45 protein-coding genes, 1 tRNA gene and 2 pseudogenes (1 of these 48 running past the window's edge) are annotated in these 57,671 nt (G+C 68.4%); 24 read left to right on the top strand and 24 right to left on the bottom strand.

The annotated features are described in order from the left end of the window. Positions 1 to 255, top strand: the 3' portion of a protein-coding gene (locus ABD161_RS07620) for an SGNH/GDSL hydrolase family protein (RefSeq protein ID WP_344001210.1). The gene continues 555 nt to the left of window position 1, outside the view; the window shows 255 of its 810 coding nt (coding positions 556-810); the start codon falls outside the window, past its left edge; the stop codon is at positions 253 to 255. A gap of 9 nt (positions 256 to 264) precedes the next feature. On the opposite strand, the gene ABD161_RS07615 is transcribed toward ABD161_RS07620, so the two are convergent. Continuing rightward, positions 265 to 1,287 carry an SDR family NAD(P)-dependent oxidoreductase gene (locus ABD161_RS07615; protein ID WP_344001208.1) on the bottom strand — a complete coding sequence of 341 codons (1,023 nt, stop codon included), beginning with the start codon at positions 1,285 to 1,287 and terminating at the stop codon, positions 265 to 267. Positions 1,288 to 1,381: 94 nt separating this feature from the next. On the opposite strand from ABD161_RS07615, the gene ABD161_RS07610 reads away from it, so the two are divergent. The 5 genes from ABD161_RS07610 (at position 1,382) to ABD161_RS07590 (ending at position 6,638) form a co-directional block, all read left to right on the top strand. Further along, positions 1,382 to 1,954: a TetR/AcrR family transcriptional regulator gene (locus tag ABD161_RS07610; RefSeq protein ID WP_344001206.1), complete on the top strand. Its 573-nt coding sequence runs from the start codon at positions 1,382 to 1,384 to the stop codon at positions 1,952 to 1,954. A 233-nt stretch (positions 1,955 to 2,187) separates the two neighbouring features. Next, positions 2,188 to 3,324 carry an AI-2E family transporter gene (locus ABD161_RS07605; protein ID WP_425560828.1) on the top strand — a complete coding sequence of 379 codons (1,137 nt, stop codon included), beginning with the start codon at positions 2,188 to 2,190 and terminating at the stop codon, positions 3,322 to 3,324. Positions 3,325 to 3,387: 63 nt separating this feature from the next. Next, positions 3,388 to 4,362, top strand: a complete 975-nt coding sequence (locus ABD161_RS07600) for a TIGR03885 family FMN-dependent LLM class oxidoreductase (protein ID WP_344001204.1) — start codon at positions 3,388 to 3,390, stop codon at positions 4,360 to 4,362. Further along, on the top strand, positions 4,359 to 6,119 hold the full coding sequence (locus ABD161_RS07595) for an alpha-amylase family protein (RefSeq protein ID WP_344001202.1): 1,761 nt from the start codon (positions 4,359 to 4,361) through the stop codon (positions 6,117 to 6,119). The genes ABD161_RS07600 and ABD161_RS07595 overlap by 4 nt, the downstream gene beginning before the upstream one ends. Before the next feature lie 81 nt (positions 6,120 to 6,200). Beyond that, complete coding sequence (locus ABD161_RS07590) at positions 6,201 to 6,638, top strand: hypothetical protein (RefSeq protein ID WP_344001200.1); 438 nt, start codon at positions 6,201 to 6,203, stop codon at positions 6,636 to 6,638. Positions 6,639 to 6,686: 48 nt separating this feature from the next. Here the strand turns inward: ABD161_RS07590 and ABD161_RS07585 are convergent, their stop codons facing one another. The 4 genes from ABD161_RS07585 to ABD161_RS07570 all read right to left on the bottom strand — a co-directional run bounded on the left by ABD161_RS07585 (position 6,687) and on the right by ABD161_RS07570 (position 13,704). After that, on the bottom strand, positions 6,687 to 8,807 hold the full coding sequence (locus ABD161_RS07585; protein ID WP_425560826.1) for a PhoX family protein: 2,121 nt from the start codon (positions 8,805 to 8,807) through the stop codon (positions 6,687 to 6,689). Between the two features lie 79 nt (positions 8,808 to 8,886). Next, positions 8,887 to 11,289: a hypothetical protein gene (locus ABD161_RS07580; protein ID WP_344001198.1), complete on the bottom strand. Its 2,403-nt coding sequence runs from the start codon at positions 11,287 to 11,289 to the stop codon at positions 8,887 to 8,889. Between the two features lie 22 nt (positions 11,290 to 11,311). Next, positions 11,312 to 12,970: a phosphoglucomutase (alpha-D-glucose-1,6-bisphosphate-dependent) gene (pgm, locus tag ABD161_RS07575; RefSeq protein ID WP_344001196.1), complete on the bottom strand. Its 1,659-nt coding sequence runs from the start codon at positions 12,968 to 12,970 to the stop codon at positions 11,312 to 11,314. A gap of 77 nt (positions 12,971 to 13,047) precedes the next feature. Next, entirely contained in the window at positions 13,048 to 13,704 is a 657-nt protein-coding gene (locus tag ABD161_RS07570) for a DUF4386 domain-containing protein (protein WP_344001194.1), read from the bottom strand. Between the two features lie 69 nt (positions 13,705 to 13,773). Between ABD161_RS07570 and ABD161_RS07565 the strand changes: the two genes are divergently transcribed. Together ABD161_RS07565 and pheA are read left to right on the top strand one after the other, a co-directional pair. Beyond that, positions 13,774 to 14,448: a TetR/AcrR family transcriptional regulator C-terminal domain-containing protein gene (locus tag ABD161_RS07565; protein WP_344001192.1), complete on the top strand. Its 675-nt coding sequence runs from the start codon at positions 13,774 to 13,776 to the stop codon at positions 14,446 to 14,448. Positions 14,449 to 14,488: 40 nt separating this feature from the next. After that, positions 14,489 to 15,442 (top strand): prephenate dehydratase, encoded by a 954-nt coding sequence (gene pheA, locus ABD161_RS07560; RefSeq protein ID WP_344001190.1) that lies wholly within the window; start codon positions 14,489 to 14,491, stop codon positions 15,440 to 15,442. Between the two features lie 136 nt (positions 15,443 to 15,578). Here the strand turns inward: pheA and ABD161_RS07555 are convergent, their stop codons facing one another. Beyond that, complete coding sequence (locus ABD161_RS07555) at positions 15,579 to 16,634, bottom strand: LLM class flavin-dependent oxidoreductase (protein ID WP_344001188.1); 1,056 nt, start codon at positions 16,632 to 16,634, stop codon at positions 15,579 to 15,581. Positions 16,635 to 16,708: 74 nt separating this feature from the next. On the opposite strand from ABD161_RS07555, the gene ABD161_RS07550 reads away from it, so the two are divergent. Both ABD161_RS07550 and ABD161_RS07545 read left to right on the top strand, forming a co-directional pair. After that, positions 16,709 to 18,487, top strand: coding sequence for a cation:proton antiporter (locus tag ABD161_RS07550; protein ID WP_344001186.1), 1,779 nt, complete (start codon positions 16,709 to 16,711; stop codon positions 18,485 to 18,487). A gap of 80 nt (positions 18,488 to 18,567) precedes the next feature. Continuing rightward, positions 18,568 to 19,487: pseudogene (locus tag ABD161_RS07545) on the top strand (NADP-dependent oxidoreductase). Between the two features lie 6 nt (positions 19,488 to 19,493). Here the strand turns inward: ABD161_RS07545 and ABD161_RS07540 are convergent. From ABD161_RS07540 to ABD161_RS07530, 3 genes are read right to left on the bottom strand one after another with little or no spacing between them, the layout of a single operon-like run. Next, positions 19,494 to 19,721: a helix-turn-helix domain-containing protein gene (locus ABD161_RS07540; RefSeq protein ID WP_135115487.1), complete on the bottom strand. Its 228-nt coding sequence runs from the start codon at positions 19,719 to 19,721 to the stop codon at positions 19,494 to 19,496. Beyond that, entirely contained in the window at positions 19,718 to 20,326 is a 609-nt protein-coding gene (locus tag ABD161_RS07535) for a hypothetical protein (RefSeq protein WP_344001183.1), read from the bottom strand. Before ABD161_RS07535 ends, ABD161_RS07540 begins: the two co-directional genes overlap by 4 nt. Beyond that, positions 20,323 to 20,928 carry a hypothetical protein gene (locus ABD161_RS07530; RefSeq protein WP_344001181.1) on the bottom strand — a complete coding sequence of 202 codons (606 nt, stop codon included), beginning with the start codon at positions 20,926 to 20,928 and terminating at the stop codon, positions 20,323 to 20,325. Before ABD161_RS07530 ends, ABD161_RS07535 begins: the two co-directional genes overlap by 4 nt. 198 nt (positions 20,929 to 21,126) lie before the next feature. Here ABD161_RS07530 and ABD161_RS07525 point away from each other — a divergent pair, with 198 nt between their 5' ends. After that, the gene (locus tag ABD161_RS07525) at positions 21,127 to 23,652 is read left to right on the top strand and encodes an ATP-dependent Clp protease ATP-binding subunit (protein ID WP_135115484.1); all 2,526 of its coding nucleotides are present in this window, start codon (positions 21,127 to 21,129) and stop codon (positions 23,650 to 23,652) included. A 70-nt stretch (positions 23,653 to 23,722) separates the two neighbouring features. On the opposite strand, the gene ABD161_RS07520 is transcribed toward ABD161_RS07525, so the two are convergent. Continuing rightward, complete coding sequence (locus ABD161_RS07520; protein WP_344001179.1) at positions 23,723 to 24,724, bottom strand: LacI family DNA-binding transcriptional regulator; 1,002 nt, start codon at positions 24,722 to 24,724, stop codon at positions 23,723 to 23,725. A gap of 115 nt (positions 24,725 to 24,839) precedes the next feature. On the opposite strand from ABD161_RS07520, the gene ABD161_RS07515 reads away from it, so the two are divergent. The 7 genes and pseudogenes from ABD161_RS07515 to ABD161_RS07485 all read left to right on the top strand — a co-directional run bounded on the left by ABD161_RS07515 (position 24,840) and on the right by ABD161_RS07485 (position 30,298). Continuing rightward, positions 24,840 to 25,997 carry a Gfo/Idh/MocA family protein gene (locus ABD161_RS07515; protein WP_344001177.1) on the top strand — a complete coding sequence of 386 codons (1,158 nt, stop codon included), beginning with the start codon at positions 24,840 to 24,842 and terminating at the stop codon, positions 25,995 to 25,997. Positions 25,998 to 26,036: 39 nt separating this feature from the next. Beyond that, entirely contained in the window at positions 26,037 to 27,110 is a 1,074-nt protein-coding gene (locus ABD161_RS07510; protein WP_344001175.1) for a Gfo/Idh/MocA family protein, read from the top strand. Positions 27,111 to 27,160: 50 nt separating this feature from the next. After that, positions 27,161 to 27,679: an amino-acid N-acetyltransferase gene (locus ABD161_RS07505; protein ID WP_344001172.1), complete on the top strand. Its 519-nt coding sequence runs from the start codon at positions 27,161 to 27,163 to the stop codon at positions 27,677 to 27,679. A gap of 94 nt (positions 27,680 to 27,773) precedes the next feature. Next, positions 27,774 to 28,442: a hypothetical protein gene (locus ABD161_RS07500; protein WP_344001169.1), complete on the top strand. Its 669-nt coding sequence runs from the start codon at positions 27,774 to 27,776 to the stop codon at positions 28,440 to 28,442. Between the two features lie 77 nt (positions 28,443 to 28,519). Further along, complete coding sequence (locus ABD161_RS07495; protein ID WP_344001165.1) at positions 28,520 to 28,819, top strand: DUF7882 family protein; 300 nt, start codon at positions 28,520 to 28,522, stop codon at positions 28,817 to 28,819. A gap of 119 nt (positions 28,820 to 28,938) precedes the next feature. Continuing rightward, positions 28,939 to 29,643 (top strand): annotated as a pseudogene (locus ABD161_RS07490) (manganese catalase family protein); the annotation flags it as partial. A gap of 241 nt (positions 29,644 to 29,884) precedes the next feature. Continuing rightward, positions 29,885 to 30,298: a dehydrogenase gene (locus ABD161_RS07485; protein WP_135115478.1), complete on the top strand. Its 414-nt coding sequence runs from the start codon at positions 29,885 to 29,887 to the stop codon at positions 30,296 to 30,298. A 97-nt stretch (positions 30,299 to 30,395) separates the two neighbouring features. Here ABD161_RS07485 and radA read toward each other — a convergent pair whose 3' ends face one another. Both radA and ABD161_RS07475 read right to left on the bottom strand, forming a co-directional pair. Then, entirely contained in the window at positions 30,396 to 31,754 is a 1,359-nt protein-coding gene (gene radA / locus ABD161_RS07480) for a DNA repair protein RadA (RefSeq protein WP_344001162.1), read from the bottom strand. A 50-nt stretch (positions 31,755 to 31,804) separates the two neighbouring features. Next, complete coding sequence (locus ABD161_RS07475; RefSeq protein WP_344001160.1) at positions 31,805 to 32,761, bottom strand: L-lactate dehydrogenase; 957 nt, start codon at positions 32,759 to 32,761, stop codon at positions 31,805 to 31,807. Between the two features lie 83 nt (positions 32,762 to 32,844). On the opposite strand from ABD161_RS07475, the gene ABD161_RS07470 reads away from it, so the two are divergent. Beyond that, positions 32,845 to 32,935: transfer RNA gene (locus ABD161_RS07470), tRNA-Ser, on the top strand. 217 nt (positions 32,936 to 33,152) lie between these two features. On the opposite strand, the gene ABD161_RS07465 is transcribed toward ABD161_RS07470, so the two are convergent. The 8 genes from ABD161_RS07465 to ABD161_RS07430 form a co-directional block, all read right to left on the bottom strand. Next, positions 33,153 to 34,793 (bottom strand): DUF262 domain-containing protein, encoded by a 1,641-nt coding sequence (locus ABD161_RS07465; RefSeq protein WP_344001158.1) that lies wholly within the window; start codon positions 34,791 to 34,793, stop codon positions 33,153 to 33,155. Positions 34,794 to 34,822: 29 nt separating this feature from the next. After that, the gene (locus tag ABD161_RS07460; protein WP_344001156.1) at positions 34,823 to 37,918 is read right to left on the bottom strand and encodes a type III restriction-modification system endonuclease; all 3,096 of its coding nucleotides are present in this window, start codon (positions 37,916 to 37,918) and stop codon (positions 34,823 to 34,825) included. Between the two features lie 11 nt (positions 37,919 to 37,929). Further along, a complete protein-coding gene (locus tag ABD161_RS07455) occupies positions 37,930 to 39,801 on the bottom strand; it encodes a site-specific DNA-methyltransferase (protein ID WP_344001154.1) in 1,872 nt (623 codons plus the stop codon). 5 nt (positions 39,802 to 39,806) lie between these two features. Then, on the bottom strand, positions 39,807 to 40,442 hold the full coding sequence (locus tag ABD161_RS07450; protein ID WP_344001152.1) for a DUF4391 domain-containing protein: 636 nt from the start codon (positions 40,440 to 40,442) through the stop codon (positions 39,807 to 39,809). Further along, on the bottom strand, positions 40,439 to 43,666 hold the full coding sequence (locus tag ABD161_RS07445) for a helicase-related protein (protein ID WP_344001150.1): 3,228 nt from the start codon (positions 43,664 to 43,666) through the stop codon (positions 40,439 to 40,441). The genes ABD161_RS07450 and ABD161_RS07445 overlap by 4 nt, the downstream gene beginning before the upstream one ends. A 20-nt stretch (positions 43,667 to 43,686) precedes the next feature. Then, positions 43,687 to 43,872, bottom strand: coding sequence for a helix-turn-helix domain-containing protein (locus ABD161_RS07440; protein WP_344001148.1), 186 nt, complete (start codon positions 43,870 to 43,872; stop codon positions 43,687 to 43,689). A 196-nt stretch (positions 43,873 to 44,068) separates the two neighbouring features. Then, positions 44,069 to 45,523 carry a plasmid recombination protein gene (locus ABD161_RS07435; protein ID WP_344001146.1) on the bottom strand — a complete coding sequence of 485 codons (1,455 nt, stop codon included), beginning with the start codon at positions 45,521 to 45,523 and terminating at the stop codon, positions 44,069 to 44,071. A 454-nt stretch (positions 45,524 to 45,977) separates the two neighbouring features. Next, positions 45,978 to 46,418, bottom strand: coding sequence for a hypothetical protein (locus ABD161_RS07430; protein WP_344001144.1), 441 nt, complete (start codon positions 46,416 to 46,418; stop codon positions 45,978 to 45,980). Between the two features lie 328 nt (positions 46,419 to 46,746). On the opposite strand from ABD161_RS07430, the gene ABD161_RS07425 reads away from it, so the two are divergent. From ABD161_RS07425 to ABD161_RS07410, 4 genes are all read left to right on the top strand, one after another. Then, a complete protein-coding gene (locus ABD161_RS07425; RefSeq protein WP_344001142.1) occupies positions 46,747 to 48,696 on the top strand; it encodes a DHH family phosphoesterase in 1,950 nt (649 codons plus the stop codon). A 766-nt stretch (positions 48,697 to 49,462) separates the two neighbouring features. Beyond that, entirely contained in the window at positions 49,463 to 49,690 is a 228-nt protein-coding gene (locus ABD161_RS07420; RefSeq protein WP_344001140.1) for a helix-turn-helix transcriptional regulator, read from the top strand. A 46-nt stretch (positions 49,691 to 49,736) separates the two neighbouring features. After that, a complete protein-coding gene (locus tag ABD161_RS07415; protein ID WP_344001138.1) occupies positions 49,737 to 50,879 on the top strand; it encodes a tyrosine-type recombinase/integrase in 1,143 nt (380 codons plus the stop codon). A 147-nt stretch (positions 50,880 to 51,026) separates the two neighbouring features. Beyond that, positions 51,027 to 51,344: a hypothetical protein gene (locus ABD161_RS07410; RefSeq protein WP_344001136.1), complete on the top strand. Its 318-nt coding sequence runs from the start codon at positions 51,027 to 51,029 to the stop codon at positions 51,342 to 51,344. Positions 51,345 to 51,463: 119 nt separating this feature from the next. Here ABD161_RS07410 and ABD161_RS07405 read toward each other — a convergent pair whose 3' ends face one another. Further along, a complete protein-coding gene (locus ABD161_RS07405) occupies positions 51,464 to 53,284 on the bottom strand; it encodes a DUF262 domain-containing protein (protein ID WP_344001134.1) in 1,821 nt (606 codons plus the stop codon). Positions 53,285 to 53,445: 161 nt separating this feature from the next. On the opposite strand from ABD161_RS07405, the gene ABD161_RS07400 reads away from it, so the two are divergent. Continuing rightward, positions 53,446 to 54,813, top strand: a complete 1,368-nt coding sequence (locus ABD161_RS07400) for a hypothetical protein (protein ID WP_344001132.1) — start codon at positions 53,446 to 53,448, stop codon at positions 54,811 to 54,813. A gap of 241 nt (positions 54,814 to 55,054) precedes the next feature. Here ABD161_RS07400 and ABD161_RS07395 read toward each other — a convergent pair whose 3' ends face one another. The 3 genes from ABD161_RS07395 to ABD161_RS07385 all read right to left on the bottom strand — a co-directional run bounded on the left by ABD161_RS07395 (position 55,055) and on the right by ABD161_RS07385 (position 57,448). After that, positions 55,055 to 56,350: a HipA domain-containing protein gene (locus ABD161_RS07395; RefSeq protein ID WP_344001130.1), complete on the bottom strand. Its 1,296-nt coding sequence runs from the start codon at positions 56,348 to 56,350 to the stop codon at positions 55,055 to 55,057. Then, positions 56,347 to 56,922, bottom strand: a complete 576-nt coding sequence (locus ABD161_RS07390; protein WP_344001128.1) for a helix-turn-helix transcriptional regulator — start codon at positions 56,920 to 56,922, stop codon at positions 56,347 to 56,349. Before ABD161_RS07390 ends, ABD161_RS07395 begins: the two co-directional genes overlap by 4 nt. A gap of 247 nt (positions 56,923 to 57,169) precedes the next feature. Then, positions 57,170 to 57,448, bottom strand: a complete 279-nt coding sequence (locus ABD161_RS07385) for a hypothetical protein (RefSeq protein ID WP_344001125.1) — start codon at positions 57,446 to 57,448, stop codon at positions 57,170 to 57,172. Positions 57,449 to 57,671: the final 223 nt, after the last annotated feature.

Raw genomic sequence — 57,671 nt, 5'->3', positions numbered from 1 at the left:
CTCGGCTCGCGGGTGTCGCGCCGGCTCGCCAACGCCCAGGCCGCCGCGGCCGAGGGCGTGGGTGCCCGGCCGGTGTCGCTGCGGCGCGCGGTCGGCCCGGTGTTCGTCGCGAACCCGCACGAGATGTTCAGCCTCGACCGCTTCCATCCCAGCGCGCTCGGCTATCGCCGCACGGCCGAGGCGCTCGTCCCGGCGATCATCGAGCAGCTCGAGGACGACGAAGGGCGCCCCGTCGTGGGGCGCCCTTCGAGGTGAGCCGACGGATCAGGCGGCCGACCAGCCGCCGTCCGAGGCCACGATCGCACCGGTGACGTTCGTCGAGTCGTCGCTCAGCAGCCAGGTGATGGATGCCGCGAGCTGCTCGGACTGCGCCACGCCGGGCAGGATCGCCATCGCGCGCTGCACGCGCTCGGCTCCGAGCGGCGAGGCGAAGTTCGCCTCGATGTTCGTCGCGACGCCGCCGGGGCACACCGCGTTGATGCGGATGCCGGTGCCCGTGTACATGAACGCGCTCGACTTGGTCAGGCCGATCACGGCGTGCTTCGACGCCGTGTAGGCGGCGCCGGCGGCCGAGCCGCGCAGGCCCGCCTCGCTGGCGACGTTGACGATCTGGCCGGCCGCGGCCTTCTGCATCGCGGGGATGACCGCGCGCATCAGCTTCATGGTGCCGGTGACGTTGACGTTGAACACGCGGTTCCACACGGCGTCGCTGACCTCGCCGACCGGCGTCATGTCATCCATGATCCCGGCGACGTTCGCGAGGCCGTCGATCCGCTCGCCGGCCGCCTCGACGATCTTGGCGACGCCCGCGTCGTCGGTGATGTCGGCCGTGAGGGTGACGATGTCGGCCGAGGCGTGCGCGGCCTTGAACTCGTCCAGGCGCTCCTGGCTGATGTCGACCGCGATGACGCGGCCGCCCTCGCGCGCGACGCGCGATGCGGTGGCCCGCCCGATGCCGGAACCGGCGCCGGTGACGATCACGGTCTTCCCCGCGAAGCGTCCCTCGGTGATCCGCTCCTGGAAGCCGGCGGGCGTCGGTGCGGGCGTGCCCTGCTCGCCGACGGCGACGGGCTCGGCCTCGCCGCCGACGGCGGCCACGAGGGAGTCGGCCATCGCCTCGGTGAACGAGCCCCGGCTCATCGACACGAGCTGCGAGAGCGAGAGGCCCTTCGCGGGCTCGAGGGAGTCGAGCGAGGCTCCGCCCTTGCCGAGGAGCTCGGTGAGCGCGGCGTGACCGGCCGGGTCGGCCAGCCACTCGCCGACGGTGCTGTTCTTGCTGAGTGCCATGGTGGGTTCCTTTGATATGGCGTTCGCCGGAAGGGTTCGGGGCCGGACAGCGGGGCTCTTCCGGACAACTCTGTCCGGTAGCTATGCTACGCCGATGAGCACTGATAGTCCACGCCCCGACGGAGGTCGCCGCGCGCCGAATCGCGGGCCGGCGGCGGCCGCCGGAAACCGCCGCGCGCTGATCGCCGCGGCCCGCGAGATCTTCGCCGAGGAAGGCCCCGACACGCCCTTCAGCGCGATCGCGAAGCGCGCCGGCGTCGGGCAGGGAACGCTCTACCGTCACTTCCGCGACCGGGTGGCCCTCGCGGTCGCGGTGTTCGAGGAGAACGTGGGGGCGCTCGAGGACGCGATGGGCGACGACGGCACGATCGCCGGCCTGCTCGACCGCGTCGCCTCGCAGGCCACGGTGTCGACCGCGTTCATCCGCCTGCTGTCGGCCGAGCATCGCGACCCGCGGGCGGGCGGGCTCGGCGAGCGCTTCGACGCGCTCGTCGTGCGTCTCGTCGAGCGCGACCGCGCGGCCGGCCGGATCGGCGATCACGTCGAGCCCGTCGACGTCGAGCTCGCCGTCAGCATGCTCGCCCACGAGCTCGCCTCCACGCCCGAGGCGGGCCGGGCCGAGGCGGCACAGCGAGCCCTGCGCCTGTTCGGCCGCGCTTTCTCTTGAAAAGCGGCTCTCACGCTCGGGCGCCGCAAGCGGCACCGCTCGCGAGAGAGGCTGTCGCTTCGCGACAGCGGCGTGCGCTCCGCGCCCGCATCGGTCGCTCCGCTCCACGCTCGCTTCGCTCACAGGGGCATCCGGCGGCGCGCGAGGCATGCCCAGGCGCCGCGTCAAGAGGTGGAGGATGTCCGCGCCGGACGTCAGGATGGACGGAGCCGCCGACGAGGGGACGACGACACATGTTCTGGAAGCGCCGCCGCACGCCCGTCCACATCGAGACGCCGCCGATGCCCGCTCCACGCCGCCTGTGGACCGACAGCCTCGGCAGCGTCGCGACCCGATCCATCCAGATCATCGCGATCGTGCTGCTCGCCGGCGGTGTCATCTGGGGGCTGCGGGTGCTCACGCTCGTCGTCATCCCGGTCCTGCTCGCGATGATCCTCGCGTGCGCGTTCGAGCCGCTCATGCGCGCCCTGCGCTCGCGCGGGATGGGGTCGCTGCCGGCGACGCTCATCGTGCTGCTCGCCATCCTGATCGTGCTCGGGGCGATCGGCTGGCTCATCACCTCCGCGGTGCGCAGCCAGTGGGAGGAGCTCTACACGCAGGCCCGCCAGGGGATCGACCACCTGCTCGCCTGGGCGCAGACCCTGCCGTTCCACATCGACGACCAGCAGATCCAGGAGTGGATCGACCAGGCGACGGGCTTCCTCACCAGCGCTCAGTTCGGCAGCGGCGCGCTCGCCGGGGTCGGCGTCGTCGCCGACTTCATCACCGGCCTCGTGCTCATGGTGGTCGTGCTGTTCTTCTTCCTGAAGGACGGACCCGAGATCTGGGAGTTCCTGCGCCGCCCGTTCACGGGTGAGTGGCACGCGCGCGCCCGCCGGGCCGGGCGCACCACGGTCGAGACCTTCGGCGCCTACGTCCGCGGCACCGCCACCGTCGCCGCGGTCGACGCGGTGGGCATCGGCATCGGCCTCGCGATCCTGCAGGTGCCGCTCTGGCCCGCGCTGTCGGTCCTGGTGTTCGTGCTCGCCTTCATCCCGATCGTCGGCGCGGTGCTCGCCGGCGTCCTCGCCGCACTCGTCGCCCTCGTGGCCAACGACCTCGTCACCGCCCTGATCGTGGTGGCCATCGTCGTGGCGGTGAACCAGCTTGAGGGGAACTTCCTTCAGCCGGTGCTCATGGGCCGTGCGCTCAAGCTGCACAGCCTTGTCATCCTGATCGCGCTGACGATCGGCACGCTGCTCGGCGGCATCATCGGCGCGATCCTGTCGGTGCCGCTCACCGCCGTCGCGTGGGCGATCGTGAAGGTGTGGGACGGCCCGAACACGCCGGCGCGCTGGGCCCGCCGCAAGGACGTCGTCTCGCGCGCCTGACCGGCGAGGCCGCCGCGCGCAACCCCCTTGTCGCCTCCCGCTGGATGGGATGGCATGGGGGCCATGACCGGATACGGCTATCACTGTTCGCACGAGCAGATCGCTCCCTCCCGGCTTCTGCGGCACGCGGTGCGCGCCCAGGAGGCCGGCTTCGACTCGGCGATGTGCTCCGACCACCTCGCACCCTGGGTGCCCGAGCAGGGGCACAGCGGCTACGCCTTCTCGTGGCTCGGCGCGGCGCTGCAGGCGACGAACCTGCCGTTCGGCGTGGTCACCGCCCCGGGACAGCGCACCCATCCGGTGACGACCGCGCAGGCGATGGCGACCCTCGCCGAGATGCACCCGGGCAGGTTCTGGGCCGCCCTCGGATCGGGCGAGGCCCTGAACGAGCACGTGACGGGGGATGCGTGGCCCGACAAGGAGACACGAGAGCGGCGCCTGCGCGAGTGCGTGGACGTCATCCGGGCCCTCCTTGCGGGCGAGGAGGTGACGCATCACGGGCTCGTGCGCGTCGACCGGGCGCGCGTGTGGTCGCTGCCGGCCGAGCCGCCGCCCATCGTCGCGGCGGCCGTGTCGGTCGAGTCCGCCGCCGAGCACGCCGCCTGGGCCGACGGTCTGATCACCGTGGGCACCGACGCGCGTGCCGCGCGCGAGGTGATCGATGCCTACCGCGGGGCGGGCGGACGCGGGCCGGTGCGACTGCAGGTGCACCTCGCGCTCGCCGCCGACGAGGCCGAGGCGCTCGCGATGGCGCGGCGCGACTGGCGCAACGGCACGGTCGGCGCCCCTGACTGCTGGGACATCGCGATGCCGGATGAGTTCGCCCGCCGGGCCGGCGATCCCACAGACGACCAATTGCGGGCGGGCGTCATCATCGCCCCCGATCCGTCGATCCTCCGCGACCGGCTGGCCGAGCTCGCCGACGCGGGCTTCGATGACCTGATGCTCCACCAGGTCGGGGCCTCCGCCGAGGAGCAGGAGGCGTTCATCGACACGTTCGGCGAACGCATCCTGCCCGAGCTGAGGAGCGCCTCGTGAGCAGGTTCCCGATCTCGCAGCACCAGATGCTCGAGGGTGCTCAGCGGGCGCCCATCCCGATCGACGCGGCAGACCTGTGGTGGCGGCACGCGGTGTTCTACTGCCTCGACATCGAGACCTTCCAGGACTCGGATGGCGACGGCGTGGGCGACATCCCGGGCCTGATCTCGCGCCTGCCGTACCTCGCCGACCTCGGCGTGACGTGCCTGTGGCTGATGCCCTTCTTCCCCACGGCGCACCGGGATGATGGCTATGACATCACCGACTTCTTCGCGATCGACCCGCGGCTCGGCACCCTCGGCGACATGGTCGAGCTGGTGCGGGTCGCGCGCGGGCTCGGCATCCGGATCATCATCGACTTCGTGATGAACCACACGTCCGACCAGCACCCGTGGTTCAAACAGGCCCGCCGCGCGAAGGACGACCCCAAGCGCCACTGGTACGTGTGGCGCGACGAGCCGCCCGAGAACCCGGATCCGCCGGTCTTCCCCGGCGACGAGGACAGCACGTGGACGCGTGACGAGAAGAGCGGCCAGTACTACCTGCACCACTTCCTCCACAATCAGCCCGACCTGAACGTCGCCCTCCCGGAGGTGCGCCGCGAGATCGACAAGAACCTCGGGCTGTGGCTCGAGATCGGGGTCTCGGGGTTCCGCATCGATGCCGTGCCGTTCATGTTCAGCAGCGCGCCGGGCGACGCGGGCACCGGCGGATCGAACGAGGGCGGCACCGGCGCGGACGGCAGCGCGCAGCATCAGTACGACGGCGTCGACCACCTCGCCCGCGTCCGCGGCTTCCTGTCGCGACGCAGTGCCGAGGCGTTCCTGCTCGGCGAGGTGAACATGCCCTACGAGCAGGGGATGAAGTGGTTCGGCCAGGCGCGCGACGGGCTGCAGCTGCAGTTCGACTTCCCGGGGATGCAGCGGCTGTACCTCTCGCTCGCGCGCGGGGATGCGCGGCCGCTTGCCGACACCCTCGCCGAGCGGCCCGAGGTAGACACGTCGCAGCAGTGGGCGAACTTCGTGCGCAACCACGACGAGCTCACGCTCGACCAGCTGCCGCCGAAGGAGCTGAACGAGGTGTTCGAGGCGTTCGCCCCGGATGAGGGGATGCGCGTCTACGGGCGCGGCATCCGTCGCCGGCTGCCCACGATGATCAAGGACGAGCGCGCCGTGCGGATGGTCTACGCGCTGACGTTCGCGCTGCCGGGGACGCCGATCCTGTTCTACGGCGAGGAGATCGGGATGGGCGAGAACCTCGACATCCCCGGGCGCCTCGCGGTGCGCACGCCGATGCAGTGGGCCCGCGAGGGCGGGTTCTCGTCGGCGCGGCCGTCCCGGTGGGTGCGCCGGTCGCCCGACGGGCCCTTCGGCCCGGCCGAGGTGAATGTCGAGGACCAGCTGGCGGATCCGGGATCGCTTCACGCGCACCTGCGCGACCTCATCGGCCTGTATCGCTCCACCCCCGAGCAGGCGTGGGCGGCTCTCGAGGTGCTGAAGGGCGGACCGGCCGAGGTGCTCGCGCACGTCAACCGCGGCGAGGACTGGGCGATGGTCGCGATCCACAGCTTCGCGTCAGAGGGGACGAACGTCCGGCTCACGGTGGACGCGGGCGAGGAGACCGCCGATGCGGTGCTCACCGACCGGATCACCGGCGAGAAGGTCGACGCGTCCGCGCCGCTGACGGTCGACCTCGAGCCGTACGGCTGGCGCTGGTTCCTCCTTCACCCCGCCGATGCGACGGTGACGGTGAGCTGAGCCCTGCTCACCCGCGAGGGCGACCGATGTTCGCTCTCGCGGGTGAGGCGGGGACGGCCGCAGCCCCGCGAGGCTGGCGGCATGACAACGACTGACGTTCAGACAGCTGCCGTCCCCACCCGTCCGGCCCGCCGCGACGGCCTGACACTCGCGGCCGCCGTGTCGCTGCTCGTCATCACCGTGCTGCACACGGCGGTCTTCGCGCCGCACCCGTGGTGGCAGGCCTGGCTCGCCGGGCCGTTCCGCACGGATCCGCTGCCCGCCGACGCCCTCGTGCAGTTCTGGGGCCTGCCGGGCGGCTTCGTGGTGCCCGGTGCCCTGCTCTCGCTGCTGATCCTCGCCGCCGGCCGGCGCGGATCGACGGTGCCGGGCTACGTCGGCTGGGTGCTCGCGCTCTGGGCGCTGGTGTGCCTGTGGATCGTCGGCCCCAGCGGCTTCGTGCTGCTGCTGGTGCCGGCGACGCTCCTGATCCTCGCCGCCGCGCGTGCGCCGCGCGGCGGCGCGTCGAACGCGAGGTGAACGCAGAATCCCCCCGGCCGAGGCCGAGGGGATTCCGGTGGCGGACGATCAGGCGCGCGTGACCTGGATCACCGATGGGCGGGGGCCGCCCCACTTGCCGCCGCGCAGCGCGCCGGGCTCGATGTAGTCGGGGAAGTAGGAGTTCTGCGCCGCCCACGTCCCCTCCTCACCCGGGTGCTGGACGGCCACGAAGACGCTGCCCTCCTCGTCGTGGACGACGGGACCGCAGGTCTCGCCGTCCCGCGGGACGCTGAGGAACTGCTGCACCCGGCCGCGCTCGGGGCCGGCGAGCGGCACGCGGAACAGGCCGTCGTTGTAGCCGATCGTGCCGGGCTGGCCATCCGTCGAGATCCACAGGTTGCCGGCCGAGTCGAACGTGATGTTGTCGGGGCACGAGATCGGCGACACCTTGTCGGCGGGGAACCCGGCGAAGTAGGTGTTCGGGTTCGTGGCGGGGTCGCCGCACAGCAGCAGGATGCTCCAGCCGAACCGCGTCGAGGTCGCGTCGTTGTGCGACTCGGTGATCTCGATGACGTGGCCGTCGCGGTTGGCGTTGCGGGGGTTGACCTCGGTCGCGCCCTCCTTGCCGACCTTGCCGCGGTCGGTGTTGTTGGTGCAGGCGACGTAGACGCGGCCGGTCTGCGGGTGCGGCTCGACGTCCTCGCAGCGGTCCATCTTGGTCGCGCCGACGGCGTCCGCCGCCAGGCGCGTGTGCACGAGCACCTGCTCGACGGTGAAGCCGGGCACGGCGCTCTCGCCGTCGCGCATCAGGGCGACCCACTCGCCGCTGCCGTCGAAGCTGCCGTCCGAGGGGAGCGCGCCGGTGCCGGTGATCTCGTCGAGGGGCGAGTCGCCGGAGAACTTCGCGACGTACAGCGATCCCTTCGACAGCAGGGTCTTGTTGTGCGCGCGGGCGCCGCGGCTGTTGCCCGGCTTGTAGCGGTCGGTCGAGACGAACTTGTACAGGTAGTCGAAGCGCTCGTCGTCGCCCATGTACGCGACGGCGTGGCCGGAGCGGCTGATGCTGACGTTGGCGCCCTCGTGCTTCAGGCGGCCGAGCGCGGTGTGCTTGACCGGCGGCTCGTCGGGGTTCTCCGGATCGATCTCGACGATCCAGCCGAAGCGGTTCGGCTCGTTCTCGTAGCCGGGCTGCCGCGCGTCGAAGCGCGGGTCGACGGCCTCCCAGCCGTAGCTCGAGGCGTTGGCGCTGAGGCCGTAGCGCTTGTGCTCGGGGCTCGTTCCCGTCGCGCGGAAGTAGCCGTTGAAGTTCTCCTCGCCCGAGAGGACGGTGCCCCACGGCGTGGTGCCGCCGGCGCAGTTGCCGAACGTGCCGACCGGGTACAGGCCCTCGGGGTCCTCGACCGTCTTGAGCAGGTCGGATCCGGCCGCCGGGCCCGAGAACACCATCCGGGTGTCGGCGGTGATGCGGCGGTTGCGGCGGCCGCCGACGCGGTACTTCCAGGTGTCGCCTTTGCGGCCCCGCTCGAGCTCGACGACGGCCATTCCGTGTGCCGCCTTCGAGACGCGCAGCTGCTCGAGGCGCTCCTCCTCGTCCGCGGCCGGCGGGAACATGATGCCGGCGTTGGTGTACTCCTGGTTGGCGACGAGCAGCGCCTCGCGGCCGTTCTTCTCGACCATGATGTCGAGGTAGTCGTTGTTGTAGCCGAACTGGCGGGCCTGCTTCTGCGCGGTCTGGTTGTTCGGGTCGAACGTGTCGCGGCGGTCGAACAGCGGGTCGCCCCAGCGGATGATCGGCGTCCAGCGGAAGCCCTGGGGCACCGTGACCGCGTCGACCTCGGCCGGCACCGCGGCGATGGGCTCGAAGCCGAAGGCGCGGCCGCCCCCGCGTCCGACGACCTGAGCGGTCGCGGCCGAGGCGGGGTCGCCGCCCCCGACGACACCCGACAGCACGATGGCGCCCGCGGCGGCGGCGCCGCCGGCGAGCACGGCGCGGCGGCTGAGCGCCGCTTCCGCGATGTCGCGGAAGTACGCGTTGTCCGAGGTGTTCGGCACCGGGTGGAAGCACGCGTTGTCGCACTTGTACATGCACGTCACCGGGCTGCGCTTGCCGTGCGTGCGGCCCGTCATGAGGAGGTTCAGCAGCGGGCGGCGGCGCGTCTCGTCCTCGGGACGGACCACCGCGTCAGGGGTGGGGGAGGTGATCGTCATGCCGCCAACGGTCCCGCTCGCGGTTGAACGGCAGGTGACGTGCGGGCATCCCCGGGATGGGGAGTTGTCCCCATCCGGGTCAGCCGTTCCGGCGCATCCGGTCGACGTCGAGCCCGTAGTACAGGCGGGGCGCACCGTCCAGCGTGACCGTCACGGTGCCGTTGGCGGCGGCGATGCGCCGCCGCCGGCCGATCGCATCGATCTCCACGACATCGCGGCGCGCGGGAAGCGCGACCTTCTCCTTCGTCCGCCAGGTGTCGACCCACGGCTCGGGGGCGGGGAAGAATCCGCCGTCGCGGGCCGGATCCATGTTGAGGGCATGGCCGTCGGCGCGGCTCCACATGATCACCAGCGGCCCACGCGGGGTGTGGAAGTGCATCGCGCGACGCTGCGGCTCGTCCTCGAACGAGAGCCAGCGCGCGAAGCGCGCCCCGTCGAGATGCTCGGCGATGTTCGCGTACGCGAGAAGCGACGGCTTCGGGCTGCGGTCACGCAGCAGCAGCCCGAAGTGGAACTCGCGGTTGCCGGGGCTCGCGCCGTTCGGATGGCCCTTGACGTTGTCGTGAAGCTGGAACCACAGCAGTGACGTCACGTTCTCGGACAGGGCGAGCGCCGCCGTCAGGACGACGTTCTCGGCCGCGTGCCGATACGTGTCGTCGCGCCACGCGTTCGGCCGCGTCGGCGCGTAGACCTCGGTGAGCCACAGCTCGCCGTCCTCGTTCCCGCGCTCGCGCATCATCCGCCGCGCGGTGCGCACCGAGCCCAGGAAGTTCCAGTAGCCGCCGGATGTCGGGGCGTAGTCGGGAGTCACGTTGCCCCGGCCGGGATGCAGGTTGAACGCCTTCGTGTAGCGCGTGAGCCCGGCGTCGTACATGGCCTTCGCGTACACGTCGTCCATTCCCGCGAGCCCGACGGGAAGCAGGCCCATCGGGCTCTTGCGCGCGCGCAGTTCGCGGCTGAAGGCGCGCAGCCACTTCGTCACGTACGCGGTGGCGCCGTCGCCGCTGCGGAGGCCACCACCCCGCATGTTCCATTCGTTGGCGCACTCGTAGTGCGTGGCGCCCGCCTTCTCGGCCCCGTCGAGCACGCCCTTCACGTACCGGGCGAGGCCCGGCGCATCGCCCTTGTACGCATCCGGATCGGGCGAGACGAGGCGGTGCTGCGTGAAGCCGTAGGTCTTTGCCTGCTCGACGGTGAAGTGCGTGTGACGGCTGCGCCGGACGCCGATGCGCTTGATCAGCCGGCGCTCGTCCTCGGTGTCGAGCAGGTAGTCGGCGGCGAGGCCGAACATCGAGGTCTCCGCGGTCTCGGTGAACTCGTGCGGTGGCAGGACGGCGACGTTGGTGCGCGCGAATGCGCTGTCGGTCCCCGCACGCACGGTGACGCCGACGAACGCCATGCCGCGTTCGGTGAGGGGGATGCGCAGCTCGTCGTCGATCGGAGAGGAAGCGTCCGCCTGCATCTGCACCGTGCGTTCGGCGATCACCGTGCCGTCGAAGTCGCGCGCGCTCCACGTGAGCGTGAGCGAGCGGGCGGGACCGCCGTTCCAGATGGCCGCCCGTACAACCAGCGGCTCGTCGCCGCTGTCCCAGATGTTGAACGGTCGGTCGGTGGTGAGATCGACAGCCAACGGCCGCTCGGCGGTCTGCGCCTCGATCATCGCCGGGCGGGTCTCGGCACCGAGCACCACCTGTGCTCGTGCCCGGTACGAGCCCTCCGTCACCGAGAGCCCGGGAAGATGCAGGCGGTGCCCGTCGCGCCACGAGGTGTACCCCGTGTCGGTGACGATCGCCAGCGTCGCATCCGCAACCTGCTGGCGATACACGAGCCGGGCGTCGGCCTGAAACGGGATGCCGCCGCGCGGATCCCGCTGCCAGACGGCGACGCCCGTCGCGCTCTCGCGCGCCCACGAGGTGTCCACCGGCTCGCGACGCAGCATGCCGTTGCGCAGCGACGCAGATCCGGGCGCCGCGATGTCGAACACGATCTCGAGCACCCGCCCGCGCGGGGCGAAGGTTCCGCGGACAGACGTGCCTTGCGGGGCGCCGGGGGTGTCGTAGTCGATCACGAGCGCCTGCACGCCATCCGGCGACAGGCCGACGGACGCGACGCCGGTCTCGACCTCGGTCTCGGGGTCGATGCGGTACCCCCGGAAGCGCTGCACCGGTTTGCCCGCGGCATCCGACAGCAGCACCGAGACGCCCTTGCCCTCGGTCGTGATCGAGAACCCGTCGCCGTGGAGCACCGGCGCGGGGGACGCCCGCTGCGGATCGATCGACCGCGACACCGGCTCACGCAGGAAGGGACCGCTGAGCACGAGCGCCGCGCCGAGCACGCCGAAGTAGCCGGTGCCCGCCAGCACGTGTCGCCGGGTCATCTCACGTCGCGCTGCCGCCTTCGCCGCTCGGAGCTCGGCGAGCCGCTCGGCCGCCGCCTCGGCGTGCTCGGCGTCGCGTGCGGCGTCGTCCCGTTCGTCCCCCATGCGGTCCGAAGGCGTCCCCAGGTCAGGCCGGGGACGTCGAGCCGCCGAGCGCGGCCGTCACCACGGCGCGGGCCTCATCCTGCACCTGGCGCAGGTGCTCCTCGCCCCGCAGCGACTCGGCGTACAGCTTGTAGACGTCCTCTGTGCCGGAGGGGCGCGCGGCGAACCACGCGCTCGCGGTCTGCACCTTGAGGCCGCCGATGGCCGCGCCGTTGCCCGGAGCGTGCGACAGCTTCGCGGTGATCTCCTCGCCCGCGAGCGTCGTGGCGGTCACGGCCTCCGGGCCGAGCTTGCCGAGTGCGGCCTTCTGCTCGGGCGTGGCGGGGGCGTCGACGCGCTGGTACGACGACGCACCGAACTCGGCCTCGAGCTCGGCGTAGCGCTGCGACGGCGTCTTGCCCGTCACGGCGAGGATCTCCGCGGCGAGCAGGCAGAGCAGGATGCCGTCCTTGTCGGTGGTCCAGACGGTGCCGTCGGTGCGCAGGAACGACGCTCCGGCCGACTCCTCGCCGCCGAACGCGACGGATCCGTCGATGAGGCCGGGCACGAACCACTTGAAGCCCACGGGCACCTCGAGCAGCGTGCGGCCGAGCGACGCGGCCACCTTGTCGATCATCATCGACGACACGAGCGTCTTGCCGATCGCGGCGTCGGCCGACCACCCGGGGCGGTGCGAGAACAGGTAGTCGATCGCGACCGCGAGGTAGTGGTTCGGGTTCATCAGGCCCGCGTCGGGCGTCACGATCCCATGGCGGTCGGCGTCCGCGTCGTTGCCGGTCAGTATGTCGTACTCGTCCCGCTTCGCGACGAGAGACGCCATCGCCGAGGGGGAGGACGGATCCATCCGGATCTTCTCGTCCCAGTCGAGCGTCATGAACTTCCAGGTGGGGTCGACATCCGGGTTCACGACCGTGAGGTCGAGGCCGTAGAGCTCGGCGATCAGCGCCCAGTACTCGACCGACGCGCCACCCAGCGGGTCGGCGCCGATGCGGATGCCGGCGTTGCGGATCGCATCGATGTCGATGATCGTCGCCAGGTCGCGGACATACGCGTCGCGGAAGTCGTATCCGGTGATCGCGTCGAAGTCGATGTCGGCGAACTTGGCGCGCTTGACGCCCTCGAGCCCGCCCTCGATGAGCTCGTTCGCGCGCGCGGCGATCCACGAGGTGGCGTCGGTGTCGGCGGGGCCGCCATGCGACGGGTTGTACTTGAACCCGCCGTCGGCCGGCGGATTGTGGCTCGGCGTCACGACGATCCCGTCGGCGCGCTCACCGGCGGCCGGGTCGAGGCCGCGGTTGTGGGCGAGGATCGCGTGGCTGAGGGCCGGGGTCGGCACCCACGAGTCGCGCGCGTCGATGCGCACGTCGACCGCGTTCGCCACCAGCACCTCGATGGCGCTGCGCTCGGCGGGAAGCGACAGCGCGTGCGTGTCGCGGCCGAGGAACAGGGGGCCCTGGATTCCCTGCGCGGCCCGGTAGTCGACGATCGCCTGCGTCGTGGCGAGGATGTGCTGCTCGTTGAAGCTCGTGCTGAGGCTCGAGCCGCGGTGCCCGCTCGTTCCGAACGCGACGCGCTGCGCCGCGACGGACGGGTCGGGGATCCGGTCGTAGTACGCGTTGATCAGCTCGTCGATGTCGACAAGGTCGGATGCTTCGGCGGGGTGTCCGGCACGGCTCGTCATGCCGGACAGTCTCCCACGTCGTCCTCCGCGCGGCGTAGGCGATGAGTCCCCCTTGACAGTCCGTTCCCCGCGAGCGGTTACGCCGAGGTCGCGGGACTCATCCGCTCCGCCGCGGCGGGAGCGTCAGGGCCCGCCGCGCTGTGCAGACCACGGATCAGCAGATGCAGAGCGAACCAGATCTCGAACGCGAAGATGGGCACCGCGGTGATGCCGGCGATCGCTCCCGCGAGGGGGATGACGCCGAACAGCTGGAGGGCGTTCCCCGTGAGGACGACGACGCCGCCCACCAGGCCGAGCACCGCGAGCGCCCGCGGCACGACCCGCGCGTCCAGCAGCAGCCATCCGAGCACAAGCGTGTTGACGCTGATGATCAGGCCCTGCCCGATGAGGAACCCGGCGGCGTGGATCTGCGTGAGCGCGTCGCCGAGCGGCGTGCCCCGGGATCCTCCGATCGCCAGGGCGAGCATCGGCACCGAGGCCGCCAGGATCACCGCGGCCTCCACCGCGGGCATCGTCCCGAACGCGGCCGCGCGGACGGGGCCGTGCCGCTGGAGCAGCCGCCAGAGCAGCAGGCCGGTGCCGAGGCAGCCGACGGCGAGAAGGAACTCGAGGGCGACCCCGAGCCGCACGGTGCCCGGCGCGGTATACGCGGCGGCGGCGCCGACGGCGGTGACGTGTGTGACGAGGTAGAGCGCTCCGGCAGTGCGCGCGTAGAGCATCGGGCTGCGGGTCATGGCGGCTCCTTCCGGCGGGGGTATACGGCGTACACCTCTTGATGGCGAGTGTAGGTGTACGGTGTATACGTGTCAACGGCCGCCAGCAGGATCCGTCTCGACAGGGAGAAAGTCATCGCGTCGGCGATCGAGCTCGCCGACGCCGGCGGCCTCGACGGGCTCAGCATGCGGCGTCTCGCGGATTCCCTTGGCGTGACCCCGATGGCGCTCTACAAGCACGTCGCGGGGCGCGAGCAGCTCATCGACGGCATGGTCGAGGGCGTCGTGGCGCGCATCGAGGCCGCGCCGCGGGGCGTGCCGTGGCGCGACGCGGTGCGCGCGCGCATCCTGTCGGCCCGCTCCCTGATGCAGCGGCACCCGTGGGCGCAGACGGCGATCGAGACCCGCACGACCGCGGGGCCCGCGGTGCTCGGATACATGGACGACCTGATGTCCCTCATGTTCGAGGGCGGGCTCTCCGCCGATCTCGTTCACCACGCGATGCACGCCCTCAGCGTCCGGATGTGGGGGTTCACCCGCGAGGTGCTTCCCACGCCCGAGCTTCCCGCCGACCTCGCCGAGAGGGCGGACGCGCTGACGGCGTGTGCCGCGCGGTACCCGGCGATCGTGCGGATGGCCACGACGGCACCGCGCGCGGGCGAGACGTGCGACAGTGACGAGGAGTTCGCGTTCGCGCTCGACATCCTGCTCGACGCGTTCGAGCGGCTCGACGCCGCCGGGTGGGCCTCCGACGCCGCCCGGTGACGTGGCGGGCCCCGGGCTCGCGGCGGATACGCTTGCGTCCATGTCGACGGACGCTCCTGCACGCCGCACGTACAGCTATCTGGGCCCCGCCGGAACCTTCACCGAGGCGGCACTCGCCCAGGTGCCCGAGGCGCGTGGCCACGTCTGGCGCCCGGTGCACAACGTGGGCGAGGCCCTGGCCGACGTCGCCGAAGGGCGCAGCGACGCCGCGATGATCGCGATCGAGAACTCGATCGACGGCGGCGTCTCGACCGCCCAGGATGCGCTCGCGCGCATCCCGAATCTCCGGATCGTCGGCGAGTACCTCGTCCCGGTCGAGTTCGTCCTCGTCGGCAAGCCGGGCGCGCGGCTCGAGGATGTGCAGCTCGTGAGCGCGCATCCGGTCGCGTACGCGCAGTGTCTCGGCTGGCTGAGCGCGAACCTGCCGTCGCACCAGCACGTTCCCGCCGCGAGCAACGTGGCGAGCGCGGTCGGGGTCCTCGACGGCTCGAGCCCGGCCGACGCCGCGATCGCTCCGCCCGGCATCACGGCGCACCACGACGTCGAGGTGCTCGCGCGCGGCATCGGCGACACCGCGGATGCGGTGACCCGCTTTGTGCTCGTCACGGGCCCCACGGCTCCGCCCGCGCCCACCGGCGCCGACAAGACGAGCGTGATCGTCGAGCTGCCCGAGGACCGGGCCGGCACCCTGCTCGAGATGCTCGAGCAGTTCTCGACCCGCGGGATCAACCTGAGCCTCATCCAGTCGCGCCCCATCGGCGATGCCCTCGGCCGCTACCGCTTCGTGATCGACGCCGACGGGCACATCTTCGACGAGCGGATGGCCGACGCGCTGATGGGACTTCGCCGGTTCAGCCCGAATGTGGTGTTCCTCGGCTCGTACCCCCGCGCCGACCGCGCGGTCGTGCACTACCCCGACCGCTACTCGGACGAGGTCTTCGTCGAGGCGCGCGACTGGCTGCGCGGCCTCATCGCGGGCGAGCCCGACGCCTGAGGCCGCGGCGGCCCGCCGTCGGGCGCTCGCAAACCGGTGCCGAACGCACCTTTCGGGTGGGCAGAAGGTGCACACGGCACCTATCTGCCCGCACCGACGCCCCCGCACCGACGCCCCCGCGCCGGGCAGCCCCGCCTTACGCGCCCAGCGCCTCCGCGAGCAGTTCGAGCGTGCGCGCGCGGCCGTCCGCGGCGTCGAGCGGCTCCCCCTCGTAGGCACCGGCCGAGGGGGAGATCATGACCTCGTCCACGTCGTAGCGCGCGGCGAACTCGCGCAGCCCGGCGGCGACATCCTGGCCCGTGCCGACGAACCAGCGCACGCGGTTCTGGTCGATCATGCTCTGCTCGAGCGGATCGGATCCTGCCGCCAGCGCCTCGTCCACGGTCTCGAGCGGGCGCATCGGCTTGTTCGTCCGCAGCCGCGCGAACTGGCGCAGCTGGGGCAGGGCCCGCGCCTCCGCCTCCTCGGCGGTGGGGGCGGCGACGACGTTCGCGGTGATGAAGGTGCGGGGCTTCGGGTTCTGCTCGCTCGGCTGGAACTGCGAGCGGTACAGCTCCATCGCGCGCTCGAGCCCCTCGCCGGCGAAGTGGTTCGCGAAGACGTAGGGGAGGCCGTACGCGGCGGCCAGCGACGCGGAGTAGTCGCTCGAGCCGAGCAGCCACACCTCCGGCACCCCCGTCGCGGCCGGCGTCGCGTGCACGTTGTACTCGCCGCCGCTCGTGAAGCGCACGGTCGCCCCCTCGGCGCTGACGAGCTTCAGGATGTCCGTGATGTGCTGCGGGAACTGATCGACGTCGCTCGTGGTGCCCGACCGGCGCAGCAGCTGCGTGATCACGGGGTCGCTTCCCGGGGCGCGCCCGATGCCGAGGTCCACGCGACCCGGGGCCATCGCCTCGAGGGTCGAGAACTGCTCGGCCACGATCAGCGGCGAGTGGTTCGGCAGCATCACGCCGCCCGACCCGACGCGGATGCGCGACGTGCGCGCCGCCGCCGCGGCGATCAGCACCGGAGGGGCGGTCGAGGCGACCGCGGGCATGTTGTGGTGCTCGGCGAACCAGTACCGCCGGTACCCCAGCTCGTCGGCGCGCTGGGCGAGCGCCATCGAGGCCGCCACCGCCTGGACGCTCGACTGACCCGTGCGCACCGGCACCAGGTCGAGGACGGACAGGGCAGGGATCATCGACTCGCTCATCCTCATCCGCAACCGGATCCGTCCCGTTCCCATTCCCCGGGAACGGGACGGGCGCCGCGGATAGCCTGAGGGGCATGGATGCCGAGATCTTCTACGTGCTCGTCGGCGCCCTGGCGGTCGGCGCCTTCGCGCGCTGGCGCGGGTGGCCGGCGCCCCTTGTCGTGACGGTCGCGGCGCTGCTGGTCTCGCTCATCCCGGCCGTGCCGACGCTCGACATCGACGGTCACCTGCTGCTGAACCTCACGCTGCCGCCGCTGCTCTACTCGGCGGCCCTCGAGGTGTCGTTCGTGGGATTCCAGCGCAGCCTGCCGCACATCCGCCGCCTCGGCATCGGGCTCGTGCTGTGCACGGCGCTGGCCGTCGGGCTCGTCGCCTGGTGGATCATGCCCGAGCTCACCCTCGCGGGTGGCCTGCTGCTCGGCGCGATCGTCGGCCCGCCCGATGCGGTCTCGGCCGCCGCGATCGGCCGGAAGCTCGGCCTGCCGCGCCGCCTGATGACGGTGCTGTCGGGCGAGAGCCTGATCAACGACGCGACGTCGCTGACCCTGGTGCGGGTGTTCGCGGCGATCGTCGCCGGCGCGACCGTCACCGTGTGGGACGGCGTCTGGTCGTTCATCGTCGCCGTCGTGCTCGGCGTGCTCATCGGCCTTCTGTTCGGCGTTGTGCTTCACCAGCTGCGCATGCGCCTGGATGACCCGGTCGTCGTCGGCACGGCGGGGCTGCTGGTGCCGTTCGGCGCCTACGCGATCGCCGAGCACCTCGGCGGATCCGGCGTGCTCGCGGTCGTTGCCATGGGTCTGTTCGTCGGCTACCACGCGCCCCGCACCGACTACACGACGCGGCAGCAGGAGCGGCCGCTGTGGCTGTCGGCCGACTTCCTGCTCGAGAGCTTCGTCTTCGCGTACATCGGCCTGCAGTTCCCCCGCGTGGTGCGCGAGCTCGGCACGGCGGATGCGGGGATCACGATCGCGCTCGCCGCGGCCGTGTTCGGGATCGTGCTCGTGATGCGCCCGATCTTCGTCTACGGCAGCTACGCGTGGGGCCGGATGTGGCAGGGCATCAAGATCATGCGCTGGAAGCACTCGCTCGAGGCATACCGGCGTGATCCGGACGACCCGCGCGCGAAGATGTTGCGGGATCGCCGCGAGCAGCTCGCCCGGCGCGGGGTCGACGTCAACGAGACGATGCTGCGCCAGCGCATCCTCGAACCCGTGCTGAGCGTCCCCGAGCGCGCGGTGCTGTCGTGGGCCGGCATGCGCGGCGTCGTGACGCTCGCCATGGCCGCGGCGCTTCCCGACCTGACGGGCGGGACGATGCCCGCGTCGCACGTGCAGAAGCTCATCGTCGTCGCCTTCGTCGTGACGGTCGGCACGCTGCTGCTGCAGGGCCTGACACTCGCCCCGCTGATCAAGGCGCTGCGCGTCGGATCCGACGAGGAGCGGAAGCTGGATGCGCGGCAGATCCTGGCGATCCGGGAGCGCAGCCAGGAGGTCGGAAAGGCGTACCTGCGGGCGCAGCGCACCGAGTGGAAGGAGCGCTACGGGCCCGAGAGCGCCGAGGTGTTCGACCGGATGGCGCAGTCGCTGCTGCGCGTGGAACGCGACACGGATCGCGCCGGCCAGGTGCTCGAATCGCACGACGGATCGGCGGACGCCGCGGCGCAGAAGCCGACCTACGAAGACCTGGTCGCCCTGTCGAAGGGATGGCTCGAGGCGCGCCGCGAGATGCTGATCCGCGAGCGCGACCTCGGCAATCTGAGCGAAGAGGTGATGCGCGAGATCATGACCGCGATCGACGCCGAGGAACTCGCCCTCGACACCCGCGGCGCGATCCGCGACGTCGGCCGCGCCTGAGCCGTCGCGGCATCCGGTCGGAATAGCGGCCGGACGCGCGCGGTTCCCGAGAACTCCGATCCGGAAACGATGGAGGCCCCATGCGCGCTGTGACCTACCCCGCCTACTCGAGCGACCTCGACACCCTGACGGTGTCGGACGTGCCGGAGCCCAAGCTCGGCCCGGGGTCGGTGCTGATCGAGGTGCGGGCGGCGGGCGTGAACCCCGTCGACTGGAAGCTCATGGCGGGCGGGCTCGACGCCATGATGGATGCGATCTTCCCCGTGATCCCGGGCTGGGACGTCGCGGGCGTCGTGGTGGCGCTCGGTCCGGATGTGCCGGAGTTCGAGGTCGGCGACGAGGTGATCGCCTACGCCCGCAAGGACGTCGTGCAGGGCGGCACGTTCGCCGAGCGCGTCGCCGTGCCCGCGGCGGCGGTGGCGCCGAAGCCGCGGACGCTGAACTGGGAGCAGGCGGGCGGCCTGCCGCTCGCCGGAGGCACGGCGCTGCGCACGCTCGACCGCCTCGGTGTGGTCGAGGGCGACACGGTGCTGATCCACGCGGCCGCCGGCGGCGTCGGCAGCATCGCGGTGCAGATCGCCGTCGCCCGCGGTGCGCGCGTGATCGGCACGGCCTCGCCCGCGAACCACGAGTTCCTTCGAGGCCTCGGCGCCGAGCCGGTGGAGTACGGCGAGGGGCTCGCCGAGCGCGTGCGCGCCCTTGCCCCCGAGGGCGTCGACGCCGTCGCCGACTTCGTTGGCGGGCAGCTCGAGACCACGCTGGCCGTGCTGCGCGAGGGCGGACGCCACGCATCGGTCGCCGAGGCGGGCGTGGCCGAGCACGGCGGATCCTGGGTCTGGGTGCGCCCCGACGGTGCCGCGATGGCCGCGCTGCGCAGCTCGCCGACGAGGGCAAGCTGACCGTCGAGGTCGCCGAGACGTTCGGCCTCGACCGGGTCGCCGACGCGTTCCGCGCCAGCCAGACGGGCCGCACGCGCGGAAAGCTCGTCATCGTCCCCTGACCCGGCTCAATCGGCGCGCACCAGCAGATCGCCGATCTCGCAGTCGAGCGCACGGCAGATCGCCGACAGCGTCGAGTACCGGATGGCCCGCGCCCGGTCGTTCTTGAGGATCGACAGGTTCACGATGCTCACGCCGACGAGCTCGCTCAGCCGGGTGAGCGTCATCCCCCGCTCGGCGAGCAGCTCGTCGAGTCGGCAGTGCACGCCCGTCGGCTCGTCGTCCGCCGGCGTCACAACAGCCCCTCTGTGTCGCGCTGCAGCTGGAAGCCTCGGCGGAACGCGAGGGCAAGCAATCCGATCGCCACGGAGGCGAACACGTAGCCCGTGATCCCCCAGAACTCCAGCGGGTCCAGCGGCTCGGTCTCCTCGACGCCGAGCGCCGTCAGCATCCCGTTGTGGGCCATGCGGTCGAACAGGATTCCGCCGAGTCCCCACGCGATGACCGCGATGCCGATGACGTAGAGGTCGCGCGTGACCGCGGGGGAGAAGAACCGGCCGCGCAGGAAGCTCCACGCGAGGTGCGTGGCGGCCCCGACGATGATCAGCCGCGCGAGGGCCGTGATCAGGATGGATGCGGCCGCGCAGGCGGTGGAGACTGCATTCACGTCGGCGGACACGACGGTCATCTCGGTCGCGGTGCCGGCGACCGCGAAGGCCGTGCTCTCGATGACGGCCGACACCGCCGCGGGGTCGACGCGCATGGTGAGGGCGAGCCCGTCGGGCGTGAACGTGCTGGCGAAGTCGGCGATCGCCGAGATGACGGTGAGCACCGCCGCGGCCGCGCCCCACAGGATGACGGTGAAGCCATCCGCTGCGCTGGAGCGCTGCACGGCACTCATACGAGCCCCTCCGTGTCGCGCTGCAGGCGCTCGCCGACGCCGAAGGCCGTGCCGATCATGCCGAGCGCCAGGATCGCGAGTGCCGGGCCGAGATCGGCGGCGAAGACCACGTTGTCATAAGAGTGCTCGCTCACCGCGGCGAACGTTCCGTTGACGCCCATCGTGCGGAACAGCCCGCCGGCCGCCCACGTGACGAGCAGCGCGATGGTGCCGATCAGGATGAGCCGGCTGTTCGGGCGGCTGAAGGCGATACCGCGCGCGAGGTTGATGCACAGCAGTGCCAGGCAGGCGAGCGCGGCCAGTAGGCCCAGCGCGACGACGACGGCCTCGAGGACCAGAGAGACCGAGGTGATCGGCGCGAGACCGTTCCCCGTGATCACCGCCTGATCGACGGTCACAGTGACCGGCGAGCCTCCCGGGCCGATCGGGAGCTCGGCGTGCTCGCCGGCGAAGGGTGCGAGCACGGGCACATCCGTCCCGCGCACCACCTCTGCGATCCGGAGGGCCGCCTGCACCACGATCCATATCCCCCCGATCGCGGCCAGCGCGGCCGTGAACCAGCCCGCGAACCTGTCGCCACGGTCGATGTACTGCCGCGCCATCTCAACTCCTTAACGATAGTCGTTGTTATCGAGAAACGATATGGACGGATTCGGGGCGCGTCAAGGGCCGATTCAGCGGGAGCCCGCGCTATGCCCACGGCGAACAGCGAACCGCGGGCCCTTCACGCTGGTTACCGTTGAACCACGGCGCGACCCAGGTGTGGGTCGACGTCGCCGGCCTCGCCTAGGAGGAGTGAGATGTTCGAGAGATTCACCGACCGTGCCCGTCGTGTGGTCGTCCTCGCCCAGGAAGAGGCGAAGATGCTCAACCACAACTACATCGGCACCGAGCACATCCTGCTCGGCCTGATCCACGAGGGGGAGGGCGTCGCCGCGAAGGCGCTCGAGTCGCTCGGCATCTCGCTGGACGCTGTCCGCGAGCAGGTGCAGGACATCATCGGCCAGGGTCAGCAGCAGCCGACCGGCCACATCCCCTTCACCCCGCGCGCCAAGAAGGTGCTTGAGCTGTCCCTGCGCGAGGCGCTGCAGCTCGGCCACAACTACATCGGCACCGAGCACATCCTGCTCGGCCTCATCCGCGAGGGCGAGGGCGTCGCGGCCCAGGTGCTGGTCAAGCTCGGCGCCGACCTGAACAAGGTGCGCCAGCAGGTCATCCAGCTGCTCTCGGGCTACCAGGGCAAGGAGCCCGTGGGCGTCAACGCCGGCAGCAGCCAGGAGGCCGACAGCGCCAAGGGCGGCTCGCAGGTGCTCGACCAGTTCGGTCGCAACCTGACGCAGGCCGCGCGCGACAACAAGCTCGACCCGGTCATCGGGCGCGAGAAGGAGATCGAGCGCGTCATGCAGATCCTGTCGCGCCGCACCAAGAACAACCCGGTGCTGATCGGCGAGCCCGGCGTCGGCAAGACCGCCGTCATCGAGGGTCTCGCCCAGGCGATCGTCAAGGGCGAGGTGCCCGAGACGCTGAAGGACAAGCAGCTCTACTCGCTCGACCTCGGCTCGCTGATCGCCGGATCCCGCTACCGCGGTGACTTCGAGGAGCGCCTCAAGAAGGTGACCAAGGAGATCCGCACGCGCGGCGACATCATCATCTTCATCGACGAGATCCACACGCTCGTCGGCGCGGGTGCTGCCGAGGGTGCGATCGACGCGGCGTCCATCCTGAAGCCGATGCTCGCCCGTGGTGAGCTGCAGACGATCGGTGCGACGACGCTCGACGAGTACCGCAAGCACTTCGAGAAGGATGCGGCCCTCGTGCGCCGCTTCCAGTCGGTGAACGTCGCGGAGCCGTCGCTGCCGCACGCCATCAACATCCTGAAGGGCCTGCGCGACCGCTACGAGGCGCACCACAAGGTGCAGATCACGGATGGCGCCATCGTCGCCGCTGCGAACCTCTCCGACCGGTACGTCAGCGACCGCTTCCTTCCCGACAAGGCCATCGACCTGCTCGACGAGGCCGGCGCCCGCCTGCGCCTGTCGATCCTGTCGTCGCCGCCCGAGCTGCGCGAGTTCGACGACAAGATCGCCAAGGTGCGCGAGGCGAAGGAGGCCGCGTCGGAGGAGCAGGACTTCGAGAAGGCCGCTGCCCTCCGCGACGAGGAGAAGTCGCTGCTCGCCGAGCGCCTGCGCCTCGAGAAGCAGTGGCGCTCGGGCGACGTCTCGACGGCCGCCACGGTCGACGAGGGCCTGATCGCCGAGGTCCTCGCCCAGGCGACGGGCATCCCGGTGTTCAAGCTCACAGAGGAGGAGACCAGCCGCCTCGTCTTCATGGAGAAGGCGCTGCACCAGCGCGTCATCGGCCAGGAGGAGGCGATCGCCGCCCTGTCGAAGACGATCCGTCGTCAGCGCGCCGGCCTCAAGGACCCCAAGCGTCCCTCGGGCTCGTTCATCTTCGCCGGCCCCACGGGTGTCGGAAAGACCGAGCTCGCCAAGGCGCTCGCCGAGTTCCTGTTCGACGACGAGGGCGCGCTCATCTCGCTCGACATGTCGGAGTTCGGTGAGAAGCACACCGTCTCGCGTCTGTTCGGTGCCCCTCCCGGGTTCGTCGGCTTCGAGGAGGGCGGCCAGCTCACCGAGAAGGTGCGTCGCAAGCCGTTCTCGGTCGTGCTGTTCGACGAGATCGAGAAGGCGCACCCCGACATCTTCAACTCGCTGCTGCAGATCCTCGAGGAGGGTCGGCTGACGGATGGTCAGGGCCGCGTCGTCGACTTCAAGAACACCGTGATCATCATGACGACGAACCTCGGTTCGTCGGCGATCGCCGGTGGTCCGGTCGGCTTCCAGGTCGAGGGTGACACGACCACGACGTACGAGCGGATGAAGGGCAAGGTCGACGAGGAGCTGAAGCGTCACTTCAAGCCCGAGTTCCTCAACCGCGTGGACGACATCATCGTGTTCCCGCAGCTGTCGAAGCCTGAGCTGATCCAGATCGTCGACCTGTTCACGAAGCGCCTGAACGAGCGCCTGCTCGACCGCGACATGACGCTCGAGCTGTCGCAGGCCGCCAAGGAGCGTCTGATCGAGATCGGGTTCGACCCGGCCCTCGGCGCCCGCCCGCTGCGTCGCGCGATGCAACACGAGGTCGAGGATCGCCTGTCGGAGCGCATCCTGAACGGCCTGCTCGAGAGCGGACACCACATCAAGGTGGACGTCGAGGACGGCAAGTTCGTGTTCGAGAACGCTCCCCGCGGCGAGAAGGTCGCGGTCGGCGTGAACACCGCCGGTGCGATCGCGGCGACGCCGGACATCGCGGCGAACTCGAACTGACGGTTCGCATACGAAGGGGGCGGCGCCTGCGGGCGTCGCCCCCTTCGTCGTGGCTGGGGATGCGGGCGGATCAGCCGTGCGGCGACACGCGTCCCGTCGACTCCCGCCAGACGATGCGATGGAGCGATCCGGTCTCCTGAGGCGACTGCGGCCGCCCCATCGCCGTGAGGAGCGCGCGCATCGCGCGTCGGCCCGCCTCCCGGAAGTCGACGTCGACACTCGTCAGCGACGGCGACGTGTACGCGCCGAACACGTTGTTGTCCCATCCGGTCACCACGAGGTCTCCGGGCACCGCCCAGCCGCGCTCGCCGGCTCCCCGCATGGCGCCGATGGCGACGTGGTCGTTCGCGGCGATCACCGCGACCGGGCGCGCGTCGTCGGGTAGGTCGAGGATCGCCGTGCGTCCGGCCTCGGGAGACCACGACCCGCCGACCACGCCCAGCGATTCGAGGCCGAGCCTCTCGATCGTCTCGAGATAGACGCTGCGGCGCGCGCGGGCCGACGCATACTGCTCGGCCCCCGCGACGTGGAGGAACCGGCGGTGCCCGGCCTGGGCGAGGGCCTCGATCAGCGTGGCGACCTGGGTCGCGTCCGCGAGCGCCCCGACGCTGCGCAGCTCGTCGTCGAATGTCGCGGCCGACACGACCACGCACGGCGAGTCGGCAGCGCTCGCGTCGTCCGGCAGCGGCGCCACGGTGAGGATTCCCTCGTACTGCCCGCCCGACGCCAGCTCCCGGATGCGCTCGACGCGATCCTGCGGGCTGCCGTCGGCGTGCAGGGTCTCGGCGACGAATCCGGCCTCGCGGGCGACGTCGATGGCGCCGGCCAGCAGCCGCATGTGCGTGTCGACGGCGGATCCCATGATCACCGCGACCCGTCCCGAGCGGCGGGTGCGCATCGAGCGGGCCGCGAGGTTGGGGCGATAGCCGATCGCCTCGGCGACTTCGAGCACGCGAGCGCGAGTCGCCGTCGAGATGTTCCCCTGGCCGGTGAGGGCGTACGAGACCGTCGTCTGCGAGACGCCGGCGGCGCGGGCGACATCGCGGCTCGTCGGGGCAGCCGATCCGCTCATCCGCGGCTCCTCTCTTGACACGCGATGCCCGTCTCTTCCAGAGTGATCAGGTGGTACGTATCACTATCCCACCGCGGGGACGTGATCGACAGCTCGACGCGTTAAGGGAGACGGCATGTTGAGAGTCGGGATCATCGGCGTCGGGAACATCGCCGAGGCGCATGTCGACGGCTACCGGCGCTTCCCCGAGGAGTGCGAGATCGTCGCCCTCCACGACGCCGTGGCGGGCAAGGCCGCGGCGCGCGGCAGGGATCTCGGCCTCGACGCGGCGACGGCGTACGACGACCTGGACGAGATGCTCGCCACCGCGCGGCTCGACCTGGTCAGCATCGCGACGCCGCCCGCCACCCACTCCGAGCTGACCATCCGGGCCCTGCGCGCGGGGGTCGACGTGCTCGTCGAGAAGCCGATGGCGCCCTCGCTGGAGGAGTGCGACGCGATGATCGCGGCCGCCGCCGAGAACGGGCGGATGCTCTCCGTCGTCGCGCAGAACCGCTTCCGCGACGACATGGCGACGCTCAAGGAGGTGCTCGACTCCGGGCTCGCCGGCCCCGTCTCGCACGTGCAGGTCAGCTCTGCATGGTGGCGCGGCCTGCCGTACTACGACCTCTGGTGGCGCGGGACGTGGGAGTCGGAGGGCGGGGGATGCACGCTGAACCACGCCATCCACCACCTCGACCTCACGCTGTGGATGCTCGGCTCGCCCCGCGCCGTCACCGCCGTGCTCGCCAACACTCAGCACGAGAACGCGGAGGTCGAGGACCTGTCGGTCGCCGTACTGCAGTACGACAGGGCGCTGGCAGAGGTGACCAGCTCCGTTGTGCACCACGGCGAGGAGCAGGCGATCGTCGTCCAGGCCCGCGGTGCCCGCGTCTCGCAGCCGTGGAAGGTCGTGGCGTCCACCTCGGGCGCGAACGGCTTCCCGCTGCCGGAGGGAAACCCCGACCTCGTCGACCGGATCGAGGCGCTCGCCGCCGGCCATGCGCCTCTCCCACACGAGGGACACCCGGGCCAGATCGGCGACATGCTGGCGGCGGTGCGCGACCGCCGACCTCCGGCGATCGACGGCGAGGACGGGCGTCGCGCCGTGGAACTCGTGACCGCGATCTACGCCGCGGGAATCGAGCGCCGCACCGTCGACCTGCCGCTGCGATCCGACGACCCCTATTACCGGACGGGCACGCTCACGCAGCGGGCGCCGCACTTCTTTGAGAAGACGTCGTCGGTCGCCGATCTCCCCGGCGAGATCATCGTCGGCGGCAGCGGCACCTGAGCGGTGACCGGACAGGATGACGGAGAGCAGGAGCAGCACATGAGCAACGCAAGCGGCGCCCAGTACGCGCCCGACCCCATCCCCGCCCCCGTCGTGGAGGAGGGCGAGTTCGTCATCGCCGCGGTGGGGCTGGACCACGGTCACATCTACGGGATGACCGAGGGGCTCGCCTCGGCAGGCGCGACCCTGAGGTGGGTCTACGACCCCGACCCGGCAAAGGTGGAGGCGTTCGCCGCGAAGTTCCCGCACGTGCGCGTCGCGCGCAGCGAGGCGGAGGTGCTGGACGACCCCGAGGTGCGCCTCGTCGCCGGCGCGACCGTGACCTCGGAACGGTGCGCCCTGGGACTCCGAGTCATCGACGCGGGCAAGGACTACTTCACCGACAAGGCGCCCCTCACGACCCTCGAGCAGCTGGATGCCGCGCGCGCGGCGACCGAGGCCACCGGGCTGAAGTACGCCGTCTACTACTCCGAGCGCATCCACGTCGAGGCGGCGGTGCTCGCGGGGCAGCTCATCGACCGCGGCGCGATCGGGCGGGTCATCCAGGTGCAGGGCCTCGGTCCGCACCGCCTGGGCACCGGACGGCCCGAATGGTTCTTCGACAAGGAGCGCTACGGCGGCATCCTGTGCGACATCGGCAGCCACAACTTCGAGCAGATGCTCCACTTCGCCGGGGCGACCGATGCCGAGGTCGCCTACTCGGCGATCGGCAACTTCCACCACCCCGAGCACCCGGGCCTCGACGACTTCGGTGAGGCGTCCATCGTCATGGACACGGGCGCAAGCGGATACTGCCGCGTCGACTGGTTCACACCGGATGGCCTCAGCACCTGGGGCGACGGGCGCACGTTCATCCTGGGCACCGAGGGCTACATCGAGCTGCGCAAGTACGTGAACGTCGCCACCGGCGAGGGGCCGGGGCATGTGTTCCTCGTCGACGGCGCGGGCGAGCATCACCTCGTCGCGGACGGCAGCGTCGGATACCCGTTCTTCGGGCAGCTGATCCGCGACTGCCTCGACCGCACCGAGACGGCGATGACGCAGGAGCACGCGTTCAAGGCGGCCGAGCTCAGCGTGCGCGCCCAGCAGGGGGCTCGCGTCCTGGCGCCGTAGTCGCGGCACCGCTCACCGGGGTTTCAGGACGGCGCCCGTAGGCTGAGTGCGTGACCGAGACCGCGACCGCCCTGGACTTCCGGGTGCGCCCCGCCCGCGCGAGCGACATGGTCCACGTCCACCGGCTGCTCGAGCCGCTCGTGCAGCAGCGCATCCTGCTCGGCAAGGATCTCGTCGTCCTGTACGAGGCGACGCAGGAGTTCCTCGTCGCCGAGGCGGACGGCCGGGTCATCGGCTGCGGCGCCCTGCACGTGATATGGGAGGACCTCGGCGAGATCCGCACCCTGCTCGTCGATCCTGAGTGGCTTCACCGCGGCGTCGGTCGCGCCATCGTCGAGGGTCTCGAGCTCCGCGCCCGTGAGCTGGGTCTCAGCCGCCTGTTCTGCCTGACCTTCGAGGTCGACTTCTTCACGCGACGCGGCTTCTCCGAGATCGGCGAGCAGGTCGTGGATCAGGATGTCTACGCGCAGCTCGTGCGCAGTCGTGACGAGGGTGTGGCCGAGTTCCTCGACCTCGCGCACGTGAAGCCCAATACCCTGGGCAACACGCGCATGCTGAAGCTGCTCTGACGCGGACCCGCGCGCGGTGGGGCGCGGCGCCGGAGACGCCGCCCCGAGCGCGCGCCGCCGGGGGCGTTCAGGAACCCCCGCTTACCCTGGAGGCGTGGGAGCCAAGCCGCCTCGTCGACACTCGCCCGCCGTGTACCGGCGGCGCCGGATCGCCGTGCTGCTGCTCGCCCTGCTGGTGATCGCGGGCGTCGCCTGGCTCGTGATCGCCCAGCCCTGGCGCGGACTCGCCGACATCCTGGCGCAGCCCGAACCCGAGCCGACGACCTCGACGGTCGTCACGGCGCCGACCCCCACCGCGAGCGCTCCGACGTCGCCGGCGCCCAGCCCGACGCCGACGTCGACCGATCCGCCGAAGCCGCAGCCCTGCGATCCCGAGGTCATCGATCTGGTGCCCATCGTGCACGGCGAGACCTTCGAGACGAAGCCCGTGACGCTCGGCATGAAGCTGACGAACACCGGGTCCGTCGACTGCACCCTCGACGTCGGCACGTCCAAGCAGCGCTTCGTGATCACGAGCGGCAAGGACACATGGTGGCGCTCGACCGACTGCCAGAGCGAGCCGAGCGACATGGTCGTCACGCTCGCCGCCGGGCAGACCGTGCAGAGCGCCGAGCCGCTCACCTGGGACCAGACGCGGTCCGATCCGTCGACCTGCGGCGAGGACAACCGGCCGCGCGCCCGCCGGGGCGGAGCCGCGTACCACCTCAATGTCGAGATCGGCGACGTGAAGGGCAGTACGACGGCGCAGTTCTTCCTGCGCTGACCGGCCTGGGCCATCTCCCGGACAGCGGGAGCGTCACAGTGGTGGTAATCGGTGCCGCGTCTTCGTACGGTGGAGGTATGGGCACTCTCTACTACGGTTCGCAGGGAACGCCGATGGATATCAATGACCGCGCGCTCGCGCATCTGAAGGCGGTCATCATCGCCAAGCTGCGGCGGAACGAAGCGTTCACCCTGTCGCTTCAGCATGAGGACGGCACCGGGCGCAGCACGGTCTGGCTCAGTGCCACCATCCCGCTGCGCTTCACGTTCGAGGAGAGCGAGCGTCCCGAGCTGAACCCGCAGTGGCTGGAGGAGCTGGCGGAGTCGGCGAACCTGCTCGGCGGCATCACGCTCGTGCCGGAGCGGCTCGAAGCCTGAATCGCGCGTAGTCGCACCCGCTTCTTCGGCTGTCCACCGTCTGGTCTGCGGTGGACAGGGGCGCTTTCACTGGACGTCCATCAACCAGTGAGACGCCCCCCACGGGCGAGAAGGACACGTTCGGCATCGGCGCCGAGGAGATGGGGCACGTCGAGATGCTCGCGATCATGATCGCCCAGCTGCTGGAGAAGTCGCCGCTCGGGATCACGGATGACGCGGTGCAGGATGACCCGGTCGTCGCGGCCGTCGTGGGCGGGACGGACGTGCAGCAGGCGATCGTCGCCGGCGCGGGCGCACGCCCGGTCGACAGCAACGGCAACCCCTGGCAGGGCAGCTACATCACGGCCAGCGGCAACCTGCTCGCCGACTTCACCGCCAACGCGAACGGCGAGATGCAGGGCCGGCTCCAGGCGGCGCGGCTGTACCACATGACCGACGACAAGGGCGTGAGGGATCTGCTCGCCTTCCTGATCGCTCGCGACACGATGCACCAGAACCAGTGGCTCGCGGCGATCGAGGAACTGAAGGCCGAGGGTGCGGAGGAGCTGCCCGTGCCGAGCAACTTCCCGAAGTCGAAGGAGCACGGCGAGGTGGCGTACCAGTACCTGAACTTCAGCGACGGTGCTGCGGCGGCCGAGGGCTCGTGGGCGAGCGGGCCGACGCCGGACGGCAAGGGCGAGTTCAGCTACCACGACGGGCCGACGACGAGTGCGCCGATGCCGGCGCCGACGCATCCGGATGCGCGCTTCTACGGGACGACGGAGCTGCCGAACACCGTCGAGAAGGCGGCGGGCGCGATGCAGGACAAGCTCAACAAGGAGTGACCCGGGGCGTGGATACGCAGAAGGCCCGGAGCGTCGCTCCGGGCCTTTCACGTCGTCCCGCGCAGGTCCCCAGAGTGCTACGCACAAACCTGCTTCGAGAGGTGCGGTGATCCACCAGTCCCCACCGATGCCGCACCCGAACGGGCATGACAAGAGTATCAATCCGGGTTTTTCGAAGCTGACAGAATGCTTGATTCCGGCTGGCCGGATCATTAGATGTGCGTAGCCGTAGGCTGAACAGATGGTGGCCAGGAAGCGCACGAAGAAGACCCCCGACATCGAGTTCCGTTCCGAGGCGCTTGCTCAGGCGCTCGAGCGACAGGACATGGCCGCGGTCGCCCTGGCGCTGCGCAACGGGAACACCGTCGTCCCCCTCCTGAAGCCGGGAAAGCGCGACGATCCGCTCGACGGCGGCGAGGTGTGGACGTACCGTGACCCGCAGAGCGGGGACGTCGCGCTGCTGCTGTTCAGCGACGCGAAGAACAAGCCACAGAACCTGCCTCCCGGGATCGGGCTGTACTCGCCGGTGTGGCTGCGCTCGTTCCTGACGAAGCACCGCGACACGATCACGACGGTGTTCCTCGACATCGCCGGCCCGCACCCGATGCAGGCCTCACCGGCGGAGCTGCTTGCCGCCCTCGAGCTCGGCGAGTAGCGGCCGCCCCCCCTCTGGTCGTTGAGCGAGCGGAGCGAGTCGAAACGGAGCGAAGCGAGCGCCGCACTGAGCGAGCGAAGCGAGTCGAAGCCAGCCCTCAGAACTGCGGAACGTCCTCGAGCGCTCGCAGCTTTCCCTGGGCTCGCACGTCGTCGAGCGCGGCGCGCAACTTGCCCGAGCGGTCGTCGATCACCCGGTCGTAGCCGAGCCGGGCGGCCTCGCTGCGCCGCTGCGCCGCGGCCGACACGGGGCGCACTTCACCGGCCAGGCTGAGCTCCCCGACGGCCGCGATGTCCCGCGGCGTCGACCAGTGAAGCACGGAACCGGCGACGGCGACGGCGATGGCGAGATCCGCGGCGGGCTCGGTGAACCGGACGCCGCCGACCGTCGAGACGTACACATCCAGGTCGCTCGTCTTCACCCCGGCCCGGCGTTCGAGCACCGCGAGCACCATCGCCACGCGCGACGAGTCGACGCCGTGCACGATGCGGCGCGGGTTCGGCGCGCTCGACGGGATGGTGAGGGCCTGCACCTCGACGGGCATCGCCCGGCGGCCCTCGAGCGCGATGGCGACGCACGTGCCCGGCTCGGGCGATCCGTGTGACAGGAAGAGCCCGCTCGGATCCGGCACCTCCATGATCCCGTCGCCGGTCATCTCGAAGCAGCCGACCTCATCCGTCGGGCCGAAGCGGTTCTTCAGGGCGCGCACGAAGCGCAGCGCTGTCTGCCGGTCTCCCTCGAACTGGCAGACGACGTCGACGAGGTGCTCGAGCAGGCGCGGGCCGGCGATCTGGCCGTCCTTGGTCACATGGCCGACGAGGATGATCGGCAGCCCGCGATCCTTCGCGACCCGGATGAGCGTCGACGCGACCTCCCGCACCTGACCGGGCATGCCCGCGGCGCCGTCCGACAGCGAGGAGGAGACGGTCTGCACCGAGTCGACGATCACCAGCTGCGGTGAGACCGAGTCGATCTGCCCGAGCACGGTCGCCAGATCCGTCTCGCTGGCGAGAAAGAGCTCGTCGTGCAGCGCTCCGGTGCGCTCGGCGCGCATCCGCACCTGCGCGGGCGACTCCTCGGCGCTGATGTAGAGGACGCGTCGTCCCTCGGCGGCGGAGCGCGCGGCCACCTCGAGCAGCAGCGTCGACTTGCCGACACCGGGCTCGCCCGAGAGCAGGATGGCCGCGCCCGGCACGATGCCGCCGCCGAGCACGCGGTCGAACTCGCCCACGCCGCTCGGGCGTCGCGGTGCCTCGGTCGTGTCGATCTGCGTGATCGGCTTCGCGGCCGACGTGGGGATCATCGGGTCGAGGCGGCGCGTGATGCCCGTCTGCTCGGCGGCCTCGACGACCGTTCCCCACTGCTGGCACTCGGCGCAGCGCCCGACCCATTTGGCCGCGGTCCAGCCGCACTCGGTGCACTTGTACGCGGCGGGGGCGGATCGCTTGCTGGCCATGGTCCCAGCGTAGGCGGGGGTTCGGACATCCGTTCGAAGCCCCGCGGGAGTCAGCCTTCGCGCACCTGCGCCGCGGTCGCCTTGATCGTCTCGGCCGAGGCGTGCAGCAGACCGAGCTCCGACTCCGAGAAGTGCGTCTCGCGGATCGGGAGGGCCCCCGACGATCCGACGATCGACGGCACCGACAGGGCGACATCCGACAGACCGTGGAAGTCGTCGAGCACGGTTGAGACGGGCAGGACGGCGCGCTCGTCGCGCAGCACCGCCTCGGCGATGCGGGTGGCGGACAGGCCGATGGCGTAGTTCGTGGCGCCCTTGCCCTCGATCACCTTGTAGGCCGCAGTGCGCACCTCGTGCGCGACGTCGTCGAGCTCCTCGCGCGTGAACGGATCGCGGTCGTCCGGGCGCCAGTCGAGCAGCGGCACGGGGCCGACCGACGCGCTCGACCAGAGCGGGAACTCGGTGTCGCCGTGCTCGCCCACGATGTGCGCGTGGATGGAGCTCGGCGCGACCCCGGCCAGCTGCGCGAGCTTCCAGCGCAGCCGCGACGTGTCGAGCACGGTGCCGGAGGCGAAGATCCGCTCCGGCGGCAGGCCGGTCTGCTCCTGGGCGAGCACGGTCAGCACGTCGCACGGGTTGGAGACGATGATGAACACGGCGTCGGGGGAGGCCTCGACGAGCTGAGGGATCATCGTGCGGAAGATCCGCGCGTTCGTCCCCACCAGCTCGAGCCGGGTCTGCCCGGGCTGCTGCGCCGCGCCGGCAGTGACGACGACGACGTGCGATCCCTCCGTGACGGCGATGTCGGCGGATCCGTGGATCTGGCTGGATCCGGTGAAGAGGGATCCGTGCGCGAGGTCGAGTGCTTCCGCCTCGACCTTCGCCGCGTTGATGTCGTAGAGGGCCACATGTCGGGCGGCTCCCCGGATGAGCGAGGCATACGCGGTGGCGGCTCCCACAGCCCCCGCGCCGACGACGGTGATCTTCGCGTTCTCGATGACGGCCATGCCCCCATCCTGTCAGCGGATGCCCAGCGCCGTAAGGCTTCGCCGATTTGGCCCGCCCGTGAACCTCACGTAAACTCGTCGGCGGTGACGTGTCCGAGCGGCCGAAGGTGCAACTCTCGAAAAGTTGTGTAGGGTAACCCCCTACCGTGGGTTCAAATCCCACCGTCACCGCCATCCGAAACCCCCGCAGAACCCTTGGAAACACTGGGATCGCGGGGGTTTCGTCGTGTCCGGCGGCGGCGCGGCGTGGGAACATCGTGGTAACAGTCGGCGCGAGCCGATGTTCGCGACGCATACAGCGGTCGAGCTCCCTCCGCGGGAACACGAAGCTGGGCGCGGTCTGAGCCGGCGAGGTGTTGCGTCCACGTGGGAGCCCCAAGCTGCCAGCCAGTCAGCGAGCGGGCCACGCGAAGCAAGCCAATTCTGCGAGTTCTGCCGTGCGCGACGACACCTCCTCCGTGCTCCAGGCGTCACGAGTTGCCAACTCCCGGGTGAGCTGGAAGTCAGACTCGGCATAGACCTCGCACTTGTCGCTGAACGGCTTGCTGCCCAGTTGGTGGTTGAGCCGTCGTTCTAGCAACGCGAGGTTCCCAATCTCGTCAATCTTCACTTGGAGCGAATCGTCGCCGTGCGCTGTGGACTGGGAGAGGACATGTTCGATGGTTACGGTCCGGGAGGTCCAGTCGAGTGCGCGCTCGGGTCGCTGCGCCTTCGCGTCCGCGGCCTTCTCTAGCATCGCGAGCAGGTACTTAGCACGATCCAGCTTGAGTTTGCCGGATGACTTGAATGCATTCGTGAACTCGGCGTCCGTGGGGATGAGGCGGGCGAGGCGCGCTCGCACGTCCGTCTGGTTCTTGGCACTGCCACTCGCGACAGCCGCCGCTGCGCTGGCGAACGCCTCTTCAGCAGTTTCTCCGCCGAGGCGTCCGACAAACTGCGCGCGGACGCTCCACTTCGCGATCTTGAGTAGAAGCTGGGTCGCCTTGGGCTTCTCCCACTCGCGGAACGCGGAGAGAAGTAGTGGGTAGCTGCTCTCGAAGCCAAACCTGCGGTACGCCATAAGGGCGTCCCGGACGTCCACCCTCGAATCCTTCCAGTATTCGTGCTCTGGGTCACGGAGGGCCAGGTAGATCTGCTGCGAAGCCTTCATGCGCTGGATGTACCGCTTTGCGCCCGGGTTCTCCTGGAGGTCGTCCTGCAGAGCCCGGTAAAGTTTGCGACGCGTGACGCGCCCGTGCCTAGACATGTACTCATGTCGCACGAACCTGACCATATCGTCAGGCTTGCTTCCAAGACTGGTTTCGAGTGAATTCCACCCGTGCTGCACATAGGCGAACTCGGACTGCTTCGCCTCGCTGAAGAGGTAGTTCTTCAGCAAGTCTGCCGTTGTGAGGTCGGCGCCGCGGTCGTTGAGTGTCTCAAAGATGACATATGCCTCAGGCAAATTTGATGCGACGGCGATAAGGACCTGCACATCTTTATCGAGCTGATCAATGACGTCGATCAGCTTCTTGTACTGCCGGGATGTGGGGGCGAGTTTCTCTAGATGCGCGTGACATTCCTCGTAACAGACTCGAATCTTGTTGGTCGCTGATACGCGCTCGGGCTGGCCTTCGAGGATTGCGTCGTATGCGTCCTGATCAGCCGGGCTGAGGATCAAGCTGTCTACGTCACCTTCCTCGCGGATGCTGAACCGGCGTAAGTACTTCTTGGTTGTGTTCTCGGCGAGATTTTCCTTACCGAGAGCCTGCAGCCGATCTCGAATCGCGATGAACAGTACAGCTGTTGTGGCGAGCCGCTGCTGGCCGTCGACAATCTTGCGCCTACCGCTATCGTCGTCGGCCTTAGCGAAGACAAGGGTGCCCATGAAATACGCGGACCTCTTCTCGCGCGCGCGCTCGAGGTCGAGGAGGTACTCCTGAACGTTCACCTGCTCCCATGAATAGGCGCGCTGGAACTCGGGCACTGCCACTAGATGGTCCGCGAGGATGTGCCCGAGCTGATCGTGATTGAACTCAGTGCTCTCGGCCATAGCCCCTCATCTTTCGGTCGTTGATGCCGTCACGCCGTGACCAGCTGCATGAGCTCGGTGTAGTTGGTGACCACGTCGTACTCCACGTTCTCGGGATGCTTCTCGTTGAGCGACTGGAAGAACTTGCGTGCGCAGTCGATCTTGGCGTTCTCCACGCCCTTGAGCTGCAGCGATGACAGAGAGCCCTTGGTCTCGGCCACGAAGTACACGTGCTTGACGCTGCCTTCCGTGAAGGCGATCGCCCAGTCGGGGTTGTAGTCGCCGACCGGCGTGGGGATGAAGAACCCGCGCGGCAGTTTCGCGTAGACGGCCACCTCTGCGCTCGTGTCGAGTGCGGTCACGAAATCGCGCTCGACCTTCGAGTCGGTCACGACGTACTCGTAAACGTGGCGCTTGAGCCGCTGACCCGCCTTGGAGAAGTCCTGCGTCGTCTGGTTCTGCGTGAAGATCGTCGAGTCGAAGCGGTCCTCGAGCGTGTCGTAGGTCAGCTTGTTGACGATCAGCGTCGCCTTCTGCTCGTTGACGATGCGTGCCGCCTCGGTGATGAACTGTTCCGGGTTGAGCCGGAACTTCTCAAAGGTCGCTGACGAGACCTGGCTCAGGATTGCCGCGACAGTCCGCCGCGTGAGGTGCGTCTTCTCGGTGATCTCGCCCAGCAGGTCGTACTTCACCTGCGACCTGGCGCTCAGCGTCTCGGTGTGGGTGCGCGTCTCCGACACCGCGAATCCCGTGCCTCGCTCCAGCGCATCCACATCGAGAGCGTCACGCTGTTGGCCCGTCTGCACGACGTACTGCAGGGACGCTACGTGCAGTTGCGCGTCGAGCGCATCGACGCACTTGTCGATCAGTTCGTTCGAGTCGAAGTGGACCTGGTACACGACGCGATGGTTGATGCGGTTCCAGAGTGCCTGGAACTCCTTCTTCTCGAAGTTCTCCCGGTTAAACGGGATCTCCTTCGGCTTTCGATCGTTCGCAGGCACAGGCATGTCGAGGTACAGCGCGTCGACGAGCGGCAGTAGGAAGTCGATCACCGGAGCGAGCACCTCGGGTGCCGGAGCGAGCTCTCCCGCCTCGCGCGCATCCTTGTATGCCTGCGTGACCGTGTCGTCGTCCCCGATGTAGTCGTGCTTGATCAGGTAGCGCATCAGCTGCTTCGCGAGGACTTCGTCGACCACGGTCTCGATGCCCGACTCGTCGCGATACGTGCGGCCCGTGAAGTACTCCTCGGTGGCCTTGCGCGGCCGCGCGGAGAGAGTGGCGATGATCTCGTTCTGCAGGCCGTCGACAAAGTCCTGGTACGACTCGTCGCATACGACCGTGAGCTCGTTGATGTCGTGCACGGTGGCCGGGTGATCCATCCGCTCGCCGTGCTGGTTCACCGCGAGGCGGAGTCCGCGACCGACCTCCTGGCGGCGTGACACGGCGTTGTCGCTCTTCTTCAGCATGCCCATCACGAAGACGTTGGGGTTGTCCCAGCCCTCGCGCAGGGCAGAGTGCGAGAACAGGAACCGCAGGGGCGTGGCCAGGTCGAGCAGCTTCTCCTTGTCCTTCAGGATCAGGTCGTAGTCGCTCGCCTCGGAGGCCTGCCCCTTCTCGTCGCCACGGCCGAGCGTCTTCGGATCGACCTGACGACCGGTCTTCTTGTCGATCGAGAAGTATCCGCCGTGCACGTCGCGGACGGCGTCACGGCGCAGGTACTCCTGGTACGCCGCAAAGGCCTCGTCGAGCTCGAGCTCGGCGAGCACCTCGGCGCGGATCAGCTCGTACTCCTCCTCGAAGATCCGCGCGTACTCACCGAGCGTGTCCTCGCGGTCGTAGTCGCGGTACTTCGCGACCTCGTCGATGAAGAAGAGCGAGAGAACCTTGATGCCCTGCGGGTGAAGCGCGCGCTCCTTCTCGAGGTGGGAGCGGATCACCTCGCGGATCTGGATGCGTCGCTTCTGCTCTTCGGTCACGTCGATCGTGGCCTCGCCGGCGTGGATGACGTCGTCCGTCGACAGCTCGATGATGTCGCGTACCGCGTCGACATCGGTGACCACGAGATCCTTGTACGCCTCGACGCCATTCGCCAGGTCGTGAAGCCGGCTTCCCTTGGTGACGCGCTTCATGAGGCGCCGGATGCCGGTGCCGGTCTGCACCTCCATCTCGATGCGCGCAGTGGGCGGAGCGCCCTTCTTTACCTCGATCGCGTCGAGGTAGATGTACGCGGTGGAGCCAGCGAGGCCGCGCACCGTGATGCCGCGCACGCCGATCTTCTTCACGAGCTTCGCGTTGTACGCGTCGACCGCGTCGAGCCGGTGCACCTTGTTGTACTCGTGGAACGGCTTGTGCGTCGCGGAGTAGCGCAGCACCATCAGCGGGCTGAACTTGGCGAGCGATTCGAGCGACGCGGATGCTTTCTTAGGCTTGCCCTTGCTGTCAAACTCCTCGCCGAAGCGCTGCGGCTCGTCGATGATGACGATCGGTCGGTTCGCGCTGATGACGTCGATCGGCCTGCGCGACTGGAAGTCGTCGAGCTCGTCGTAGATGCGGCGCTGATCCTTGCCGGTCGCATTGAAGGCCTGGATGTTGATGATCATGACCTGCACGCCGGCATCCGAGCTGAATCGCTCGAGCTCGTGCAGCTGAGACGAGTTGTAGATGAACGCGCGCGGCTTGGTCTTGTACTCCACCATGAAGTGCTCGGCCGTGACGTCGAACGTCTTCTTGACGCCCTCGCGGATTGCGATGGATGGCACGACGACGACGAACTTCGACCAGCCGTAGCGGCGCTGCATCTCCATCATCGTCTTGATGTAGACGTAGGTCTTGCCCGTTCCCGTCTCCATCTCGACCGTGAGGTTCGGCACGCCAGGAGCTGCCTTGCTCGTCGCAAGTTCGGTAGACGGATTCAGGCCCTTGGCGGCCTGCATCGCGCGGATGTTCGAGAGCAGCTGGCTCGCGGGCAGCGCCATGGGGGCATTGCGCAGACCCGGGCTGAGCTCGATGGTCGTCTGGCCGTCCTTCGCGCGACCAGGGTCGATGCGGTACGCGACGCCGGTGTCCTTGGGCTGCCCGGCGAAGACATCGACGACCGCGTTGACGGCCTCGGTCTGATAGTCCTGCGTCTTGAACTGAAGCTTCATGCGACCCTCGCTCAGATGGCCTTGACGGAGGTGTCAGGCGAGACCTCGGCGAAGACCTGCTCGGCGTTGATGCGCTCGGCATCGGTCGCGAACGCGTTATCGCGGAACACCGCCCGCACCGGCTGCCACTCGGCAATCGCCCGCACGACCGCCGGCGTCACACTCTCGTCAAAGCACGCAATCAGGCCGCCGTCATCGACGACGAGCACCTCGCGCCCATCGATCTGCTCGCGTCGGATCGACAGCGTCAGCTCGAGACCCCAGTCGAGCAGCACCTGGAAGAGCAGGTCCTCCCCCGTGCGGTCGGGTTTGATGCTCGACGTGCGCGCGCCGAGGTCGAGCTGGTTCGTCTCGTCGGGTGTGCGGAGGACATCGGCCATGTTCGTGGTGTCGACGCGGAGGGCGCGGAAGCCGACGTCGAGGTCCGATGGAGTGAGATTCCTTTCCTCCATTATCTTCCGACCCGCCCGTCGAATGCGCTCGCGCGATATCGCGGGAATGCTCGGCAGCCCAAACTTCTCTGCCACCGACCCAAGCGGCGTCGCCTCGGGAATCTGCACGAGGACAAACGAGCGGGATCCCCCATCAGAGGAATTCAGCTCCATCACGGCATGTGCAGTCGTTGCGGATCCAGCGAAGAAGTCCAACACGAGCGCGTCTTTGACGCCCAGCGTTGCATAATTCAGGAGGCGCCGCAGTAGGGCCGTGGGCTTGGGGTAATCAAACACACCCTTCTTCTCGAAAAGTTTGGCCACCTCCTCACTCCCAGCCTTGGTAGTCCCCGCGTCGAGAAGGATCGAACTAGGCGTTCGCGTATCCCCGCGGGCGATGCGCTCATCCAGGAAGAGTTTCCTTTTGGGCGCCGAGTCACCCCTCAGTCCGAACTTGATTCGGCCATCTTCGAGGAGCGCCTGCATTGCATGCCGATTGATCGCCCAAGACCTGCCTTGCGGTGGCCAATATCCTTGCCCAGTTTCGGGGTTCACGACTTCGTAAAGCGTGTCGCCCCCAGGCTTGTTCGCGTCGAGAGGAACGAGCTTCCATGGCCCTCGAGGATCGTTGTCGCTGTTCGAGTACTCTTCGGAACGTAGCGCTTCCCCCCAAAACCTCAGCTGATCCCGGTCACGTGAGTACACGAGAACGTGGTTGTGGTTTGGGGAGATCTCGAGATCATCCGAGATCGATGTTCGCGCCTGCCATACGATATTCGCAACAAAATTCTTCTCGCCGAACACCTCGTCCAGCACCCGGCGAAGATTTGCGACTTCCGTATCGCCGATTGTGACAAACAGTACGCCGCTGGGGTGGAGTAGATTTCGAGATAGCTTCAGTCTTGGATAGATCATGCTGAGCCAGTTGGAGTGGACACGTCCCGACGAATCCGTGTTCGCAACGAAACGAGCCCCGTCGGTGCTCACCTGTCCGGATCGTTCAAGATATTGGCCCGCGTTCTCTCCAAAGTCATCTGCGTAGATGAAGTCATTGCCCGTGTTGTACGGGGGATCGATGAAGATCGCCTGGACCTTGCCGAGGTACGGTTCCTGGAGAAGCTTGAGCGCGTCAAGGTTGTCACCTTCGATGAACAGGTTCTTCGTGGTGTCGAAGTCGACCGACTCCTCGGCCACAGGACGGAGAGTCTTCGCGATAGGAGCGTTCGCTGCGAAGGCGGCAGCGCGCTTCCCCGGCCAGTCGAGCTGGTAGCGCTCCTGGGGGCCTTCGACGATGTGGTCCGAGAGTTCTTGGCGCAGGGCGTCGAAGTCGATCGCGCGCTTCACTGTGCCGTCGGCGTCAAGGGTCTCGGTGACGACGTTCGGGAACAGCTCGGCGAGCTTATCGATGTTCGCCTGAGTCAGGTCGGGCGACGTCATGCGCAGTTTCTCCACGGGTACTACCTTTGTGCTTCGAGCTCGGCCCGCAACGCGGCGAGCGCGCGGCGGAGTTCGAGCTTGCGGTTGAGTTGGGGTTCATTGCGGAGCCGGCGCTCAGCGGCCGCCACCTGCCGTTCGAGTTGGGTGACGCGCTTCAGCCGCGCGGCCAGGTCCGCGGGGCTCTCGGCCGCGCGACCGGCGATGGGAAGCAGGGGCTCGATGATCGCCGCGTGCAGTGCCGACAGCGTGATCGCGGCTGGCAGCGGCGTGCGTTCACGATCCGAGGGCATCCAGCCGGTCGAGTGGAACGCCGCTGTCTTCTGCACCGATGCAGCCATCCGGGTCTCTTTGTCGCCGCGCGCGATCTCGAACACGATCGGTGTGAGCACCGCCTTGTCGATCGCGGCGAGCACGGCAGGCGACACATCGTCGCCCTTGGCCACGACGCGAAAGATCTGCACCTCGGGCATCTGCCCGTCGCCGGCAAGGTTCACGGTCGACTCCGCGAGCTTGTACGCCCACTCGACGCTCGCCACCTCGTCGACGAAGCGCTCGCGCACCGCCGCGGTCACGGATCCGTGCGCATAGAGCTTCTCCTTCGGCACGCGACGCCCGAAGGCGGCCGCCGCGGGCCAGGCGTACAGCACGTCAGTCATCGCGCCTCGCGATCGACCACGGCGATGAAGGCGAGCAGCTCGAAGTCGTCGAGCCCGGCGATGTCCTGCGTGAGCGCGGTGGTGGCTCCAGGCGTGAAGAGGCTGTCGATGTCGCGCTCGTCCGTGACCTCGATCATCGAGCGGATCGCATCGGTCAGCAGGCCGGAGTACCGCACCATGTCGGCGCCATCGCGCGTCGCTTCGTTGAACACCGCCACGACGTCGGCCACGGGGTCGTCCACGCCACGGCAACCTGCCCGCAGCAGGTCGAGCAGGCGCTTCGCCTCGGTATGGTCCGCGACGACCTGGCCTTGGTCGTCGAGATAGACGAGGTAGTGCGGGTGTAGGCGGTTGCCCCGGTTGACATCGTCCGGCGCGTTCACATTGCGCAACGCGAAGATCGCGCCCGGCACAAGCCCCTTGGCGGGGTCAGCAGGGATCACAGCGTGCAGGCCCTTCGGGCTCCGCGCCAAGTCGCCGTGCTCCTTGATGTACCCGAGCAGATCCATGCGGAAGTCGTTGAGGCCGAGGTCGGTGATCGAAACGCCGGCGCGCACGTCCTCGAGGTCGATGACGTCGTCCTGCAGCCGCCGCAGCTGCTCACGCCGGTACGCCGCTTCGGCCCCGCCGGGGTCGAGCACGTTGTCGTCGCCGGTACCGGCGATGTTGGCGATGGTCATCCGGCCCTCGACGCGCTCCTTCAGATTGATGTACGCGTCAAGCGAGATGTCCGGCCAGAAGTTGACCAGCTGGATGACCTCGTTCGTGGATCCGATCCGGTCCACACGCCCGAAGCGCTGGATGATCCGAACCGGGTTCCAGTGGATGTCGTAGTTGATCAAAAAGTCGCAGTCCTGCAGGTTCTGACCCTCGCTGATCACGTCCGTGCCGATCAGCACGTCGATTTCTCGCGTCTCGCTCGGCATCGTCAGGTCGCGACTCTTCGAGCGCGGCGAGAAGAGCGTCATCGCCTCCTGCGCTCCGAAACCGGTGCCGAGCGTCGTGCGCACACCGTGACTGCCACCCGTGATGACGGCGGTCTCGAGGCCGTGTCGCGCGAGCACGGGAGCGAGTTCGCGGTACAGGTACTCGGCGGTGTCGGCAAAAGCTGAGAAGACCAGAACCTTGCGGTTCGGGCTGCCGTCCGGCTGGGTGTTGAGCGGGTTCGCGACCTTCTCCTCGATCGTCGCGAGCAGCCGGCGCAGCTTTAGGTCGCGGTCGGGGACGACACGGTTCGCTTCGTCGAGCAATCCGCGCAGCACCTCGCAATCGACCGCGAGGTCGCGGCGCCACGACTCGGTGTCGATGTCGCGCAGCGCGATCCTCACGCCGCCGCCAACGAGGAACGCGCTCAGCTCGGCGTCGTCCTGATCGTCCGTGTCGAGATCGAGCCCGGCATCCCCGACGCCCTCCACAGTTTCGCCACGCTCGATCTGGGCGAGCGTCGCACCGGTGATCTGGTCGATCCGACCGAGCGTGAGCCGGAACGCCTCGACCGAGCTCTCGAGGCGCTTAAGCAGGTTCACGGTCATGAGCTTGCGGATGCCCTCTTGACGCCCTTTCAGCCCCGCGCCCCCGACGAACTTGTCGACGTCCTCGTAGATCGCTCGACGGCTCGCATGGACGTAGTCGAGGGGTCGATAGACGGCAAGGGTGAGTTGCTGCAGGCGCTCGAAGATCTCGTCGAACTTCGGGACGTCGGCGATATCCGTCAGCGGTTCCCGAATCGCTTTGGGAGGCAGACGCTTCGGGAAGGCGCCGATGTCGGTCATGTCGTAGAACGCCTGGATGTGCTTGCGCGACCGGGCGATCGTCACGGCGTCGAGCAGCTCGAAGAAGTCGAAGTCGAGCATCTGCAGGATGCGATCCGTCGTGCGCTCGGCCGGAGCGAGCTTCGACCAGTCGTTGAACGCGCGCTGCGCCTCGCGGAAGACGTTCTCGACCGTGGTCGACAACGTCAGCTGCTTCGCGAGCTCGTCGCTCTCGCCCTCGTAAGCGAGCTGCAATTGGTTCTTGAGATCGTTGAAGCGGTTGTTGACGGGCGTCGCCGACAGCATCAGTACCTTGGTCTTCACGCCCTCGCGGATCACCTGTCGCATCAGACGCTGGTAGCGGCTCTCTCGTTCCTCGGCGTAGTCCGCGTTGCGGAAGTTGTGCGACTCGTCGATCACGACGAGATCGAAGTTGCCCCAGTTGAGCCGGGCGAGATCCTTGCCGAGCGACTCGCCCTTCGTGCGCGAGAGATCCGTGTGCGCCAGCACGGTGTATCCGAAGCGGTCCTCGTGGAAGAGGTTCGTCGTATACGGAGAGTTGTAGTTCGTCCAGTTCTCGGCGAGCTTCTTCGGCGCGAGCACCAGCACACTCTTGTTGCGGAGCTCGTAGTATTTGATCACCGCGAGAGCCGTGAATGTCTTCCCGAGGCCCACGCTGTCGGCGAGGATGCAGCCGTTGTACGTCTCGAGCTTGTTGATGATGCCCGTCGCGGCGTCCCGCTGGAAGTTGTACAGGCTCTGCCAGATCTTCGTGTCCTGATAGCCCGTGCGATCGTTCGGCAGCACGTCCTCGCTGATGTCGTCGAGGAACTCGGAGAACAGGTTGTAGAGGATCAGGAAGTAGATGCGGGCGGGGCTGTTCTCGGCGTAGACGCTCGCGATGTGCGCATGCACCGCCTCGGTGACGTCGACGAGCTGATCTGGGTTGTTCCAGATCTGGTCGAACAGCGTCAGGAAATGACGTGTCTCGTCCGTACCCTCGAATTTCGCGACAGTGTTCGACACCGCATCACCGCGCTCGTAACCGAGATCCGCCGTGGTGAAGCCCTGCAGCTGGAAGTAGGCGGCGTCGTCGTCGACCACCGCCATCCCCTGCATCGGTGCACCCGTCGCGTTGGAGCGGAACCTGACCTTGCGCCTGACCCACTCGGCGCACTCGCGCGCGATCGCCCGCTGCGTGAGCTTGTTGCGGAGCCGGATCTCGAACGCGGATCCGTACAGGCTGGACTCGGCGTGCGGGATGAAGAACTCGCGCCGCTCACGAGGCGTTCGGTCGGTCGCCCTTTCGGCCACGAACGACGGCGAAGTGAAGACGAACTCGAGTTCTTCGATGCTCTCCAACTGCTCGCGCAACGCCTCGAAGGCGAAGATCGAAAACGCCGACGCCGCGATGCGCACCTTCGTGCCGGGAGTGATCGTCGTCTTCAGGTCGTCGCCGAGGAGCGTGCCCACATTGTCGATGATGCGCAAAGTCAGGCCCCCGCCTCGGTGCCGCCGTTGCGGCGCACCCACTCGTCCACTTCGCTGACCTGGAACTTCCAGAGACGGCCGACCTTATGTGCCGGCATGCCCTTGTCGGCGATCCAGGCGTAGACGGTGTCCTTCGTCACGCCGAGATGCTCGGCGATGTCATCGGCGGACAGCCAAGGCTCGGACATGCGGTCTCCAGGCGGGGGAAGCCGGGTTTTTCCGGATGTCGCCGATCCTATCCAGAGACTGTCGAGGCGCGGGGAGGAGCGTCACAGACCGATCCCGAATGTGTGGGATGGTCGTTGACCAGTTCGCCCTCTCGAGGGGTGACCGGTGACACCGAGACCCGCCTCTTTAGTCGGATCGGATCTCGGTGCACAGGGCTCAGCCGAGCTCCAAGTCGATGCGCGGCTTGCGCGTCGAGGCCTGCCCGCTCAACGTCGCACCGAGGTCCCGGCGGTGCTCAGCGTATGTCTTGCCGAAACGGGACTTCGGATCGAGGTTGAAGGCGTCGGCGATGCCATGGTTCTTCAGCGCCCACTCCTGCAGGTGCGCGGCCGCCTTCGGATTCGCCTGGCGGTACCGGAAGTGGAGCATCGGTGCGGCGTCTTTGACCGCCTTGGCGATCGCCTCGGGGGTGACCAACGCATCGATGGCGGCCTTGGCTCCGTCGAGCAGTTCGGCGGCTTCGCGCTCCGCGTCGTGGAGCATGCGGCGGGACGTTTCCCGGGTCTGCTGCAGCAGTGCGTTTGCCTCAGCGCGGGTCGCCTCGGCCTCAGCGAGTGCCTTGTCCCGGGTGGCCGCGGCCTGCTGTTCCGCGGCCTCCTTCTTCGCGGCCGATTCCTGCTCGGCGCGCGCTTCGATCGCCGCTGCGCGCCTGCGCGCCTTGGGCTCGATCTCATCGAGTTCGTCCGCACGCCGCGCGTTCTCAGCGGCCTTATGGTCGTTCTCGGCGGACAGGTGCTGGGCGGCGGCGAGTTCCGCTCGGGCGGACGCGGCCAGGTCCTGTGCCGCCGTGTACTCGGACTTCGGAAGCGTCCTCCCGTGACGGGCACCGGGCTCGGTTTCGACGGGCCATCCGCGCGCGATCATGTGCTCCCGCAGCGCTGCCTGGTAGTCGCGCAACTTCTGTGGACCGGTGGTCATCTTGCCGTTGTCGCCGAGCACGGAACGATGCGCTCCGAACGCCTGAGAGTGCATGGTGCGCAGTGCGTCGGGCGACGAGTCGGGGGCGTCCGGATCAGGACCGAACGGGTCGGCCATGATCTGGCAGTGCGGCTGCGTCTCGTCGTGGTTGGTGACCCAGCCGTGGATCGCGGCGTGTCCGCCCGGGATCACCTTCTCGGCGAGGAAGGAGATCGCGTCCTCGAAGTACCGCGACGCCTCGTCGAGGTCGCGGGCCTCCCACCGGGAACGCGACATGGATTGGCCGGTCAGCGGGTCGATGCGCTCGTTGCCGTCCGCGTCGAGACGCGGATAGTAGTCGGGCACCTCGACGCACAGCGTGCGGGGGAGGTGGACGACGAACAGGTTCGTGATCTTCTGCACGGCCGTGATCTTTCGGCGCACGCGGGCGACCCGCTCGTCGCCGTAGTCGAGAACGTCGGCGATGCGCATCGTCTCGCGGAACCCGCCGGCGCCGTCGTTGACGAAGGCCTCGTTCAGCGGAGCGTCCTCGACGACGATGTTTGCGTTTCGGGCGGCCTCGCGGGCGAGGTCCTTCTTGTTGAGGTGCCGCATCGACTCATGCAGCAGCCGCGACCGGTCGCCGCGGTTGCCGCCCTCGCGCGGCGGGACGTGCATCAGATGGAAAGCGGCGTGGCCGCTCGGAGATGTCATGAGTAGTGGTCTTCGCTTTCAGCTCAGGTGTTCTTGTTCTCCGCTGTGCCGACGCGGCGCAGCGGAGCGCGGGAGTCGTGCGGAGCCTCTGCTTCGCCCTCCACATGTCTCCCGCGGTGGCGTCGCGCGGCGGTCGGAGCCTCGGGCTTCGCCTCTCCGCCCGCCGCCCGACGCGACAACTTCTCTCGCCACGGGATCCCTCCAGATCTGGGACCCTGCACCCTGATCTGGAGCCTCCGCTCCCGTGGCGACAGGAGTTGTCTTAGCCCCGTAAAGACAGCCCGCTCGCGTTGCTAGTGGCTGTCCGGGGCCCTGCCGGGAGCACGCCCGCTGCGCGGGCGAGCAGCACCTGCAGAGACCGTCCACTGGACGCTCCCCTCCGGGGCTGCGGAGGGCGGGCGGGCCGACGCTCCACTGGAGCCTCGACCCGTCCACCCGGTGCAGCGACGACCGCCTACTGCGACGTGCCGAGTGGACGCAGGAACACCGCGTCGGAGCCGGACGGATCCGGTGCGGTCCTGTCGGACGATCCAGGCGCCTGGATCGGCGCGGCGGGCGACGGATGTGTCATGACAGATCCCGACGACACCTCGACCGGGAACGGGCCGAAGCCGTCCGGCTCATCCGCCGCATCCGCGGTCGGCTCGCCGCGGTCGCCCTCGGCGAGCTTCTTGCGGATCGCGCCGACGTTCTTGTCCGTCCCGAGGAAGCCGTGGACCTTGGCGATCAGGTCGAGCGTGTCCGCGCCTACCGCCTCGGTAAGCCACAGGCCGAGCTCCTGGCGAGCAGACAGCAGCTCCTCCTTCTGGCGGCGCTGCTCGGCACGGATCTGGGCCTTGATGCGGCGATCGATTTCGCGGCGCTCGTTCTTGAGCTCGTCAATCGACTTGGTCACCTGGCCACCGCCTCGACGGGGCTCGGCTCCGATAGACGTGCGCATCCTTCGTCCTTCCTGGAAGACAGACCTTCCGCTTCCGGGATGGACTATCGCGACGCGCCCATCACTCGGTAACCACGCGTAAAAGGCGTGAAGAGGCGCCGTTCGGACGTGTCCTCCGGCTGCCCGGCGGAGCCAGATCAGGGGTCGGCAGAGCCGACCCGAGGAATGGGTGGAGACCAGGGCACGCGACCGCGTGCCGGGCTTCCGCGTCGTGAGCGACGCGAACTGTTCTGCGCGCACCGCGCGCCTTCACCTACCGCTGCTTCCTCAGGAGGAACGACCTATGACTGCGATGCCTTTCGATCACGCTGATGCCGACGATGTTCTGCTGCTCGAGGACTTCTGGAGTGACGACCTGTTCAAGCTGCTCAAGCAGAACCGCGGGTGGTCCGAGGAGTACCTCGACGAGATCAACGACCCCACACACGAGGAGCTCCAAAACGTCGAGCAGATGCTCGAGGAACTGCGACGCATCCAGAAGGCCCGCAAGCAGATCATCGTCGTCCCCGACTTCGACATGGACGGCATCACGTCCGGCGTGATCGCCTACGCCGGACTGAACGAGCTCGGCTTCGACGCGCACCTGTACGTGCCCGATTACCGACGCGGACACGACATCACGCCGGAGACCGTCCAGGACATCCGCGCGCAGTTCCCGACCGCCGCGGCGATCATCACGACCGACGCCGGAATCAACAGCCGAGAAGGAATCGCCGAAGCGCGCCGACTTGGACTGCGCACTCTGATCACCGATCACCACGTCGAGCTCGCTCCGGGTTGCAACGCCGACGCCGCCGTGAACCCCGCCCGCATCGGGGAGACGTATATGCACCCGGGGATCTGCGGTGCGCACGTGATCCACCAGGTGCTCACCGCCTACGCGGGACGCTTCGCACAGGACAAAGTCACGGCCATCGGGCTGCTGCGCCTGTTCGCCGGGATCGGCACCGTCTCCGACGTCATGCCGCTGCTGTACGAGAACAGGCGGATGGTGCGCGACTCGCTCTCGATCGCTCGTCTGCTCTACGTCTCCATCCCGCCGGACGATGTCCGCGAGTACAACGTGGAGGACTCGATCCTGATGATCCTGCTGCGCAACCACGACCACCATCCGGCGTTCGTCGGCGCCTTCGAGGGCTTCGCACTTCTGATGAAGGCGTTCAGGGAACACCGACGTCCGATGCTCGACGCGAACGGCAACGCCGTGCTCGACTGGCGTGGCCAGCCCCGACTCGTGTCCGGAAAGCTCCTCACCAACTCCGAGCTGAACGAGGACTTCTACGGCTACTCGCTCGCGCCGGCCTTCAACGCTGTCCGTCGCATCGAAGGGGACATGCACGATGCATTCGGGGTATTCATGGCCGCCACTGCGGAGGAGAAGTACACGCACGCGACGCGGATCCTCGACGGCAACGAGCGGCGCAAGGAACTGTCGGCGTTCTACCTACACCAGCTCTGGACGGAGGTGGAGAGGGGGGACCCGTCGCGGCAGCTGCTGCACCACACCGGCCTGTACTACACGGACGCGCCGGGGGGGATGCTGGGGCTGATGGCCGCGGCCGTCATGGCCCGGACCGGCCGGCCCACGATCGTCGCCCGTCGCCCCGAACGGCCGGACTCACCGATCTCCGGGTCCGCGCGCTCGCCGGAATGGTTCCCGATCATCAGCACGCTGACACCTCTCGGCCACACGGCCGTCGGGCACGAGCACGCGTGCGGGATCCACGCACCGAACACGGTTGAGATGGTCCGGCTGGCGTTCGACATGCACCACGAAGCGAAGGCGCTCAACGCGAGGGCTGTGGCATCGGGTGTGCTCGAGCGAGCCGGAGCGGCGGATCTGATCCTCGGGCCGTCGCCGGACGCGCACGCCGGCCTGGTCAGCGTCGACGCGATCAAGGACCTGGCCGACGACATCCGCACGCTCGCACCGTTCGGGCACGGATTCGAGCGGCCTGTGATCGAGTTGGTCGTCGATCTCGCCCAGTGTGGGATCTCGACGCTTGGCGCGTCCGATCAGCACCTCCGGCTGATCCTGCCGATCGGACTGCGGGTGCTGTGGTGGAACGCCGCGAGCCACCTGCTCGTGCTGCGCCAGATCGCCCAGAGTGCGGTCCCCGGCGGCAGCCTGCTCCGGCTGCGCGTCACGCTCGGGGTGAACAGGTTCCGGGGCGAGCAGAACGTGCAGGCGGTCGTCGACCGGGTCATCGGCGGTGAGCACGCCGACATCTGACGCGCGGGTGACCGCCGGTACGTCGGGTGCCCAACTCGGGAGGGAACAGCGCACATCGGGTCCGCGATGAACGCGGTCCGCGTGCGCCGTTCCCTCCCACACGAATCGCGTGCGCTCGACATGAAGCTGCGCGCGGCCACCGACTGGCGCTCTGCGGAGCGCGGGAAGCGAGCGATCCATGGATCCGGTGACCAATCAGAGCGGTCGTCCGCTGTTCGAGCATCACTGCACGATCTGCGGCCACCGCGGAGACCTCCTTCCCGAGGACGCGGGATACGAACCGGGGTGGGATGCGCCGCCCCGGATCGGGATCTGGGGACTCCTCACGCCGCGGACCTGCCCCGGCTGCGGAACCCGCGGCACCCTCACCTTGGCGCTCGTCGCCGAGGAAGGACCCCGCGGCTACCGATGGCAGATCATCCGCAAGCCGAGGCCTCGAACGTGATCCACATGTACCCGCTGACTGCGCTCGTGAGGGATGCGGTGTGGCCGTGGATCTCGGACTGGATGCAGTCCCCGGGTTTCGGCGGCTTTACCGCCCTCGTCGCGGGCGTTCCTGGCTCGGCGTCGTGGTCGACGACAGGCGCTATGCCGAGCAGTCCGTGCGCTGGCCGAATGTGTCAGGGGTGCTGAGTAGTGTGGTGATCACGCACTGAGTCATCCAAAGGTGCGAGGCCTTCCGGCCGACGAGTGGGTACGCCAAGCAACTGGTAACGGGTTCGGCTAACACGGTCCTCTCGAGAGTTTCGACTTTCGAGGACCAGCTATGCCCTTTCCCGATCCGGCCAGCGCTCCGCTGCTCAGCTCTCTGATCCCTCCCGCGACCCTCGCGGCGTCGCTCGACACGACCGAGCGCACGCTCGCCGAGTGGCGCATCACCGGCCGCGGGCCGAAGTACATCCGCGCGGGCCGCCGCGTCTTCTACCGCCCTGAAGCGGTAGACGAGTGGCTGCTCAGCCAGGAGCACACGCGCACCTCCGAGGAGCGCTCGTGAGCCGCGCCCTCAACCACCTGATCCACAACTGAATAGAGGAACGACCATGGGCAGCGCCTACTCGTACAAGACCACGACGGGCCTCCGCTGGGAGGCCCGCTACCGCCGCCCCGACGGCAAGCAGACCAGCAAGAAGGGCTTCAAGCGCAAGCGCGACGCACTCGACTACATCACCGAAGTTGAGTCGTCGAAGAACAAGGGCACCTACATCTCCGAGAGCGAAGGGCAGGTGACCGTCGGCTCGCTCGGCGAGGACTGGATCATCGCCCACAGCGTTACGATCAAGCCCTCGACCGCTCACAGCGAGGAGAGCGCCTGGAGGGTGCACGTCGAGCCGAAGTGGGGCTCGCGCAAGATCGGCACGATCCGGCACACCGAGGTGACCCGGTGGGTCGCCGAGCTGAGCAAGACCCGCTCGGCGACGACTGTGAAGCGTGCGCATGGGCTGCTCGCGGCGATCCTGGACTCCGCCGTGCGTGACCGCCGGATCGCCTTCAACCCGGCCCGCGAGGTGAAGACACCGCGCAAGAGGAAAAAGGCGAAGCCCTACCTCAACCACGAGCAGGTCGAGCGGCTCGCAGACGCGTCGAAGTATCCGGACTTCGTGAGATTCCTGGCCTACACGGGGCTGCGCTGGGGTGAAGCGACCGGCCTGAAGGTCGTGCATGTCGACCGCAAGCGGCGCCGACTGTGGGTCGAGGAGAACGCCGTCAAGGTGAACGGCCACGTCCAGGTTGGCAGCCCGAAGCCTCACGAGAACCGCTCCGTTCCGTACCCTGCCTTCCTGGACGCCGCGCTCGCTCGTGCATGCAAGGGCAAGACAGCGGACGATCTGCTGTGGCCGGCCGAGCTTGGTGGCTATCTCTCTCAGGGCAACGCGGTGTCGGGCTGGTTCGCCAGTGCCGTCAAGCGGGTGCGGCGTGAGGAGGTCGAGGCCAACGCGGCCGCTGAGGAGCGCGGCGAGGACGCGTCGCCGGTGATGCCGCGCGTCACCCCGCATGACCTCCGGCATACCGCCGCGTCGCTCGCGGTCAGTGCCGGCGCCAATGTGAAGGCCGTGCAGCGCATGCTCGGCCACGCCTCGGCGAGCATGACCCTCGACGTCTACACGGACCTGTTCGAGGACGACCTCAACGAGGTTGCCGAGGCGCTCGACAGGACGCGGGCGGCCGCCCTGGGGAAGAAGTGATCGGTCCTGAGGCCGGTTCGCGCTCCGGCGAGGCTCGCATTGAGCAGTTCTATGGCCTCCGCCGAGCACCGCCGCGCTGCGTCGGCGCGAAACGCCGCACAGCGCTCTCAGCCAAAGTCAGATTCTGTATCCACCGGAAGGAAAGCAATGCGTCTGCCAGGAATGGAACCCTTCAATCCCAACGTCCCCATCCGCCTGGTGCCTGACGGCGACACCTGGGTCGCCCAGTCGGTTGCTTGCAGTCGATTCGGATCAGGCTCAACACCTGCGGAGGCTCTCGCCGACCTCGCGGCGTCGGAAGGGCTCAACGAAGGCGTTCTCGCTCACATCGAGCGCATGCGCGAGGCTCACATCCGTGACGATGCGATTCTCGAGGAGATCTACCGCGCGAAGCGGGACCACCAGCGGCGCAAGGCCGCCGAGCGCAGGATCCCCAACATCACCCCGCTCAGGAGAACACGCTGAGCGGCGAGAGATCAGATCCACGACGAGTGGGAACCCGCTCCTCGTGAAACTCGGCGCCGTCGGTCTACATGGCCGACGGCGCCGATGGTGTGAAGGGGGGAGGTGCGTGGCGGATGGGCTCAGTCCTCGAGAGCGGCGTCGAGCTCCGTGCCGTCATACTCGTCTTCTTCCGCCTTGATTGGCTGCGTCTCGCCGATCGCCGAGGACAGCTTGCGACGGATCCGATCGGCGAGCGCCGCCCGACGCGCTTCGAAGAAGTCGGCGAACTCGTGGGCATCGCGCGGGAGGGCGGTCAGTTCGTTGAGCGTGAGGTAGCTGCGCATCGCGTCCGAGGTCGCATACGCCTTCGCGGCCCACTCGTGCGGCGCGGTCGCTGACTTGTCGATGTTCTCGGGACCTGGAAGGAGTTGCAGGTTCGCCAGGCGATCCCGTAGGCGCGCGAGCTCGTCGATGTCGTCTCGCGTGAATCCCTGTGTCCGGAGCCGCTTCGGGTCGAGGAGGGCCTGGGGGAATACGTGATCGACGTGGAACTGATTCCGCGTGTCGACGTGGTCGAAGAGCATCGCCAGAACGGCGAAGGTGCGTGCGCCGCCGTACGACAACTCCAGGACGTCGTCGATGAGCTCGTCCGTCACCGCCAGCGACTTTCCACGCAGCGCCATGGTCCGCTCGAGCTCGACCATGGGGAACGCCGTGCCGCCGTGCGTGTCGATCACCGTGCGAAGGTCGCGCAGAAGGGTGTCCAACCCCGATCCCCAGACGCCGCGGACGATCAGCGAACGCAACACCCATGATCGCAGCAACGCACGATCCGGGGCGTGGACGACCGCGGTGCGGTACGAGTCATCCACCCCGCGGGAGTGGAGGTAGTAGGCGACCGGGATGATCACACTCTTCGCGGAAAGGGTCGCGTCGGACAATCCGAAGTCGCTCAGCAGGGCGACGGCGAGCTTCAGGGAGTCTCCGATGCTGTCCCACTCCCGATCGAGCGTGGCCATGTTCTCGGAGTTGAAGTTCTTCACCTTGAACGCGATGTCGTTGATGCCGGCGAGCATGAGCCCGGCCTTGAGGACGACGTCCTGGCTGAAGCTGAACCCGGCTCCGGTCTGGTTGAGAGCATCGACGAGACCGTGGATCGCGTCACGCGCGTCGCGCTCCTTCCACTGCGCTGTCGCGATCGACAGCAGCAGGTCACTGTAGGAGAGGACCGTCCCGCCGGAGTTCACTCGGATGAAGATGTCGAGAACGCGTTCCACGTCCTGATCGCTCTCCTCGTACATGTGCAGACTCTGGTTCGAGTGCACCTCGTGGTGCAGCTGCCCCAGCACGTCGATCGCGAAGTCGTTGTTGCCCAGCTCTGCCTGCGCGAGGTCGCGCATGAGCTGAATTGCGCTCGGCGCCTCGAAGACTTTGGTCACCGGGAACCAGTGGTACGCGCGATCCTCGGCGGAGTCGCGTACCTGTTCGTCGGTGAGCAGGCGGAAGTCGTACCGGAGGCCCGCGTCGTTCGGGGCGGCCTCGCTCAGGACGTTCAGGTACAGGCGCCGCGTCGGGTAGCCGCGCGCAGAGTTGTAGCGCGCGTACTTCTCACGCACGGCGTACGAGCCTCGGAGACCGATGTTCAGCGAGGTCAGCCGCTGCTGGCCGTCCAACACGGCGATCACCTGCCGGCTGATCAGGTCGAGGTCAGGATTGTGCCGCTTGTCGAACTGCGAGTAGTCCTTCAGGAACCCGTAGAACTTGAACCGCTCGACCGTCTCCGGATCGATTCGCCAGGCGAGGAAGCTGCCGATCGGATATCCCCGCAGGATCGAGTCGAAGAGCCTGACGACCTGCGACGGCTTCCACACGTACTCGCGTTGGATCGCGGGGAGGACCAGCTCGTTCGCTTGAATCCCGCGTAGCGTTTCGGCGATCGTCTTCGGAGGCAGGTGACCCATGGCACCTGACGTTACAGGGCGCGCTGCTCGGAGCAGGAGCAATCCCTGAATGGGCATACAGCAGCAAGAGCCCTCCATGGGCCCGCCGATTGTCCTCGCCCGGCGCTACGGTCTGAGTAGCAGCAACCAGCGGCGCAGACGCCCTTGCGGAGAGGACAATTGTGAGCAACGAGATCGAGCTCGTCAGCGACGGCGACGGGCTGTCCGTCATCGGAGCACCGGCCGACGTCGAGCGCTTCATGCTCTCCGCTGGCCTCGACAAGGTGCCGTCGCGGGACCTCGATCTGCAGCGACTGCGGTCGTTCTCGGGCACGGGCGGTGCGGCGCTGGGCGTAGCCGCCGACATCGCGCAGAACTCAGGGCGGTGGGTGAAACTCACCGAAGAGTCGGCGAAGGCCGTGAAGGACTTCGGGCTCATGGCCGTGAAGGACGGCCCCGCGAACGTACGTCACGCGATGATCGGGAAGCCGGGAGACATTCAGCAGTGGTTGAAGATCGAGCAGACCGCGACGACCCTACTCGGTGGTCCCTTTGCCCTTGCGGCTCTCGGCACGATGATGCAGCAACGTGCGATGCAGGAGCAGATGGATGCCATCGTCGAGTACCTGAAGGAGATCGACGAGAAGCTCGATGACATCCTGCGCGCGCAGAAGGACGCTGTTCTCGCCGACATGATCGGCGTCGATCTCGTCATCGAGGAAGCGCTCACGGTTCGCGATCAAGTAGGACGCGTCTCGGAGATCACATGGTCGAAGGTGCAGGCGACCGGCCTGACGATCGCACGCACCCAGGCGTACGCGATCCGCCAACTCGACGCCATCGCGGACAAGCTCGAGAAGAAGGCCGACCTCGGCGACATCGCAAAGGCGACGAAGGAAGCCGAGCCTCGGGTGCGCGAGTGGCTCGCCGTCATCGCCCGCACGTTCCAGCTGCAGGACGGCATCTCTGTCCTCGAGCTCGATCGTGTTCTCGACGCTTCTCCGGAGGACCTGGATAGCCACCGCCTCGGTCTTCGTACCTCTCGGCAGAACCGGCTCGACCTCATCGGCCGCAGCACGGCGCGACTCCTGACGCAGATGGACGCGACCGTTCAGCGCGCCAATGCGAAGGTCCTGCTCAATCCGTTCGACGCGCCTGCCGCAGTGAAATCAAGCAACCAGGTCGCCACTGGCGTCCTGGACTTCCGCGGACGCCTCGGCATCGAGTCGGGCCACGAGGCCAAAGACGCGAAGCGATGGAGTCAGGCCTTTGTCGAGGCTGGCGAGAAGGTGCGGGTCTCGGCAACCGAGGGCGCCGCCGCCGCTGCCCGCTTCAGCACGTCGACTGTCGACCGTGCCACCGAGGCGTTCCGCGCTGTCGACATCGACGGCGACGGTATCCCGGACAAGCCGCGCGCCGCGGCTGCAGCCGAAGAGGCTGGTGCCGCGCTCAAGGGCGCTGCTGCCGGGGTGGCTGGCGCGTTTGGCACGCTCTTCGCGCGTAACCAGGCTGACTCGGCCACGGACGGAGCTACGGCTGACGAGTCCTGACACCTTTCGTGCGTTGCGTGCTCCGCACGAGTGATACGAAAGCCCGTAGGTCGCGGAATCCCATGTTTCCGTGCGCCGCGGGAGGCCTACTTTCTTAACGGCGCCGCTAACGGTACGCCCTCGGCCGCGTCTACGAAAGCACCTACTTCGGACGGGCCTGACACCGACGTGCGGATCGCGCTTGATGCGCATGGTGCTCAGCAGCTTGCCGACCTTGTTTCACTCCTGCGAAGGGGGCCGGTCAGGCGAGGGCGTCGATGACTCGGCGGGTCTGCGTGTAAGTGGCGTGCGGGTAGAGCGTCACGGCGGGGAGTTCTTTCAGGCGATCGGGGAGTCGTTCGATGACGACGGCGACGGCGGGCTGGAGGCCCGTGGCGATCTGGAGGGCGAACTCCCGCAGGTGTCCTTCGGCAAGCCCTGCGTCGGCTTCGAGGCGTCGGATGCTGTCGGCGTTGAAGGTGCCGAGGGTGTTCGCTCCGTCGACGGCGAAGGCGAGCTCGACGTTGTCGAAGACGGCAGGGTCGTGGGCGAGGACTTGCTCTCGTAGCTTGAACGGGAGCGAGCTGTTGAGGTCGTAGAAGGGGGCGAGCACGCTCCGACCCGGCACATGGGTGAGGGAGTAGTTCTTGGAGTGGCCGTCGTTGTGACCGATGATCCAAGAGAAGACGTGCAGCTTCGCGAACCGCTCCTTGGCGGTCTTGGCGTCGGCGGCGCTGAGGTTGCGGTCGAAGACGGTGAAGATGTCGCGGTAGCCGGGGCCGCCGTCGGACTCGTACTTCTGAACGTGCGACGTCCCGGTGGCTTGCGCCAGGTCCTCCTGGTGGAGTCGGCCTATGGCGCCGTTATCGTCGAAGCGGTCGAAGCGTTCCACGATGAGGACGTGCTCGCCGTCGAACTCGGCGATCACGGATGCGGCCGCGTCGATCCCGAGCAGGCTCGCGACCTGCAGGGTGATGTGCTCGGTGACGTCGGATCCGGGCAGCGGCTGGATGCCCGGCTTGAAGATGTGTGTCGACGGCTGCCGCCCAGACGGCTCGAGCCACTGGTTGTCGCGAAGGGCGAGCGCGAACTTCCCCTGAGCGCCGCCGAGCGAGAACCCCTCTTCGACGGCGCGGTGCTGCAGCCAGTCGGAGTCGTCTCGACGGATCTGCCGGATCCGGTCGCCGATCTCCTTCTCGGTGAGCGGGCTCAGGTTCTCCTCCTGCCTGGGTGATGCGCCTGCGGGGTAGAACTCGAGCGCGCCGGCGACATCGGCGCCGTAGACAGAGAGCAGGTCGAAGGTGCTGTCGCTGGTCAGCTTCGCTTCCCGCGCCCAGCGGGAACGAACGTCAGCGCGGTCGGGCAGGAGGTTGTCGAGGAACCGCTTGGTGTCGTCGTTCCCGAACGGGGTCGTGACGACGGGGAGTGTCACGGAGATGGGGACGGGGTTGTCCGTCTCGACGTACTCGGGCAGGTAGCGCAGCTGCAGGTTCTCGCCTCGCCGGGTGATCGTGGCGACGTGGGCGTCGTAGAGGTACACGTCGAGGGCGCGGATCATTCGACACCCCCTGCGGCATCCGCTTGGGCCTCCGCGGTGGCCGGGGATCCGGCTTCCACCGCTCGCGGCGGATTGATGAGGACGGAGCCGGGGATCGCGAGACGCTCGGTGAGTCCGCGGGAGGCTTCGCGGATGGAGGCGAGTGCCGCGGGGTCGAGGTTGGCCTCGACCAGCTTGAGGATGCCAGAGGTGTCGATCTTGGGCAGGAGCGAGGGGTCGATCTGGGGCAGCGAGCCAAGGATCTGCTTGTTGAGCGCCTCGAGCGTGTCCGAGCCGATCAGCGGTGCGATGCGCTTGGTGAGTGCGTCGGCCGCAGCCTGGGCGGCGCCCCTCGTGGCGACTGCGGCGGGAGCAACGGGGCGGCGGTCGGTGGTGGCGTCCAAGCGGATGCCGAGGTGGTCGAGGATGACCAGCACCGTGTCGAAGGATGTGCCACCGTTGCCGCGTTCAAGGCGGGCGAGGGACTGACGGGTGATGCCGACGGCGTCGGCGACGTCCTGCTGAGTAAGGTTCCGCTGGACGCGGGCGTTCTTGACCAGGCGGGCGAGGTCTGATGGTGTCTGCAACTTCACGTGGACCACCTCCCATTCGTGTTCGAAAAATGGCACCGCAAGTTGTTGTTCGAAAAATCTACCACCGCGTAGATGTGAGGTAAATAGAACATCTCGCCGATGTATGAAAAATGCAACACGCCACAGTGAGTGCTCCGGCGGGTTGAGATGAAGGAGAAGCCCTCGCTGCGACCTGGCGGTCGAGACGGAAGGGGCTACAGGGTCGGGGGTGGTGGCTGGCTCGTTCAAGAGTTATCCGGCGATCGCGTCAGCGGTTCCGCGCCGACCGACGGGTGACGAGCGCGAGCTCGAGCACGACGTCGCGCGCAACGCGCGCCGCGTCGCATTGAGGTCGGGTGCGCCGTCCGATGATGTGCGTCGCGACGACGACGCGCTCGACGTCGAGTGACTCGACCGCGGTCGCCACTTCGGTGCCCAGGGCGGCCTCGACGGCGGTGACGTCGACGGCCACCACATCGGCCACGACCTCGACGACGACGGCAGTCGCGGCTCGGCCGCGACAGTGGCGCGGCTGTCTTGGGAACATCCTGGTAACAGAACACCTGTGAGCACCTGTTCTCAGCTGCTCCGGGATGTGTCCAACTTCCGCGAAATCACGTGGTTTCAGCCGCGTGCGACGGCAGCGTAAAACCCCGATCAGGGTTCAAATCCCACCGTCACCGCCACCCGAAACCCCCTCTCGCGGGTTGCGTCCAATAGCGTGGTGTACGGATCGGGTGACCGTGTCGCTGCGGACGTAGCGACGGTCA

It is taken from the genome of Microbacterium paludicola (assembly GCF_039529675.1).
GTDB lineage: Bacteria > Actinomycetota > Actinomycetes > Actinomycetales > Microbacteriaceae > Microbacterium > Microbacterium paludicola.
Note: the sequence above shows the minus strand (reverse complement) of the source record. Positions and strands in the feature narration are given on the sequence as shown.

Bases quoted from the DNA above. Each gene is read 5' to 3' on its own strand.
- ABD161_RS07615 (WP_344001208.1), bottom strand. From the start codon at position 1,287: ATGGCACTCAGCAAGAACAGCACCGTCGGCGAGTGGCTGGCCGACCCG.
- ABD161_RS07610 (WP_344001206.1), top strand. From the start codon at position 1,382: ATGAGCACTGATAGTCCACGCCCCGACGGAGGTCGCCGCGCGCCGAAT.
- ABD161_RS07605 (WP_425560828.1), top strand. From the start codon at position 2,188: ATGTTCTGGAAGCGCCGCCGCACGCCCGTCCACATCGAGACGCCGCCG.
- ABD161_RS07600 (WP_344001204.1), top strand. From the start codon at position 3,388: ATGACCGGATACGGCTATCACTGTTCGCACGAGCAGATCGCTCCCTCC.
- ABD161_RS07590 (WP_344001200.1), top strand. From the start codon at position 6,201: ATGACAACGACTGACGTTCAGACAGCTGCCGTCCCCACCCGTCCGGCC.
- ABD161_RS07585 (WP_425560826.1), bottom strand. From the start codon at position 8,807: ATGACGATCACCTCCCCCACCCCTGACGCGGTGGTCCGTCCCGAGGAC.
- ABD161_RS07580 (WP_344001198.1), bottom strand. From the start codon at position 11,289: ATGGGGGACGAACGGGACGACGCCGCACGCGACGCCGAGCACGCCGAG.
- pgm (WP_344001196.1), bottom strand. From the start codon at position 12,970: ATGACGAGCCGTGCCGGACACCCCGCCGAAGCATCCGACCTTGTCGAC.
- ABD161_RS07570 (WP_344001194.1), bottom strand. From the start codon at position 13,704: ATGACCCGCAGCCCGATGCTCTACGCGCGCACTGCCGGAGCGCTCTAC.
- pheA (WP_344001190.1), top strand. From the start codon at position 14,489: ATGTCGACGGACGCTCCTGCACGCCGCACGTACAGCTATCTGGGCCCC.
- ABD161_RS07555 (WP_344001188.1), bottom strand. From the start codon at position 16,634: ATGAGCGAGTCGATGATCCCTGCCCTGTCCGTCCTCGACCTGGTGCCG.
- ABD161_RS07550 (WP_344001186.1), top strand. From the start codon at position 16,709: ATGGATGCCGAGATCTTCTACGTGCTCGTCGGCGCCCTGGCGGTCGGC.
- ABD161_RS07535 (WP_344001183.1), bottom strand. From the start codon at position 20,326: ATGAGTGCCGTGCAGCGCTCCAGCGCAGCGGATGGCTTCACCGTCATC.
- ABD161_RS07530 (WP_344001181.1), bottom strand. From the start codon at position 20,928: ATGGCGCGGCAGTACATCGACCGTGGCGACAGGTTCGCGGGCTGGTTC.
- ABD161_RS07525 (WP_135115484.1), top strand. From the start codon at position 21,127: ATGTTCGAGAGATTCACCGACCGTGCCCGTCGTGTGGTCGTCCTCGCC.
- ABD161_RS07520 (WP_344001179.1), bottom strand. From the start codon at position 24,724: ATGAGCGGATCGGCTGCCCCGACGAGCCGCGATGTCGCCCGCGCCGCC.
- ABD161_RS07515 (WP_344001177.1), top strand. From the start codon at position 24,840: ATGTTGAGAGTCGGGATCATCGGCGTCGGGAACATCGCCGAGGCGCAT.
- ABD161_RS07510 (WP_344001175.1), top strand. From the start codon at position 26,037: ATGAGCAACGCAAGCGGCGCCCAGTACGCGCCCGACCCCATCCCCGCC.
- ABD161_RS07495 (WP_344001165.1), top strand. From the start codon at position 28,520: ATGGGCACTCTCTACTACGGTTCGCAGGGAACGCCGATGGATATCAAT.
- ABD161_RS07485 (WP_135115478.1), top strand. From the start codon at position 29,885: ATGGTGGCCAGGAAGCGCACGAAGAAGACCCCCGACATCGAGTTCCGT.
- radA (WP_344001162.1), bottom strand. From the start codon at position 31,754: ATGGCCAGCAAGCGATCCGCCCCCGCCGCGTACAAGTGCACCGAGTGC.
- ABD161_RS07475 (WP_344001160.1), bottom strand. From the start codon at position 32,761: ATGGCCGTCATCGAGAACGCGAAGATCACCGTCGTCGGCGCGGGGGCT.
- ABD161_RS07465 (WP_344001158.1), bottom strand. From the start codon at position 34,793: ATGGCCGAGAGCACTGAGTTCAATCACGATCAGCTCGGGCACATCCTC.
- ABD161_RS07460 (WP_344001156.1), bottom strand. From the start codon at position 37,918: ATGAAGCTTCAGTTCAAGACGCAGGACTATCAGACCGAGGCCGTCAAC.
- ABD161_RS07450 (WP_344001152.1), bottom strand. From the start codon at position 40,442: ATGACTGACGTGCTGTACGCCTGGCCCGCGGCGGCCGCCTTCGGGCGT.
- ABD161_RS07440 (WP_344001148.1), bottom strand. From the start codon at position 43,872: ATGTCCGAGCCTTGGCTGTCCGCCGATGACATCGCCGAGCATCTCGGC.
- ABD161_RS07435 (WP_344001146.1), bottom strand. From the start codon at position 45,523: ATGACATCTCCGAGCGGCCACGCCGCTTTCCATCTGATGCACGTCCCG.
- ABD161_RS07425 (WP_344001142.1), top strand. From the start codon at position 46,747: ATGACTGCGATGCCTTTCGATCACGCTGATGCCGACGATGTTCTGCTG.
- ABD161_RS07420 (WP_344001140.1), top strand. From the start codon at position 49,463: ATGCCCTTTCCCGATCCGGCCAGCGCTCCGCTGCTCAGCTCTCTGATC.
- ABD161_RS07415 (WP_344001138.1), top strand. From the start codon at position 49,737: ATGGGCAGCGCCTACTCGTACAAGACCACGACGGGCCTCCGCTGGGAG.
- ABD161_RS07410 (WP_344001136.1), top strand. From the start codon at position 51,027: ATGCGTCTGCCAGGAATGGAACCCTTCAATCCCAACGTCCCCATCCGC.
- ABD161_RS07405 (WP_344001134.1), bottom strand. From the start codon at position 53,284: ATGGGTCACCTGCCTCCGAAGACGATCGCCGAAACGCTACGCGGGATT.
- ABD161_RS07395 (WP_344001130.1), bottom strand. From the start codon at position 56,350: ATGATCCGCGCCCTCGACGTGTACCTCTACGACGCCCACGTCGCCACG.
- ABD161_RS07385 (WP_344001125.1), bottom strand. From the start codon at position 57,448: ATGTTCCCAAGACAGCCGCGCCACTGTCGCGGCCGAGCCGCGACTGCC.